The 57,671-nt window shown below is 39.9% G+C and carries 48 protein-coding genes (1 of these 48 running past the window's edge); 7 read left to right on the forward strand and 41 right to left on the reverse strand.

The window, feature by feature from the left end:
* Window positions 1-88 precede the first annotated feature (88 nt).
* Window positions 89-1,306: an IS256 family transposase gene (locus T344_RS0111400; protein WP_027628821.1), complete on the forward strand. Its 1,218-nt coding sequence runs from the start codon at window positions 89-91 to the stop codon at window positions 1,304-1,306.
* A 328-nt stretch (window positions 1,307-1,634) separates the two neighbouring features.
* Here the strand turns inward: T344_RS0111400 and T344_RS0111405 are convergent, their stop codons facing one another.
* From T344_RS0111405 to kduI, 15 genes are all read right to left on the reverse strand, one after another.
* Window positions 1,635-2,423 carry an SDR family NAD(P)-dependent oxidoreductase gene (locus T344_RS0111405; RefSeq protein WP_027628822.1) on the reverse strand — a complete coding sequence of 263 codons (789 nt, stop codon included), beginning with the start codon at window positions 2,421-2,423 and terminating at the stop codon, window positions 1,635-1,637.
* Window positions 2,424-2,436: 13 nt separating this feature from the next.
* On the reverse strand, window positions 2,437-2,922 hold the full coding sequence (locus tag T344_RS0111410) for a flavodoxin domain-containing protein (RefSeq protein WP_027628823.1): 486 nt from the start codon (window positions 2,920-2,922) through the stop codon (window positions 2,437-2,439).
* A gap of 6 nt (window positions 2,923-2,928) precedes the next feature.
* On the reverse strand, window positions 2,929-3,459 hold the full coding sequence (locus T344_RS0111415; RefSeq protein ID WP_027628824.1) for a pyridoxamine 5'-phosphate oxidase family protein: 531 nt from the start codon (window positions 3,457-3,459) through the stop codon (window positions 2,929-2,931).
* A 497-nt stretch (window positions 3,460-3,956) separates the two neighbouring features.
* Window positions 3,957-4,442 carry a DUF6262 family protein gene (locus tag T344_RS29715; protein ID WP_027628825.1) on the reverse strand — a complete coding sequence of 162 codons (486 nt, stop codon included), beginning with the start codon at window positions 4,440-4,442 and terminating at the stop codon, window positions 3,957-3,959.
* Window positions 4,439-5,149: a site-specific integrase gene (locus T344_RS0111425; protein WP_027628826.1), complete on the reverse strand. Its 711-nt coding sequence runs from the start codon at window positions 5,147-5,149 to the stop codon at window positions 4,439-4,441. Before T344_RS0111425 ends, T344_RS29715 begins: the two co-directional genes overlap by 4 nt.
* Window positions 5,150-5,306: 157 nt before the next feature.
* The gene (locus T344_RS29720; RefSeq protein ID WP_051571774.1) at window positions 5,307-5,798 is read right to left on the reverse strand and encodes a JAB domain-containing protein; all 492 of its coding nucleotides are present in this window, start codon (window positions 5,796-5,798) and stop codon (window positions 5,307-5,309) included.
* 72 nt (window positions 5,799-5,870) lie between these two features.
* Complete coding sequence (locus T344_RS0111435; protein WP_027628827.1) at window positions 5,871-6,113, reverse strand: hypothetical protein; 243 nt, start codon at window positions 6,111-6,113, stop codon at window positions 5,871-5,873.
* Window positions 6,114-6,223: 110 nt separating this feature from the next.
* Complete coding sequence (locus tag T344_RS0111440) at window positions 6,224-6,553, reverse strand: hypothetical protein (RefSeq protein ID WP_027628828.1); 330 nt, start codon at window positions 6,551-6,553, stop codon at window positions 6,224-6,226.
* A gap of 246 nt (window positions 6,554-6,799) precedes the next feature.
* Entirely contained in the window at window positions 6,800-8,617 is a 1,818-nt protein-coding gene (ltrA, locus tag T344_RS0111445; protein WP_027628829.1) for a group II intron reverse transcriptase/maturase, read from the reverse strand.
* A 762-nt stretch (window positions 8,618-9,379) separates the two neighbouring features.
* Window positions 9,380-10,189, reverse strand: coding sequence for an aminoglycoside phosphotransferase family protein (locus T344_RS0111455; protein WP_027628830.1), 810 nt, complete (start codon window positions 10,187-10,189; stop codon window positions 9,380-9,382).
* 303 nt (window positions 10,190-10,492) lie between these two features.
* A complete protein-coding gene (locus tag T344_RS0111460) occupies window positions 10,493-10,858 on the reverse strand; it encodes a hypothetical protein (RefSeq protein ID WP_027628831.1) in 366 nt (121 codons plus the stop codon).
* The gene (locus tag T344_RS31000) at window positions 10,855-11,028 is read right to left on the reverse strand and encodes a hypothetical protein (protein ID WP_154669442.1); all 174 of its coding nucleotides are present in this window, start codon (window positions 11,026-11,028) and stop codon (window positions 10,855-10,857) included. Before T344_RS31000 ends, T344_RS0111460 begins: the two co-directional genes overlap by 4 nt.
* Before the next feature lie 336 nt (window positions 11,029-11,364).
* Window positions 11,365-11,583 (reverse strand): hypothetical protein, encoded by a 219-nt coding sequence (locus T344_RS0111470; protein ID WP_027628832.1) that lies wholly within the window; start codon window positions 11,581-11,583, stop codon window positions 11,365-11,367.
* Window positions 11,584-11,688: 105 nt separating this feature from the next.
* Complete coding sequence (locus T344_RS0111475) at window positions 11,689-12,492, reverse strand: gluconate 5-dehydrogenase (RefSeq protein WP_027628833.1); 804 nt, start codon at window positions 12,490-12,492, stop codon at window positions 11,689-11,691.
* 52 nt (window positions 12,493-12,544) lie between these two features.
* Window positions 12,545-13,408, reverse strand: a complete 864-nt coding sequence (gene kduI, locus T344_RS0111480) for a 5-dehydro-4-deoxy-D-glucuronate isomerase (RefSeq protein WP_027628834.1) — start codon at window positions 13,406-13,408, stop codon at window positions 12,545-12,547.
* Window positions 13,409-13,602: 194 nt separating this feature from the next.
* Here kduI and T344_RS0111485 point away from each other — a divergent pair, with 194 nt between their 5' ends.
* Window positions 13,603-14,460, forward strand: a complete 858-nt coding sequence (locus tag T344_RS0111485) for a helix-turn-helix domain-containing protein (RefSeq protein ID WP_027628835.1) — start codon at window positions 13,603-13,605, stop codon at window positions 14,458-14,460.
* Window positions 14,461-14,486: 26 nt separating this feature from the next.
* The gene (locus T344_RS0111490) at window positions 14,487-15,014 is read left to right on the forward strand and encodes a manganese catalase family protein (RefSeq protein ID WP_004625371.1); all 528 of its coding nucleotides are present in this window, start codon (window positions 14,487-14,489) and stop codon (window positions 15,012-15,014) included.
* A gap of 164 nt (window positions 15,015-15,178) precedes the next feature.
* On the opposite strand, the gene T344_RS0111495 is transcribed toward T344_RS0111490, so the two are convergent.
* Window positions 15,179-17,137: a glycoside hydrolase family 127 protein gene (locus tag T344_RS0111495; protein ID WP_027628836.1), complete on the reverse strand. Its 1,959-nt coding sequence runs from the start codon at window positions 17,135-17,137 to the stop codon at window positions 15,179-15,181.
* A 138-nt stretch (window positions 17,138-17,275) separates the two neighbouring features.
* Between T344_RS0111495 and T344_RS0111500 the strand changes: the two genes are divergently transcribed.
* Window positions 17,276-18,169, forward strand: a complete 894-nt coding sequence (locus tag T344_RS0111500; RefSeq protein WP_027628837.1) for an AraC family transcriptional regulator — start codon at window positions 17,276-17,278, stop codon at window positions 18,167-18,169.
* 53 nt (window positions 18,170-18,222) lie between these two features.
* Here the strand turns inward: T344_RS0111500 and T344_RS0111505 are convergent, their stop codons facing one another.
* The 7 genes from T344_RS0111505 to T344_RS0111535 all read right to left on the reverse strand — a co-directional run bounded on the left by T344_RS0111505 (window position 18,223) and on the right by T344_RS0111535 (window position 29,840).
* On the reverse strand, window positions 18,223-20,511 hold the full coding sequence (locus T344_RS0111505; protein WP_027628838.1) for a glycoside hydrolase family 95 protein: 2,289 nt from the start codon (window positions 20,509-20,511) through the stop codon (window positions 18,223-18,225).
* A 32-nt stretch (window positions 20,512-20,543) separates the two neighbouring features.
* Window positions 20,544-20,858 (reverse strand): hypothetical protein, encoded by a 315-nt coding sequence (locus T344_RS28060; protein ID WP_034861185.1) that lies wholly within the window; start codon window positions 20,856-20,858, stop codon window positions 20,544-20,546.
* A 51-nt stretch (window positions 20,859-20,909) separates the two neighbouring features.
* Window positions 20,910-22,469, reverse strand: coding sequence for a cytochrome c biogenesis CcdA family protein (locus T344_RS0111515; RefSeq protein WP_027628839.1), 1,560 nt, complete (start codon window positions 22,467-22,469; stop codon window positions 20,910-20,912).
* A 137-nt stretch (window positions 22,470-22,606) separates the two neighbouring features.
* On the reverse strand, window positions 22,607-24,364 hold the full coding sequence (locus T344_RS0111520; RefSeq protein ID WP_027628840.1) for an ABC transporter substrate-binding protein: 1,758 nt from the start codon (window positions 24,362-24,364) through the stop codon (window positions 22,607-22,609).
* Between the two features lie 80 nt (window positions 24,365-24,444).
* Window positions 24,445-25,335: a carbohydrate ABC transporter permease gene (locus tag T344_RS0111525; protein WP_027628841.1), complete on the reverse strand. Its 891-nt coding sequence runs from the start codon at window positions 25,333-25,335 to the stop codon at window positions 24,445-24,447.
* 54 nt (window positions 25,336-25,389) lie between these two features.
* Window positions 25,390-26,361 (reverse strand): ABC transporter permease, encoded by a 972-nt coding sequence (locus tag T344_RS0111530; protein WP_051571776.1) that lies wholly within the window; start codon window positions 26,359-26,361, stop codon window positions 25,390-25,392.
* Window positions 26,362-26,741: 380 nt separating this feature from the next.
* Complete coding sequence (locus T344_RS0111535; RefSeq protein ID WP_027628843.1) at window positions 26,742-29,840, reverse strand: glycoside hydrolase family 2 TIM barrel-domain containing protein; 3,099 nt, start codon at window positions 29,838-29,840, stop codon at window positions 26,742-26,744.
* 181 nt (window positions 29,841-30,021) lie between these two features.
* On the opposite strand from T344_RS0111535, the gene T344_RS0111540 reads away from it, so the two are divergent.
* The gene (locus T344_RS0111540; RefSeq protein WP_027628844.1) at window positions 30,022-30,846 is read left to right on the forward strand and encodes a helix-turn-helix domain-containing protein; all 825 of its coding nucleotides are present in this window, start codon (window positions 30,022-30,024) and stop codon (window positions 30,844-30,846) included.
* A gap of 184 nt (window positions 30,847-31,030) precedes the next feature.
* Window positions 31,031-32,446 (forward strand): family 43 glycosylhydrolase, encoded by a 1,416-nt coding sequence (locus tag T344_RS0111545; protein ID WP_027628845.1) that lies wholly within the window; start codon window positions 31,031-31,033, stop codon window positions 32,444-32,446.
* A gap of 129 nt (window positions 32,447-32,575) precedes the next feature.
* On the opposite strand, the gene T344_RS0111550 is transcribed toward T344_RS0111545, so the two are convergent.
* From T344_RS0111550 to T344_RS0111585, 8 genes are all read right to left on the reverse strand, one after another.
* On the reverse strand, window positions 32,576-33,892 hold the full coding sequence (locus T344_RS0111550) for an MFS transporter (RefSeq protein ID WP_027628846.1): 1,317 nt from the start codon (window positions 33,890-33,892) through the stop codon (window positions 32,576-32,578).
* A gap of 113 nt (window positions 33,893-34,005) precedes the next feature.
* Window positions 34,006-34,437: an RbsD/FucU family protein gene (locus tag T344_RS0111555; protein WP_027628847.1), complete on the reverse strand. Its 432-nt coding sequence runs from the start codon at window positions 34,435-34,437 to the stop codon at window positions 34,006-34,008.
* Window positions 34,438-34,492: 55 nt separating this feature from the next.
* The gene (locus tag T344_RS0111560) at window positions 34,493-35,506 is read right to left on the reverse strand and encodes an aldo/keto reductase (RefSeq protein WP_027628848.1); all 1,014 of its coding nucleotides are present in this window, start codon (window positions 35,504-35,506) and stop codon (window positions 34,493-34,495) included.
* Between the two features lie 80 nt (window positions 35,507-35,586).
* Entirely contained in the window at window positions 35,587-36,915 is a 1,329-nt protein-coding gene (locus T344_RS0111565; protein ID WP_027628849.1) for a class II D-tagatose-bisphosphate aldolase, non-catalytic subunit, read from the reverse strand.
* A 16-nt stretch (window positions 36,916-36,931) separates the two neighbouring features.
* Entirely contained in the window at window positions 36,932-37,978 is a 1,047-nt protein-coding gene (locus T344_RS0111570) for a galactitol-1-phosphate 5-dehydrogenase (RefSeq protein WP_027628850.1), read from the reverse strand.
* A gap of 25 nt (window positions 37,979-38,003) precedes the next feature.
* Window positions 38,004-39,515, reverse strand: a complete 1,512-nt coding sequence (locus tag T344_RS0111575) for a xylulokinase (RefSeq protein ID WP_027628851.1) — start codon at window positions 39,513-39,515, stop codon at window positions 38,004-38,006.
* 327 nt (window positions 39,516-39,842) lie between these two features.
* Entirely contained in the window at window positions 39,843-40,898 is a 1,056-nt protein-coding gene (locus tag T344_RS0111580) for a LacI family DNA-binding transcriptional regulator (RefSeq protein ID WP_313560022.1), read from the reverse strand.
* 345 nt (window positions 40,899-41,243) lie between these two features.
* Window positions 41,244-43,619: a glycoside hydrolase family 31 protein gene (locus T344_RS0111585; protein WP_027628853.1), complete on the reverse strand. Its 2,376-nt coding sequence runs from the start codon at window positions 43,617-43,619 to the stop codon at window positions 41,244-41,246.
* A 137-nt stretch (window positions 43,620-43,756) separates the two neighbouring features.
* Here T344_RS0111585 and T344_RS0111590 point away from each other — a divergent pair, with 137 nt between their 5' ends.
* A complete protein-coding gene (locus T344_RS0111590) occupies window positions 43,757-44,626 on the forward strand; it encodes an AraC family transcriptional regulator (RefSeq protein ID WP_027628854.1) in 870 nt (289 codons plus the stop codon).
* Between the two features lie 93 nt (window positions 44,627-44,719).
* Here the strand turns inward: T344_RS0111590 and T344_RS0111595 are convergent, their stop codons facing one another.
* The 10 genes from T344_RS0111595 to T344_RS0111635 form a co-directional block, all read right to left on the reverse strand.
* Window positions 44,720-45,013: a hypothetical protein gene (locus tag T344_RS0111595; RefSeq protein ID WP_027628855.1), complete on the reverse strand. Its 294-nt coding sequence runs from the start codon at window positions 45,011-45,013 to the stop codon at window positions 44,720-44,722.
* Complete coding sequence (locus T344_RS31935) at window positions 44,991-45,071, reverse strand: family 4 glycosyl hydrolase (protein WP_422784863.1); 81 nt, start codon at window positions 45,069-45,071, stop codon at window positions 44,991-44,993. Before T344_RS31935 ends, T344_RS0111595 begins: the two co-directional genes overlap by 23 nt.
* A 925-nt stretch (window positions 45,072-45,996) precedes the next feature.
* Complete coding sequence (locus T344_RS0111600) at window positions 45,997-46,734, reverse strand: carbohydrate ABC transporter permease (RefSeq protein ID WP_242842064.1); 738 nt, start codon at window positions 46,732-46,734, stop codon at window positions 45,997-45,999.
* Between the two features lie 109 nt (window positions 46,735-46,843).
* Window positions 46,844-47,728 carry a carbohydrate ABC transporter permease gene (locus T344_RS0111605; protein ID WP_027628857.1) on the reverse strand — a complete coding sequence of 295 codons (885 nt, stop codon included), beginning with the start codon at window positions 47,726-47,728 and terminating at the stop codon, window positions 46,844-46,846.
* Window positions 47,729-47,812: 84 nt separating this feature from the next.
* Entirely contained in the window at window positions 47,813-49,177 is a 1,365-nt protein-coding gene (locus tag T344_RS0111610; RefSeq protein ID WP_027628858.1) for an ABC transporter substrate-binding protein, read from the reverse strand.
* Window positions 49,178-49,431: 254 nt separating this feature from the next.
* Window positions 49,432-50,778 (reverse strand): ABC transporter substrate-binding protein, encoded by a 1,347-nt coding sequence (locus T344_RS28065; RefSeq protein WP_034861191.1) that lies wholly within the window; start codon window positions 50,776-50,778, stop codon window positions 49,432-49,434.
* Window positions 50,779-50,948: 170 nt separating this feature from the next.
* Window positions 50,949-52,577, reverse strand: a complete 1,629-nt coding sequence (locus T344_RS0111620) for a response regulator (RefSeq protein ID WP_027628859.1) — start codon at window positions 52,575-52,577, stop codon at window positions 50,949-50,951.
* Window positions 52,578-52,589: 12 nt separating this feature from the next.
* Entirely contained in the window at window positions 52,590-54,395 is a 1,806-nt protein-coding gene (locus T344_RS0111625) for a cache domain-containing sensor histidine kinase (protein WP_027628860.1), read from the reverse strand.
* A gap of 144 nt (window positions 54,396-54,539) precedes the next feature.
* Entirely contained in the window at window positions 54,540-56,120 is a 1,581-nt protein-coding gene (locus tag T344_RS0111630) for a response regulator (protein ID WP_027628861.1), read from the reverse strand.
* A protein-coding gene (locus T344_RS0111635) for a sensor histidine kinase (RefSeq protein ID WP_027628862.1) crosses the window boundary here: on the reverse strand, window positions 56,113-57,671 show its 3' portion. Its footprint extends 229 nt past the window's final position; only the last 1,559 of its 1,788 coding nucleotides appear in the window; its start codon lies beyond the right edge, outside the window; it ends in the stop codon at window positions 56,113-56,115. Before T344_RS0111635 ends, T344_RS0111630 begins: the two co-directional genes overlap by 8 nt.

Consider the following 57,671-nt stretch of genomic DNA (forward strand, 5'->3'; position numbering starts at 1 on the left):
GAGAATGTAAAAATTTTTGATGGTTTGAACTAAGGAAATAGCTCCTTCTTGGCAAGAATTTAAACAAATGCTGAGGAGGAGATTTTTTATGAGTACAATTCCTAAGAATGTAATTCGGGAAATAATCAAGGAAAATGACTTTAAAAATCCAGGAGAGATTTATGCTTACCTGAGAGATGGATTTAAAGATATCATTCAAGAAATGCTTGAAGCTGAAATGGATGTTAATCTCGGGTATGATAAAAATGATGTTAAGAATAAGCAGACAGATAATTACCGAAATGGCCATACTCAGAAAACAGTTAAGAGCCAGTATGGTGAGTTTGATCTGAGTATTCCACGGGACAAAAACGGCGAATTTGAACCTAAAATTGTTCCTAAGTACAAAAGAGATATTTCAGGCATTGAGGAAAAAGTGATATCACTTTATTCACGAGGAATGTCAACAAGGGATATTCATGACCAGATTAAAGATATTTATGGTATTGAGCTCTCTGCTGAAATGGTCAGTAAAATCACCGAGAGAATAGTTCCTGAAATAAGAGAATGGCAAAATAGGCCTCTTGATCCAATATACCCTTTTGTATTTATGGATGCAATCCACTACAAAATAAGAGACAATGGAAGCATTGTAAGTAAGGCAGCGTATGTTGTCCTTGGCGTTAGTAGTGAAGGCAATAAGGATATTCTGGGAATATGGATTGGTGAGAGTGAGTCTTCAAAATTCTGGCTAGGTGTATTAAACGAACTAAAAAACAGAGGAGTAGATGATGTGCTTGTATTTTGCGTAGATGGATTAACAGGGTTAAAAGAAGCAATCTCAGCTGCTTTTCCAAAATCTGAAATTCAGAGATGCATAATCCATCAGCTTAGAAATTCATTTAAGTATGTATCATACAAAGATTCAAAGGCATTTTCAAGAGATTTTAAAGAAGTATATACTGCAGCAAGTGAGGAACTTGCGTTGGAAAAACTTTATCAGCTTAAAGATAAGTGGGGAAAACAATATCCATTTGCTATTAGAAGCTGGGAGAGCAACTGGGATGTACTGTGTCCGTTTTTTAAATATACAGAAGAAGTTAGGAAAATCATTTATACAACGAATATTATTGAAGGCCTTCACCGTCAATTCCGTAAGGTGACAAAGTCGAAGACCGTATTTCCGGCAGATAGTGCTTTGGAAAAAATGCTCTATTTAGCATCCCTTAATGTTATGAAGAAATGGACCCAGCGATACAAGAATTGGGATAGAGTATTAAGTCAGCTAATGATAATGTATGAAGGACGGCTTGAGCCATATCTTTAAAAGATTGCTCCCACTGCCCCCCCAAGGGCCGTCCTCATTGCCGGACGGGCTAGACCCCACGAAACAGGGATATTTATGCTCAAAACAAAATATTGCCAGAAAAATCCTTAAAAGATGCATATCTGATAGGATTTCTGGCAATACCTAAATAAAATAACAATAAAATTATCTTGCCAAAGAAGAAACTAAAAAATTCAAACCATCAAAATAATTTACTCTCCCAAGAAGTTGGAACCAATTGATCTTTCTCATCATAAAATATGCACCCCTATATTATTATATGCGGGTTCTGATTCATTTATTTGTTTAGTTATTAGACCTCTTTGTTCTAAATCAGCCTGTCTTTGCGGAAGCCCGCCGTTAGAAAACGCCATGTAGCCTTTCTGTTTGTCAGCCAAGCGATTTGAGCATTGTTCTTAGTATTGGTGAGTATTCTTGGTATGAAAAATTTTGCGACATTTTCAGGTTTGTCGGCCAATATATTGAATATCTTTCTGAACTTCTCATCTGCTATGACCTCAGACTGCTCACCATCGGGCGTTTTTGTGATAAAATCAGTCAGCATCATGCCCGGAGATAACCTACCCGCTATTATTCCCGTGCCTTCCAGTTCCTTGGCAAGCCCTTTCATAAAGTACGTTAACGCATGCTTGGTGGTACCGTACAGTATTGTTTTAAGCTGTATCATGTTGTTGGAGCCCAAACCCTCCATGCTATATATCGCGCCATGCCCCTGTTTGATCATCCCCGCTGCCGAAATCTGTGAGCCGTATATCATACCGGTAATATTTGTCTCAATAATGTTTTCGGTGTAAGTTTCGCCCGTTTCCCACGAAAACATGTGCGGCGTGTTTTGCCCTGCGTTATTGATCCATATATCTATCCTGCTCCATTTTTCCAAAGAAGCGTCCCAGAGGTTTTGCAGACTTGCTTTTTTCTGGACGTTGCATGGAACATAGATGTATTTCCCCTTAAAGAGCGACAGTGAAGCGCTGGTCGCTTCCGGTAACGCTTCACCCCTGCCGGACAGCGTAACATTACACCCGGCTCGCAGAAACTCCGTTGCCATAGAAAACCCAATACCCCGTGTACTACCGGTTATTACTACATTTTTCAAAAAAAGCCCTCCTTTACCTTGTATTCAACCATTCCAGAACAGGCTCGAGATTTTCCTCTTTTACGCCGTCAAAACCGTTTTCAATGATAGATATGGCTTCTTCGCGCTTCTCATCTTTGTCCCTGCGGCTTTTAAGCATCTTTAAAAACATGGAAAGCATGATTTTATCCATGCTCTTTAACTCTTTCAAAGGGAAACATCCACCGCGCAGATAAAAAAATGGTTTGCCTTTGATCTTATTCCTTGTGATAACTGCTTCGGTATCGGGCTCAGCGGTTCGTCCGGTGCCCGATCCACAAACAGCTTTGACGTTATATTTTCGTAGTTTATCAAGACCCTGTATCTTCCCGACTTTCATCCAGCCGAGAAAAATGATTTCTTCGTCTTGATTAACCTTTGATAGTTCTTTTACCCGGAAAACCTTTAGACCCGTCTTTGCAGCGAGCATATCAGCATACCTCTTTGTAAAACCCGTTTTTGATTCATAAACAATTACCATTTTAACTTAAACCTCCTTTAACTCAGCATCGCTATTGGATAAACACAAATGCTGCCGGGAATCAAAGCCCAAATTCTTGAACTCTGAACACAAAAAGTCAATACAAGTTGGTGTAACTTTTATGAGGTACAACATGGCCGGCAGCTTTTTCAGGTTCTGGGCAGGAATCTTCTTGAACTCCAACAGGTCCATGTATTCACCCGTCCACGGCTCCACGAGGTCTGCGGTGCCGGTGATCTGCATCCCGCCCAATTGATCGAAGCCGGTATAGCCGTCGTAGATGGCAAGGCAGACGTTTTTGTTGCCTTCCAGCCCATAGAACTTCAGACCTCCCTCAGAAAGTAGCCAAAAACTCTCGTCCTTATAGTTGTATTCGATGGGCGTGCAGCGTACAAAATCACCGCAGCCTGTGGCCAAGGCGCAAGTATTATGCGCCATTATGAACTTCTCTATCCATGTCAAAAGAGTGTCACGATCCATAGGGACCGCCTTCTCGTCCTTTTCAATCCAATAGGAAGCTGCTTTCTTATAATCCATAAAAACACACCCCTTATATCTATTACCCTTTAATTCGAATTATTCGCTACATCCAACCTGCTCTCTCGCCGAAAAAACATCTAATCTGTTCTGTCGTGAGAACCAAACATCTAACATGCTCTGTCACTAGAGTAACACATCTAACCTGCTCACTCAACTATAAAATGCATTTTCTTGGATATATTCCCACATAGTAATAAAAAAGGAATTTTCGAGTTCCAGTTCCTAACTGCAAAAATCTCGAAAGCCCCTTGTTTCATGCCATTCCAGCCCTATTATTTCTCCGTCCCTGTTATCAACACTACCATCTTAACGTGACCATACATGAAAACATATCAATTTTTCTATAATTTATTGAAGAAGATATAAAACAAATTTAACATGGGTTACTTGTGAGATAACGAAGAAAACTTTAGTTTCTGACATCAGATTCTACTCTATATCCCCATATTCCTCTGAAGCTAATTACGCATTATGTTCGTTTGATTTCAAGTGGCTTATATAGGATTATTTTGTGCTCTATAGGCATTGTTAGAATCTGCTCCTATGATTTTAACTTTTTTTGAAAGAGAGAAAATCTCCCCGCGCAATACTTTACATTCATTTGTTTTTTCTTCAAGGCTGGTTGTTAACCTGGCAATTCGTCTATCCCTGTCTTTTAACTCCTCCTCTAATTTCTGTATTTTATGATTGGCCCGCAGGAGCTCTTCCTCCATTGTTAAAGCAAGTGTTCTATAGTCTTCATCAGAGTTAGGAACAGTCTTTGACTCCCTATAGATTCCGATTTTATTTTCTTTCAGAATTTTTTGTACATGCGGCTTTCTGAAAACAGATCGACATAGGCCTGTTCTCTCTACCAGATGCTTAATTCCAATCAAATACCCCTCGGCCTGCAGGTCATTGATTGCATGTTGAATTTTCTTAATTGTTCCTTGTCTTGTCTGCTCCTGCTTTTCCTTCAACTCAGAAGAAATATCTTTCATATACTCTTTGCCTCCGTTCCTGCCATCTCCTTGATTCGCTTGACTATATCCCTGTTCATTTTCAGGTTGTAGAGGGCATTCTCAAGTTTATACGTATGAGTCTTATATATTTCGGCTCTGCGCTCCCACTGCAAAACTTCATTTTCAAATTCCAGATCATTTCCATCCGGTATGAAATGCCTGCACGAAAGACATTCATACCGTTTATCATTCTGGCAGCTTGTAACATCACTACATATGCCATGTTTAAGCCTATGGGTACGCAAATTCTTCAGTAACCTTTTTTCAACCTGTTCATGAAGATTGAGTATTCTGCCTTTAAAATAGGTTGGCGTATAAGCTTCTGCTTTTGAGCTTTCCATGTGCACAAGCGCTTGCTTGGCGGCTATTTTATCGGGCATCAGGTTCATATGGTTATATGCCTCTAAAATCATGGTATCACTTTTTTGTGCCATCATATATTTTATTTCTACCGGACTAAATCCCTCATAGAGCCTGTCGGTAATTCCATTGTGCCTTAATTGGTGGGAAGTGATAACGTAGGGTGAGCCATTTTCCCCTTTCACCCCAAAGTGCTTGCTGACATTTGTTAAAAGCCGTGAAACTATTTCCTTGTTTGCTATATGTAAAACATTCAGGTTGTCATAAGTTACAATTCCTGCTTTTTTATATTTGGAAACATTCCTTTTATCTCTTCTTTGTAGCATTTAATATCACTATACCAATATACATAATTCACTCCAAATACAATATTTATCAGCTTTTCATATGTTACAATTTCTCTTCTATTGGTAAATCCGCTACAGTGGTATTTAAAGTATTTGACCGTCAGGTCATGGAACGCCATAAAGCATACCCGTATAATCAAATTCTTAGATACCCTTTTCGCCAAATCAGCAAAAGGGATCTGCCAACTGTTTCTGTTGCTTTTGCTATGGATTTCGTAAGATTAATATCATCATCACTTGGTCTTGCTGACCCACTTGGGTGATTATGCGATATGATAATTGATCTGGAATCAAACATAATAGCATTTCTTATAAATTCTCTTGGATATATAAACACTTCACTTACAGTTCCGTATATATTATCAGTTGAAATAACATTGTTTGCTGCATCTAAATAAGCACATACAAATAGTTCCTTATCCTTTATATCACACAAGTAATTTTTGAAGTATTCCATTGCAATATTTGATGATCCAATACAGTATTTAAGGTTATGGTCTTTTAGATTATTATATAAAGAACCCAACATTTTCAACTGATGAATCTTGTTTAATTGTGCGGGGAGTACTCCTATTGCATTAGGATGCTCGAATAACATAGATATATTATGTTTTTCTAAAAAGGACATAAGTTTTGATTCACTTAAACTTGTAAACGATGAAAATAGTTTTATAAAGTCGACTTATCTTCTATGTATTGGTTATCCATTGAAGCTCCTCCCTAGAAGATTTTTCAGCTCACTTATTCTTTCTTTTTGTACTTCTGTCACTCCAATAATGTCTGGTTCATTAATCCAAGCGAACCCTATTCTATCAATAAAGAATGCAACTTTTTTACTGTCCATGTCTATGAAATTAGCTATTGAATCAATCAAATCTGCTTCAATACTACTTATAAATATGTTATGCTCATTTGTATTTTCTTTATTTAGTCCATATTCCATATATTTCTCCTTTACCTTATTGACATGTAATTCATTTTTTCGCAATAAAAAACCGCAATTCATTTAACTGAATATGCGGTAATAGTTATATTATTCCTATGAAATATAACCTATATTTCTATTCTAGATAAAAAACTTAATATAATTCTTACGCTTAATAGGACACTAGACAGTATTAATGTGATGTTTGGTAAAGCCCTCGATCTATTTGGTCTTTTTAAATCAATAATTGATAATATCAAAGAAACAATGGGAGCAAAGATAATCCAATTCCTAACTATTAGAGCAAAGTCATGATCCAGCTTTATTATTCCAAACCTAACTGCCAATATAGTTATAAAAGGAACCAACATTGAAATAAAAATAATAAATGTTATAACACCAAGTTTTGAATGTTTTACTTTTTTAAACTCATTATTCAACTCTAAATCAAGACTCATTAAAACATACCTCCATCCTCAAATATAAAATCTTTTGTACATATTTGGATATTACTAAATAATACTATATCTGGAATGTTCTTTAGTCAAGTTAAATGATTAATATGATTACCACACTATTCAGTTTTCAAAGATTAGCATTACTTTATTTACGCGTCGAGTAGGTAGAGAGCCTTTCGGCTCTTTCCCCCCCTAAGAACCGTACTGGTATGTTTCCATACATACGGCTCAAGCCATCTTTTTACCTCAAACAAATTGGTACTTAAATCTTTTAAATGATTTCCTCATCAACTTGTAACCTTCTTGACTGTTCGGTTCAACTCCGTTTTTTTCGAAGTAATTAAGTACTTTTGTAAGCGTTTTTCCTCCGCCGTACTTTTCGAGCAGTTGGAGATGCTGCCTGTGGCAGCTTTGATGTAATAGTTCATAATTGTCGTATTTTTCATCTCCACCTATCAATTTAGGTATTACATAATTGATTTTTAAAGGTTCTTCATCCACTAATGATTGATTGCACACCCTGCATTTATAATTACTTCTTTTCGCAATTTTCCTTCTGCTTAGAACATTGTTTAATATAAACTCTTTTTTATCTCTTCCATCAAAATAATCTCTTAGGCTTGCATCGTCAGGGCTGTTTCTGTATTTGATTAACACATGCCTTATTATGGGTATCCATTGCATTTTGAATATCTGTGTCATTTCATCATGTGGATCAGTAAGTAGCCATCTGTCTTTACTAACTCCTGTGTAGTCTGGCTTAAAGTATCTCTTACGTATCCATTTGAAGGATTTCTTCGGATGAAGAATTTTAAGATGTTTCTTAATCTTTATCCATACATATCTATCCATAATACGGTATGTCACTTTTGATGCTTGACCCGACCAGTAGTTTCCCAAACCTCTGATTATGGGGTTCAATTGCGTAATGATGTCTTTTACTGGGTTACCTCTAAGCTGTTTAAATACAGCCTTTATTACTTGTTTAGCTTTTTTAACACTATCTTTGGATGGTTTAATCAGCAGTACTGTTTTTGTTTTCGTTTTGTACTGTCTTAGATTGAACCCTAGAAAGTCGAATCCCTCACTGATGTGTGTAACCTTCGTTTTATTCTCAGCCAGTGTTAATCCTCTCTTATCCAGATAGGGACTAAGTTTTTGGTACATTGATTCAGCTTCTTTATTAGTTTTACAGATGATTACAAAGTCATCCGCATATCTTATTACACCCACTGAATTCCTTCCCAATTTGTGCCCTCTATCATAGTAAAAGCTGACTCCCAATTCTTCCTCCATTCCATGTAGTGCTATGTTTGCTAATAGAGGAGAAACTATTCCTCCTTGTGGAGTACCCACATTTGTATCACAAAAGGAATTATTATCTACATAGCCAGCTTTGAGCCACTTGTTTATAGCATATTTTGCTGGGAACTCAGCTATGCAGTCCATGATGTACTGATGATTGAGATTGTCGAAACATCCTTTGAAGTCACCCTCAAATATCCATTGTCTAGTGCTTCCCGCATGCAATTTTAGATATAGATTCGTTATTGCATCCTGTGCACTTCTTTTGGGTCTAAATCCATATGAAGTTGATTCAAATTTCGCCTCCCATTGGGGTTCAAGAGCATTCTTCACAATGTTCTGAAAAATTCTGTCTCTGATAATCGGGATACCAAGGGGTCTCATTTTTCCATTTTTCTTTGGAATGTATACCCTTTTTACAGGTTTAGGTCTTATGTACTTAATATCATAATCTTTTATTTGGTTGTAGAGCTTTTTCCTATCTTCTGATGTAAGTACAGTAGAGCCGTCTATACCTGCCGTTTGTTTTCCTTTGTTAAGCTGTGTGACCCTTTTGATTGACAGTAGTAGGTTGGCTTTGCTTCTAATCATTAGTCTTTGAAGTTTTCTTACCTTCCTTTTTTGTCCAAGCTGTTCGGCACGAAAAATCCGTTGACGAAGTTTCTTCACATACTCATTAATTTTCTTCCAGTTGACTGAGTTCCAATTCGTAATATGTGGAGAAACAGCCGACGTATTAAATTTCTTAATAGTTTTCATAACGTATTCCTCCTTAAAGAGCCTTCTTTCCATTTTCTTCCGTGTTGATGACCATGTGGAAGTCTGCCCTCTTTCGAGTGAACCATATGGCACTATCTGACGAGTTATCTTTTCCTCTGGGCTTTCGCCCTGTCAGCTTTCGCTTTCTCCACATTCCTTTACCCTCTGGTGTTGTAGCTTTCTTACGATTGCCCTACCTCTAAGGGAACACAAAGGGCTTACCAAGTTCCGCTATCGATAGAAATTAATGAGTTAAGCATCCTTCTTTACTCCGATGGATATATGGGTCACTACATGACTGCAAAACGATTCAGCCTTTCCTATCCATATTAAGCTTGTTCAACCACAGTACACTTATCTGAATTAACGAAGATTACAAAGGTTCAACTCTCGTTTATACTTTCTCATTCTTTCCTCTAACCCTGCACAAGCCCCTGTGTAAAGTTTTGCATTAGGTATTTAACTCTCCTGCAACCCACATTCTAATTACTCAGAATGCAGTTTCGAGCGAGGACATACTCAGTAACTAGTATGGTTTCATTATCTTGAAACACTATCATTTAGCGACTTCTTGTCGCACCGTTTTCTATTCATTTTGCGTCGGAACTTAGACGCAAAAAACCGCACTTTAAATTCTCAAATAGTGCGGTAGTAATTTATATGATATTTACTTGAAGTTTTAGCTCTAAACTGTGACTACAATAGGATCATAGAAAATAAGATGAAAATCAAATAATTTAGTCAACTTCTCTATGAATTTTATTATGTTCTAACTTCTTCTAAATACCTATTTATAGTTTTTAAAACAGTACTTTTTTCAGTCTTCTTAGCAGCACATAGGCGATATGCAGCTACTGCAACTTCCCATTCAGCAATTTGTTTTATAGTTTTTCCTGATAACTTTAAATATTCTTTAGTGTATATATTACTAAACCTATTTCTAATAAACGTAATTATAGTTTTTGTGAAAATGGAAACATTCTCAGGAAGTTCCGCAATTTTTAATGTCAATAGAGTTCTTGCCACATCTGCACATGGATTTCCATTACAGCAATCTGCCCAATCAATAATGTAGTCATCATTTTCATTGCTAAGAATGTTGTCTGGATGAAAATCGCTATGACATAGGCAATCACCGTCTGGCATATTGTCAATTAGTTTATATAACCTCTCTTTTTTATCATCGGTTAAATCATCTGCATATGAAATACGTTCCTTAAAGTATTGTTTTTGTTCTTTAACTCCATTTACATGATTTTTGTGAATCTCAAAATGCAGATGGGCTAGCTTTTCAGCATACTTTTTATAAGAAATCGGGTTTGCCTCAATCTGTTTTAAAATAGAAGTACCAACAATTTTTTCATATATAATAGCACGTTTCCCCTCATATTCAAGTCTTTGAATAAACTTTGGGTATTTAAAAGAACAGCTTTGCAAGGCTTTTGTATTATTGATTTCTTGTTCTATAGCTATATCTGATTCATAATCGTTAAATATTTTTATAATTGTGCACTCTGTCCAATCAAAAACATCTGCAGTAGCACCACTTCCAATTAGTTCACCTTTTACCATACTATTTACCCCTGCTATTCTAGTCTTATTAATGCTTTACCAGTAGAGATAACATCTCCTTAGACATTAAATTTTAATTAACTAACCTTTGCGTATAAGGCATATATCATAATATTTAACAATCCCGTTTCAAAGTAATTGATTACAAATAATACTACATCCGGAAGATTGCTATGTCAAGTTTCACTCATCACCGCACTATTCATTTTTCAAAGAACAAATTTACGTCGCAATAGACTGAAAATGTCTTTTCCCAGAACACCGGCTTAATATTTTAAATAGCACATATTAAGATATATAATTCTATTGGTCTAATGTATCTTCATTATTGTATAATTCCTGGCTCCCCCTGCATTCGCTTTCCATTGACATTTTCTCAATACCAGCTACCATCTGAAATAATGCTATATCTCTCTTACAGAGAAGATCATACTGCTTGACCAGCATCCTATCGTAGTTTTGCAAAATCTCAAGTCTTTGGTTATACTCCGGTGTACGTTCACTATTCTCAACCTTATATAATCGGAATATTTCAGTCCGTACCCGTCTTTTTTCTTCGGTAACCCTATCTTTGTCCAGTGAAATTTTAGTTAATTCGCAATCAATGAAATCCTTCATTTTTTCATCAACTATATGTGTCATGATCACATCCATCCTTTCCTTTATCATAATTCAAGTACTTCATCCTGCTTGTTAATATCCAGCTCCATATTTAGTTCGGCCTGGCGGGTAAGCTTAGCCTTATATTCTTCTTCGAAACGCCAGGGTTTCTCATATTCTTCCCTGGCTGTTTCGAGATCCTGTCTGAGCTGGACCAATTGATTATCACACTGCTTCAATTTCTGCTCTATAAACTCAAGTTATCAATACGAGTTAAGTTCCCTAGAACATTTCCCTTTAACTCAATCTCATACCTATATCTGCCGGTTAAATTCAAACTGAACTCACTTCCAAATATTGAGTGATTGAGAGTTAGATTGAAGCCTTTATATTGCCCGATTTCGACATCCCTCCAATTCTCTTTTTTAGCCTGAGAACATAAAATAAGCAGGTATTCACCCGCCTTCTCTTTATCAGTAAATATTTGATTGTTTAGAATAATCCTGAATTCATCGTCTGGGAACCTATTATTATCCCTGAGCTGGATATCCTGCTTGAGTGCTTCAATATTCTCTTCATCTGCCCATTTTAGAAGTATATCCCAGGATTATTCTTTTCTCACCGGTCCGCATTGCCGAGAACATGTTTTCCTGCTGTTTCTTTGTTTTTACGTCATGTATAATGCATGTTTCATTTTCCAGAATCCCTACATTTAACTGTGGCGGTGCCCCTGAGTGTGCAGTATGACCATGGTACTTTATTCCATTAACTTCAAATCTGAATAGTTTATACAATAAAACACCTGCGTATGTAAACATTTATTCTAACTGTTTACATACGCAGGTGTTTTGTTGGGAATTTTAGCAATACATTAATATTATCAATATATTTTTCTGTTATTACCCGGGTTGTTTCCCTATATAAGCCAATATTCCCCCATCTACATAAAGTATGTGACCATTTACAAAATCCGAAGCCGGGGATGCCAGAAAAATGGCCGGTCCCTGTAGATCAGCAGTTTCTCCCCAACGTGCAGCCGGTGTTTTAGCTATTATAAACTGGTCAAACGGGTGTCTGGAGCCGTCGGGCTGCAGTTCGCGAAGAGGTGCGGTCTGAGGGGTTGCAATATAACCGGGGCCGATACCGTTGCACTGAATATTGAACTCTCCATATTCCGAGGCAATGTTTTTAGTAAGCATTTTCAGTCCGCCCTTTGCGGCTGCATATGCAGCTACCGTTTCCCGTCCAAGTTCACTCATCATTGAACAGATATTTATTATTTTACCGTGTCCTTTTTTTATCATTCCGGGTATAACTGCTTTTGAAACGATGAAAGGTGCATTAAGATCCACATCTATAACCTGTCTGAATTCTTCGGCACTCATTTCACACATGGGAATGCGCTTTATAATACCGGCATTATTCACAAGAATGTCAACTGTTCCGACATCATTTTCAATCTGTGCAACCATGTCATTTACTCTTGCTTCATCAGTTACATCACATACGTAGCCATGTGCTCCGATACCCTTTTCCGCATATGCCGCAATTCCCTTGTCGACGAATTCCTGCTTTATATCATTGAATACAATGGTTGCTCCCGCTTCTGCATATGCGCTTGCAATTGCAAAACCAATTCCGTAGGACGCTCCTGTTACCAGTGCTATCTTACCCTCCAGTGAAAACTGATTTAATAAACTCATTGCCCTCTCCTCTCAAAATACATGCTTTTTATGTATATAAGCATTTAATTTTTTATTTTAAATCCTTCATGGCCACGGCATCCATATCATTGAAGGCCTGATTTTCACCCGCCATACCCCATATGAAAGTGTAGGCTCTGGAGCCGGCTCCGGCATGTATTGACCAGCTTGGCGAAATAACGGCCTCCTCATTCCGGACAACTATATGCCTTGTCTCAGCAGGTTCTCCCATATAATGCATAACAAATGCAGTCTCGGGTATATCAAAGTACAGGTAAACTTCCATACGCCTGTCATGGGTATGGCAGGGCATTGTGTTCCATACACTTCCGGGTTTCAGGGAAGTCATTCCCATAACCAGCTGACAGCTTTCCACCTGGCCCGGAAGGATATATTTGCAAATGACCCTGTGGTTTGATTCTTCCAGACTGCCAAGTTCAACCTTGTTCTCAGCCTTTATTATTACGACACCTTCCCCGGCATTCCCCTCCCTTTTTATCAAAACCGTGGGGTAAGCCTTGTGAGCAGGGGTACTGTTTAGATAGAACTTTGCCGGATTGCTGCCGTCCCGGCTGGCAAAAGAAATATCCTTCGCCCCCAGCCCAATGTACATGCCATCCCTGGAATCCACTTCATAGGTTCTGCCATCAATTGTAATTTCACCTTTCCCCCCGATATTGATAACTCCCAGCTCTCTTCTCTGAAGGAAATAGTCGGCCCGCAGTTCCCCTCCGGCCGTCAGTTGCAATTTCCCGGATACAGGGGTTGCCGTCCCGGTTATGATACGGTCTATATGGCTGTAGACCAGCTTGATTTCATCGGATCGAAATAATCCCTGTATCAGGAACTCCTCCCGCAATCTTTCTGTCGTGTAATTTTTCACATCTTTAGGTGATGCAGCTGTTCGAATTTCCATGTTATCTCACCACAACCTTTCTTATGTTAATAAATTAACTGCAAAAAAATTTTTATAACTAAAAGTCTTTGCAATTTCAGTATAGCAGTACGGTTATACTAATTCTTGTGATAAATTTTCATAAATATTGCAAATATTGAACAAACAAATTATAATTGAGTTAATTCTTAATCTTATTTATAGGAGGAAATTTAATGAGAGAATTTTCTTCATGCAAGCAGGCAATCAACTCCTGCATTTCACAAAAATATTTTTCCATAGCCCATCTGTACAACGAAGAAAAAACCATGGACATGCATATACATGATTGCTATGAGATCTATTATTCGATTTCCGGAGGTAAGCAATTTCTCATTGATAATAGATTTTATGATATAATCCCCGGCGACATTTTTTTAATAAATCAGTATGAAAGTCACTATTTAACCCAGATAGACAAGGAGGTTCATGAGAGGATCGTTTTGTCCATATTTCCCGACTACCTTTTAAACCTTTCCTCTGAAAAAACCGATCTGAACAATTGTTTTAAACACAGAGAGTCCTCTGCTGCCCATAAACTGCATCTTGACCCTGAAGCCCAGAAACGTTTTATGTATTTTATACATAAAATCCTTGACTCGGGCGGCTTTGGCTCCGACCTGACGGAACAGGCTGCATTTATTGAACTAATGGTATTTTTAAATAAGATTTATAACAAGAATTGCAATAATCAGCATACAGAAAATCAGTCAACCCATAATGCCCAGGTCGACGATATTTTAACCTACATAAATCAGAATATTCAAAACGACCTGACCATTGAAACGCTTTCAAACCACTTTTACATAAGCGGCTCATATCTGTGCCGTATTTTTAAGGCCGCCACCGGCACAACAATAAATAAATATGTTACTGCAAGAAGAATAACCATAGCCAAGTCTTTGCTTAACGAGGGAAGGTCAGTGACAGAAACCTGTGAAAAATGCGGCTTCAACGACTACAGTAATTTCCTGAAAGCCTTTATTAAGGCTGTCGGAATCTCTCCAAAAAAATATGCTCAATTTAACAGATAAAAACTGTCCGGAATAACTAGTAAAATATTAAATCCGGCGGGCCCGACGGTGAACTGGCCGCTTCTCTTCGTTACCTCAATCAAAGGTACACCATGCCTTATAGGGAAACCAAGGGCGTATTGACGGATATAGGCACCGAGGAGTTAGCTCACATGGAAATAATCTCGGCTATTGTTTATCAGCTGACCAAGGATTTAACAGTTGATGAGATTAAGGAAAGCGGCTTTGATACCTATTTTGTCGACCACACACTTGCACTGTATCCCGTAGCTGCATCCGGCATGCCATTTACAGCTACCTATTTCCAATCAAAAGGCGATCCAATAACAGATCTTATTGAGGATCTTGCAGCAGAGCAGAAAGCAAGGACCACCTATGACAATATTTTAAGGCTTGCGGATGACCCGGATGTTAAAGATCCCATAAAGTTCCTCCGTGAAAGAGAAGTAGTCCACTTCCAAAGATTCGGCGAGGCTTTGAGAGTGGTTCGGGACCATCTGGATTCCAGAAATTATTATGCCTTTAATCCTGCGTTTGATAACAAACCCAGATGATTTATTTTTATATTTTGTAGCATATTTCAAACTTCCATGCTGATGTTAGAATTAATATCAATTATGGAGGTTTTTATTTTAAGGAGCTCAGATTATTATGAGTAACGGGGGATTCAAAAAATAACCGGCCTATCCGGCCGGTTATCTGAACAATTTTTCATATTTTACTTTCTAAGAATCCACACCAGCATTTCACCGGGCTTCCTGTTTCCCCACATAAAGTATGGAACTGCTTTGAAATCCACTTCCTTTTCATTGTCCGAATAAGTTTTGTACAAAACATCTTCCCAATTTTCTTCACCTGTCCTGAATGCCTTTCCTTTTATGACAACTGCTCCCTGGGTCAGACTTTCGTCTGTTTGGGCAGACAATTGTGAATTGACATCTATGGATATGGCAGACAGTATCCCACCGTTGTCTACCTCCTCCAGGCAATATACCAGCGGTCCTCTTTGAATTGCCACTCTTCCTGCATTTGCACGGACTTTGGGATTTGCATGAATTATGTCAATGTTCATATCCAGACAGAGTTCAATTTCGTCTCCGGCCTTCCAGTTATCCGTAAAGAACGCATAGCCGTTTTTCAATTTTGCAACACCGTCGGCTTTTCTACCGTTTACGGAAGCAGACCAATTTTTGCACCAGCCCGGTATCCTGAAAGCAAGTGATATGTCTCCGGCAGTTGAGGCCGCTACTGTCATTTTTATTCTGCCATCCCATGGATAGCTGCTTTCCTGTTTCAGCTTTATATTCCCCGCCGCAAGTCCTATATCAGCTTCCCCTCCGATATAAAGATGGGTATAAACTGTATTTTGATTATAAGAATAAATATACTGGTTGAGTGAAGTTAAAAGCCTTGCAATATTCGGCGGGCAGCAGGCACAGCCGAACCATTTTTGCCTTACCGGCTTCACATGGTGTTTTCCCGGATTCTTTTCGGAAGCTTCGGGCCAGACCTCAAGTGGATTGACATAGAAGAAATGTCTTCCGTCGCGGGACATTGCACCCAGCACCGTGTTGTACAGGGCCCTTTCCATGACATCTCCATATTCGCCAAGCTGCTCCAGCTGCAGCATTCTGTGGGCAAAAAATATCAGTCCTATCGAAGCACAGGATTCAGCATATACTGTATCATTGGGAAGATCATAGTCAAATGAAAATGCCTCTCCATGATGGGTCGAGCCTATTCCTCCGGTTATATACATCTGTTTGTTTATCATATTGTTCCATAGACGTTTGCAGGCATCCAGCAATGATTGGTCACCGGTTTCTCTTGCCAGGTCGGCCATGGCAGTATACATATAAACAGCTCTTACAGAGTGTCCCACTGCCGCCTCCTGCAGACGAACAGGCTTATGCGCCTGATTGTATTCAAGCTCGGGTGAAGGTAACTGTCCTTTGGCCCAGTGAGAATATCCTCCTCTTCTTTCCCATTCTTTTATAAAGAAATTAGGTTCTTTTCCCCTCTCATCTATAAAGTATTTACTCAATTTCAGATATTTTTCATTACCGGTCGCTTCATATAGCTTTACAAGTGCCAGCTCGATCTCCTGATGTCCGTCATATCCCTGAAGTTTTCCCGGCTCAGGACCAAACACAGAATCAATGTTATCTGCAAAACGGCACATAACATCCAGCAGTTTTCTCTTCCCTGTGGCTTTATAATAAGCAACGGCTGCCTCCATCATATGACCCGCAACATATAATTCATGACACTCATGCAGATTTGTCCACTTTTTCCCTGGCTCTTTCAGTATAAAATAAGTATCCAGGTAACCGTCGGGCTGCTGCGCCTTCTCAATAATATCAATAATTCCGTCGGCTATTTCTTCAAGCTTCGGATCAGGGTGGCTCTGAAGACTGTAACCCACTGCCTCCAGCCATTTGGCCATGTCGCTGTCCTGGAAGACAAGTCCTCCGAATTCGCCGTTCTCAAGCCCTGCAGCAATCTTAAAGTTCTTTACGGCAAAACTTGGTTCAGCATCCGGTATACGGTCATTTAAAGCCTCCCACTGATAAGGTATCACAGTATTTCTTACAAGTTCCACATATTCCGACCAGAATGGGTCGGAAACAGTCACGTTTTTAATTGAAACAGGCTGAGACGTAATAATTTTATCCATAGAAATCCCTCTCCTTTTTAAAGGTGTATAAAAACTGCATATTGCTGTTATGCCTAAATGTCTTTACAATATAAGTATGACAAATAAAGCAGTAATTGTAAGTAGATAAAATACACAAAAGGTGGATAATATTAACCTATGTATTATTTGAAAACAGACATAACAAAACCCTTGCAATTCTTATCAGCGGGAATATTTACCTCCGACACGGTCTGGAAGCACATGGAACGCGTTATTGACAGCTTTGAAATTATTATTGGTATACGCGGAAACATATATATGCAGCAGGACGACGAAAGGTTTGTTTTAAGCGAAGGCGATTTTCTGCTGCTGCTTCCCGGCCACACCCACAGCGGATATGACGTTTCACCAAAGGGAACCTCCTTCTTCTGGCTGCACTTCCAATGTAATGAGGATCATATTATTCTGGATGAGAAAGAGGCGGATGAAGATATAAAATTAACAAATAACAATCCCTATTTTGCAGGGTTTGAGGACAAAGTCCTGCTGCCCGGCTTTTTTCGTCAATTTAATCGGGAAAGACTGAGTATTTTATTTCACCAGCTGCTTCACGTCTCAGAGTCCAATTATTATACAAGACACAGCATGAATTACTTTTTGACCTCACTGGCTATCGAGCTCACAGAACAAACCCTTTCCCAGGCATCAGGAAAAAAAGGGAACATGGACGGAAAGGAAAAGCTCTCAACGATTATAGAATGGTTAAATACTCATTACACCCGTCATATATCACTGAAATCAGCAGCATATGAATTTAATTACACTAAGGAATATCTGGCACGGTACTTCAAAAAGCATATGGGAATGAGCATGCAGGAATATATAAACAAGATCAGAATTGCAAAAGCAAGGGAACTGCTGATCCAATCGGATAAAAATGTGAAGGAGATCTCTTCGGAACTGGGTTTCTCTGATGACAAGTATTTTTTAAGGCTTTTCAAGCAGCACGAAAAAATAACCCCCCGGGAATACCGGAGGGCATATTACAAACTCCATATGAATAATATTTGAGAATAGCTGCGACACTGCAAGCTCTGTTTACCATGAAGTATTAGCCTAACAATTTAAGAAACACTTATATAGTATTTTTTCCCTTTCAAGGTATTGAAATACAATACTTCTCCATTCAAAGATGTTTCAACCACCTTTTTTTCCTCATCGGTCACCTTAAATTCCTTTGAGGTGAATATATTACAGTTTCCGCCGCAGTGTGACAGGATAGCCGCCTGGCTGAGCCTGCCGTCCTTCCATTCCATTTCTACTTCAAAGCCGCCGCGTGCAACCAGCCCCTTTGCCCTTCCCTCGCTCCAGTTATCCGGAAGAGCAGGCAGAAATTCAATACCGCCCTCATGGCTCTGAAGCAGCATTTCTGCTATACCTGCTGTACCTCCGAAATTTCCGTCGATCTGGAAGGGCGGATGGTTGTCGAACAAATTTGGAAGAGTAGATTTTTTTAACAGCTCCATAATATTCTCATATGCCTTTTCTCCATCCTTCAGTCTTGCCCACATATTTATTATCCAGGCTCTGCTCCACCCTGTATGACCTCCGCCATGGGCCAACCGCCTTTCGAGAGTTTTTCCGGCGGCGGCTGCCAGATCGGGTGTCTTTCTTTTACTGAACTGCTTTCCCGGATGTAAGCCAAATAAATGTGAAATATGTCTATGTCCGGGCTCTTCTTCGTCATAATCCTCCGACCATTCCTGAATCTGCCCGTACCGTCCTATCTGAGGCTTAGGGAGACTGTCCCTGGCTTTTATCAGCTTCTCTGCAAAAGCTCTGTCAGTATGAAGAATATCCGAAGCTTCCATACATCCGGTGAAAAGTGAATATAATATCTGGCTGTCCATGGAAGGGCCTGTACATAAACAACCCTTCTCACCGTTTTCCAGTATATATGTATTCTCCGGTGAAACAGAAGGACTTGTTACGAGTCTTCCTTTGCTGTCCTCGATTAGAAAGTCCAAAAAGAATTCCGCTGCCTCTTTCATTATGGGATAGGCACCTTCTAAAAATTCCTTGTCCCTACCAAATTCATAGTGCTCCCACAGGTGGAGTGAGAGCCAGGCCGCACCCATTGGCCAGTAAGTTGCCGGAATGTATATATCCTGTGGAGCCGTGTCCCCCCATATGTCGGTATTGTGGTGCGCTACAAAGCCGCTGCAGCCGTACATTACCCTGGCCGTTCTTCTGCCTGGTGCTCTCATCCTGTCAAGGTGATCAAAGAGAGGAATGTGGCACTCGGAAAGATTGCAGGTCTCAGCAGGCCAGTAGTTCATTTCGGTGTTTATATTAATAGTGTATTTGCTGTCCCAGGCAGGCAGCATATCCTGATTCCATATGCCCTGCAGGTTTGCAGGCAGGCTTCCCGGACGGCTGCTGGATATCAGCAGATATCTGCCGAAGCAGAAATAAAGGCATACCAGTTCATGGTCGACTTTTCCTATTTTTAGCCTTTCCAGCCTCTCTGCCGTATCCAGTCTTTTAATTTCCTCACTCTCTTCAACGTTGGGAATTTCAAACTTAACTCTTTGGTACAGCTGCGAATAATCCTCAATGTGGCTGGACATCAGCCCTGCATATGTTTTTTCTCCTGCTCCCTCAAGATATTTCAGGCACTGTGCTTCGTATTCCTTGTGATAAAAGCTGGTAGCGGCAGATATGAGCAGGATTACGGCATCTGCTTCCTCGACAATGAGGTTTTCACCGATGGTATTGACTTTTCCTCCCTCGGAAACCGCCCTGACCATTGAACAAAAGCTGACACCCTTGCCGGTACCGCAGCTTGCATACATTCCTATGGTTTTACCGTCTATGGCCCCGGAATTATCAAGGAACCTGCCCCTTCTCATATTGGCTGTAAAGCTTATCCTACCGGGAGCATCGGCTGTCAGCCGGACTACCAGGACCTGATCGGCAGCACTTGCAAAATATTCTCGTGTATACTTAACTCCCTTTGAAACAAATTTTACAGCAGCACATGCCTTTTCAATATCAAGCTCTCTGCGGTAATCTCTTATATCACTCTCATCTATATCAAAATTGAGTTTCAGGTTTCCCAAAGTCTGATACGGTCTCTGACTTTCGGGTACTCCGGAAAGTGCAAGAGCGGCCAGTTTTTCGGCTTCTTTTATCCTGCCCTCAGCCAGCAGTTTACGTATTTTGGGCAAATTGGACAGCGCATCAGGATTGTTTCTGTCTATGGGATCACCATACCAGATGCTGTCCTCATTTAGCTGAATGTTTTCATTTTTCACACAGCCGTATACCATAGCCCCAAGTCTTCCGTTACCTATGGGCAATGCTTCATTCCATTCCTTTGCCGGTGATTTGTACCAAAGTTTTTGCTTCATTTTGTTTCCTCCTTTAAGTCTTTCATTAATAATCAGGAAATTTCCATGCGGTGTATGCCGTCTATGTCAATATAGTCAACTACACTCCAGGCATGTCTGTCAACAATAAAAACTTTTTCCGCATGCATTTTCAGATAAGCTTCTATTTCACCCAACAACCTTACAGTTACCGCTCCCCGATGTATGTAACAGGGATTGTGATCATTAAAAAATTCAATGCTCTTACTGATTATCACAGCCTCCTTTATGGGTATCGAATCCAATTCTCCGTTGAACAGCAATTCATTATTACTACTGAAAATAGATACTTGAGCTTTTGGGTCTTTGTTTTTTCTCTTTTTAAACATAGCCGACTCTCTCCATTGATTACGTTTTTGCATGTTTTGTATACTCAGCCGCTAAATAATGTATGTAACAAAGATAAGTCCAAATATAAGAAATGTCACTCCAAATATGATCTTTATTACAGGTAAATGCTTTCTTACAAACTCTGAAACCAGCAATAGCCTTTTTGTCCTGTTCACAAGGATAACCAGCATAATCAACGGCAGGGAGGCTGCCAATATATATATAACAAATGACAAAACGGTAGTTCCCGTCAGCCCCGAGGTATTCTGAGCAAGGTATACAATTGTAGCAACATATATCTGACCTGTGCATAAAAATTCCCCGAGGGAAATTATAACTCCCAAGACGAAAATAACAAAAACAGTCCAGCCTGAATCAGCTTTTTCGGCAAAAAATGTTATAAGCCTGTGGTTATACTTTCTTAATGAGCCCGGCAATTGCATTTTTACATTATTATATTTTTCTTTCCTGGCCCAGTAGGCATCTCTGAAATTCAAAAACGCCAATATCAATGATATTATAACCATGAAAATGCTTATTCCGTATTGAACATTTCTGAATGCCGTTGAATCCACTACGGTGATAATTTTGTAAGCAGCTATTCCAAAGGAAAAATATGCTGCCATCTTACCCGCAATGTAACTGAAGCCATATTTAAATATATTTGACTTTTTAGAAATAACAAGGGATAAAAGCAAAAAAAGCATGGATATGGAACAGGGATTAATACCATTTATAAGCCCGGTAAGGAATATACCCGGAATATTTTCAGGCGTCAGGCTTTTTATATTATTTTCCCTGTTAAGCCTGTCATAATCAAAATTTAAAGCCTCTCCCCCAATTATTATTTTTTCCATATTCTTTTTTATATGGTCGTATCCGCTGATATAACCCTTTGAATAAAACATAACAGGTACTTCACGTTTGTCCTCGGGTACATCATAATATTCAAAAAGACTTTGCAGCAATGCCAGATTATTTTCCTCAGTAATATTTTTATGTTCTATTACCAGCATGGAATTTACAGTCTTTCCTTCAATGTCCAGCTTGTATCCGCTGGAAAGTGTTTTTAAAAACTCCTCGGTATCATTACAGTCTTTGCAGGATGATGTATTGAAATATATAAAATATGAGCTGTCTTTGTCCGTCGTACCCTGTATGCCTTTCCGGGTGTTCAACTGTCCGGGGGAGTTTATTGCGGGTTCTTTGCTTTTCTTGTCCGGACTGAAGCTTTTTTTATTGATGCTGCTCAGCAAAAGCTCTCTCATATTTTTTTCTATATCTTCCAGACCCATAATATAATTATTCCCGGAGGTAAGCATAGGGTAGCTGATATCTTCAGCTTTCATATTATTGGCCTTCAGAAAAAGCATAAGACTTTCAGGCATTGCTTCCTTAAAAATGTTAACTGTAATAATTTCATATTCGGAACTGTCAATGCCCTTTAAAACAGAACTTGCCATATCATAAAACTTGCCGCTTTCATTACATGCCCCGCAGGCATTGAAGTAATAATAATACAGTTTTACAGGCTCACTTTTTACTGAGCACCCGAACAAGGCTAAAATGGACAAAAAGCAAAGCAATAAAGATATATATCTTTTCTTCATGGGCTACCTGCCTAGTATATGGTATTGGTATCTATATTTAATCACATTAATTCTAAAACTCCAAATCGTGTGTGCAATTATTTAAATAAAGCCCTTACAAAATCCGTAAGGGCTTTATCGGAAAATAACTATTATTCCTATTTACCTAAACTTTTAGCATATTGATCGTAAGCATTCTGCTGAATTGCCAGATATCCCGCCAAATCCATACTGTTGATCTTGTCTACATAAGTCTGCCAGGTATTAATATCCAGATCACCTGTTATAAACTGAACTGTAGCCTGATTTACAAATTTGCCTATAGAAACTGTATAATCAGCAATTTTTTTGGCATCTTCTTCTGTGTAGGCAAGATTTGGAAGCATGGTACTGTCGTCAGGCTTGTATTTTGAATATGCCTTACCGCATTGATACAGCAATGCCTCAACGCTGGTCTTGGGATTAGCGCAGTACTGGCTGAGTCTGAAATCATTTGTATTGTGGGTCATAACTGCATCAGGATCCCAGACATATTTTACAAAATTCAAACCTTCATCGGTATAATCCGGAATCTGACTGCTTCTTAACTTCTTGGCAGGTATTTTCTTCCATTTAGCTTCTCCTCCTGCAATTGAAGTACCTTCCGATACATAATCCCATGCTATACCCTTTGGTCCATTCTGTGTAATCAGAGTCATTTCTTGCGATGCAAGGAGATCAAAGAATTTAACAGCCAGTTCAGGATTCTTACAGTCTGCAGATACTAAACCATAGTTGCTCTGGAAGTAATTTGTCGGATAGTAGGCAGCCAGCTGTACTCCCTTGGGTCCTTTTACAGGTTCTAAAACCACCCAGTCTTGATATGAACCTTCCTGCTCCTTTACAAGAGCATCTGTGTTGCATGGCCACCAACCGCCCGGTGCCATGGCAGCCAGTTGAGGAGTGCCCTGTACTGTAGCCTTCTGTTGGTCTGCATTTTGGGTAAAGGCCTGTGAATCCAATAAACCTTCTTTATAAAGCTTGTTTAAGTATATCAATGCATCTTTGTATTCGTCTTTTGTAAACTGATATTCTACTTTACCGTTATTTACAACAAAGCCTGCACCAACTACAGGGTTGGTATTTGACAATATGTTATTATTCTGAATAAATGCATTTGTTATAAAGGTTGTGGGGTCAGTTGCCCAACCTCCAGCAGCAATATTTCCGGTAAATGGAATCTCATCAGCCTTTCCGTTGCCGTTAGGATCTTTTTCCTTCACAGCCTTCAGGAACGTATACAATTCGTCTGTAGTTGCAGGTATTTTTCCGCCTGCCAGTTTGTCTACCCATGGCTTGTAAATCCACATTCTTGACTGATACATGCAATGGAAGCATTCGTTATCGTCTCCATAGCAATATATATTTCCGTCAGGCATTGTTATATCTCCCAATCTTAACGGACTAACCTTATTTAATTCATTCCAGTTAGGTGCATCTTTTAAGTAATCGTTCAACGGAATAATCAGGCCTTGCTTTCCATAAAGCGTGGTTTCGGCTTTAGACCATTTTGTTGATAAGAATATGTCAGGCAATGTTTCTCCGCTTGCCATAAGCAAGTTAAGCTTGGTTTTACCGTCGTCTCCGGTTACAGAGTACTTGAAATCAATTTTGATATTTTGCTCTTTCTCCAGATAGTCGGTAACATAATTGTTGGTATAGTCGCCGTTTTCTCCAGAGTAAGGAGTCATTACGAATGCAGTTAAAGTGGCTTTCTCCTTTAATGGAAATGTAATGTCAGACTTTTGCGCCTCAACACTGGAACTTCCGGCAGTAGAACTTGCAGTGCTTCCAGTATTGGTCCCTGATCCACAACCTGTCAATAACAGGGCTGTGACCGAGGCACAAATAATAGCTTTTGATACAAACTTCTTCATGACTTTTCCTCCTAATTTGTTTTTATAATAATAAAACATTTTCTTTGAGCTCATAAGAAAATATTTTAGTTATTCATTTTTTAGCCTTTTACCGATCCTATCATGACTCCTTTTACAAAATACTTCTGAACAAAAGGATAGAGTATCATCAACGGAAGGCTGCTGACTACTATGGTACCGTATTTCAGCATTTCACCAAGATACTGGTTCCTGAGCCTTATTTCGGGATCAACCCCCGATTGTGACAGATCTGTACTTCCCATGATAAGAATTCCTCTTAAAATAAGCTGTAAGGGATATTTCTCTTCGGAGTGCAAATATATCAATGCTGAAAAGTATGAATTCCACAATGCTACTGCCACCCAAAGACTGATTACTGCTATTATGGGCTTTGACAGTGGAATTACTATTTTAAGCAAGAACCTGAAATCGTCACAGCCGTCCAATCTGGAAGCCTCCAGTAACTCCAAAGGTATATTCTGTCTGTAAAAGGTCCTGGCAACAATGACATTATATGCACTTAAAGCTGTGGGTAATATAATAGCCCAAATGGTGTCAATCATATGCAATTGTTTTACCAGCAAATATGTTGGAACCAGTCCGCCGTTAAACATCATGGTAAATAGGAAGTATCCCATGAAAAGCTTCTTTCCCTTAATGTCATCTCTGGAAAGCGGGTAAGAGGCCATAATGGTTAATACTACGCTGACTATGGTTCCCGACACCATGTAGATAAGAGAGTTCAAATATCCAGTCCATATGGGACCGTAGGCGAATACCGTTTTGTATCCCAAAAGTGTGGGTTCAACCGGCAATATTTTGACTTTTCCGGTCATCAATGCGTCTCCTGAACTAAAGGAGCAGCTTATCAAGTAAATAAACGGGTACATGACAGCCAATAAAAATACAGCCAGAAGAGTATGATTTACAATATTAAATATTCTATCCTGCAAACAATATCTGGTTTTCATTCCAAATCCACCTTTTATAATAAATTAGTCTTTATTTTATCAATACCGGAAAGTTTACCATAAGCTTTCACTGGTAAGACCCTTGCTTATTCTGTTCACGACCAGCAGCAATACAAGACCTACTCCCGACTGGAACAAGCCTATTGCCGTTGAATAGGCAAAGTCCGGAATTGATGACACCAGCGCAATTTTATAGGCATAAGTGGATATTATCTCCGATGCACTCAAATTATTAGGGTTCTGCATTGCCAGTACTTTTTCGTAGCCAATATTTAAAATTCCGCCAACATTAAGAATAAGCAGTATCACAGCTGTTGGAATTATAGCGGGCAGATCGATATGCCTTATCCTCTGCATTATGGTTGCTCCGTCGACGGTGGCAGCTTCATGAAGCTGCATATCCACTCCCGACAATGCAGCCATATATATGATTGCGTTAAAGCCCACCGACTGCCATATACCCGACCATACATACAGTGACGGAAAAGCCGAGGCACTGGCCAGGACATTTGTACCGGTAATGCTGTAAATAATGCTGCCAATGGCACCTGTCTTTGTATTAAAAAGAATATTGATCATACCCACAAGTATTATTGTTGATATGAAGTAAGGAAAATATGATACGAGCTGTACTGCTTTTTTATATCTGACATTCAAAATATAATTAAGGCTTAAGGCTAAAATGATTGCACACGGAAAGCTTACCAGTATTGTGTATACAGAAATCCACAGGGTGTTCCGCAGGCACTCAATAAAATTGTAATTCCCGAAAAATCTTATAAAGTTAGCAAGCCCGAAATTATCTGCCCAGGGGCTTCCCAATATTCCTGCTCTTATATTATAATTCTTAAATGCTATTATAGCCCCGTACATGGGATAATAATTAAACACGGCTAAAAATATTATTGGTAACAGCAATAAAGTGTATAACTGCCAGGTCCCTTTAAAATGTTTTGCCAAACTATTACTTTTCCTGATGTTTACCTTTTCAGTTCCAGGTGCATCCATGTCTCTCGTTGTTTGCATCAAACCAGCTCCTATTCCAGCAGTAAAAATCTGCTAATAATGAAATTGTAAAGTGAAATGTTCATAGACTATCTGAGCCTAATTTAAACATCAAAAATTAGTAATGTAAATATTCAAAACTTTATTCATTGTGCAAATATTTTTATGCAATTGCTTCTACCTGAACCCTGTATAAAATGCCGGCTTAATTCGAAACGGGGACCTAAAAAATTGTATTTGCATTTTTTTAGGTCCCCGCTTTAATTTAGATTTAACTAGTCCTGCCCTTGTATCTGCCGGGCAAACCTGATATTTTATGTAAACAAATACAAATTTTTGATTAAAAAATTTCCCGCCCGACAATACACATTTCAGATGTTACAGACTGCCGGTTATATTAATTATCCAACTACCTCCATTAATATCTGATAATGATAACAACCTTTTCCGATGCGGTACTCCGGATGAATATTTTTGGACCAGCCGTTATCTCCGCCCAAGCCGGCATGAAAATAGTCTATATTAAGATGTACATATCCATCCTTTAAAAGTTCCTGCTCATACCTTGCATTATCGCAGACCTCCACAGAGTAATCATGAATATCAAAATGGAATGGGGTGGCGCCTGAAATGCGTAGACCGCGGCCTGCCGGATCCTTTACAAGGAGGTATCTCACATCTTCTTTTCCGCCGCATTCCACAGGCTTCACATAGGGTGTATACTGTTCCTGGACGGTACTGCTGTAACAGCCTATAAGGGCTGCTTCCTTTCTGTCGGCGTAATTCTCCCAGGGTCCTCTCCCATACCAGTTTATTTGCTGTTTATCCTCCGGAAGCATCAATGAGAATCCGATTCTTGGAATTGTTTCACCCGGACAATTATTTATGACGGTTTTATCAACCTCCATACCTCTGCTGCCAATCCTGTACTGTGTGGAAACAAGCAATTTATCATTATTATATGAGACATTTGCAAATATAAATATCTGCGAGTCAGAAACAGCAGTGTCAATGTTAATAACCTTTATTTTCAAGTCATTTAAACCCCAGGCCCTCCAGTCGGTTGCATAATTGCCGCCGGGATTCCTGCAGCCTTCGTCGATTCCCGTCGCAGCCCGGTAAAAATTGTCCCGGCATCCCCAAAAGCTCTCAACTCGGTTAAAAACCGCCTTTGTAAATATACAGCTTTCCTTGTCAAAACGTACTTCTGTATTTTCTCCCAGTATCAAAATTTCTCCGGCAGTTTCCTGCATTGTCAGCTTATTATGGTTGATGCATACCTCCTGCCTTTTTAACACCGACTCCTGCAGGGGGATTTGATAAGCATAAATAACATGTCCTTTTTTTGCATAGGGCACATCTCCGTTTAAGGAGGCTGTGATGTTTACAAAAGCTTCACCGGAAATATTCTCCCGCTTCAGGACATATTCCAGAACATCAGACTGTCCCGGAGCTGTGAAATATTGTTTCATCAGGCCGCCATCCACCACTTTTCCGTCGCACTGCAGCTCCCAGGCAAGGCATAAATGACTAAGATTCCTAAACATATGGTTATTCTTTATTTTATAGGCACCGGCTTCAGGGTATGGGCTTCCATCATGAAAAATTGTTACCGGAGCCTGGCAATTCCTTATTTCAAATGCAGCCGGTTTCCAGCTTAAATCAGGCAGAACCACTCCGTTCAGGCACATATCCTCTATGGGGTCAACTACCTCCTCATTAAAGGCTCCTCCGTATACATATCTTGAGGTACCGTTTTCCCGCTGCTGCACCAGGGCCTTATCCTGGAAATCCCATATGAACCCGCCCTGGAAACGGGGATACTTTTCCACCAGGTCCCAATACATTTTGAAATTTCCGTTGCTGTTGCTTTTTGAATAGGCATACTCACACATTATAAAGGGTCTCAGGTCCTCATGCTCCGCCATCTTTTGCTCTACCCAGTCACTGGGCGGGTACATGGCGCAGATTATATCGGTAATATTGCTTTCAGGGTTGCAGGATTCATACTGGACATACCTGGTCCTGTCATATTCTTTTATCCAGCCATACATAGCCGCCTGATTAGCCCCTGCCCCCGATTCGTTTCCCAGGGACCAGGTAATTACAGAGGGATGGTTTTTATCCCTGAGTACCATCCGTGTAGCACGTTCAATAAATGCCCCGGTCCATTCGGCCGAGGAGCTTAACTGCCCGCCGAACTCATGGGTTTCAAGATTTGTTTCATCCACTACGTATATTCCCAGTTCATCACAAAGTTCATACCATTCACTTGCATGAGGGTAATGACTGGTCCGGACAGCATTGAAATTCAGCTGTTTCATGCCTAAAAGCTGCTGTATCATGTATTCCGCCGAAACATATCTGCCTGTTTCGGGACAGAATTCATGCAAATTCACTCCCCTCACCAGCAGTCTTCTGCCGTTTAAATAAAGTACACCGTCCCTGCCTATTTCCACTTTGCGGAAGCCTACTTTAGTACTTTCAATATCTGTGACACATCCGTTCTTGTCTACCGTCTCCAGAACCAAAGTATATAAATACGGCTCTTCTGCAGACCATAAATGGGGATTTTCCACAATGGCAGATGGGAAAGCGGTAAATTTTGGCTCCAGATAGACACCGCATCTGGCATAGGGTTGACTTTGAAAAACAATAACCAATTCTTTTTCGGCGTTATAGAGACTCAATCTCACATGACATTCTCCATAACCCCTGACTCTGTTGTTTGGCTGAAGCATTACCCTCAGTTCGGCTTCTTTAAAATCGTTTTCCTTAAACAGAGTTTCTACCTTGTAGTCAAGCAGCCGCTGTCCGGACTTTGCATAAATTCTCACGTCCCTGTAAATCCCCGACAAGTGCCAGTAATCCTGATCCTCAAGGTACGAACCGTCACAATATTGAAGTACCTTTACAGCCAGCTCATTTTCACCCCGTTGAACGGCATGTGTAATATCAAAGGAAGCATCCAGCTTGCTGTCCTTTGAGAAACCTATTTCAATTCCATTGACCCAGAGGTAAAAACAGGCCTCTACTCCTCCGAATTCTATAAAAACATCTTTTCCATCAAAATAGTCCGGTACTTCAAACACAGTCCGGTAGCAGCCTGTCAGGTTTTTTTCGGGCACCAGGGGTGCATTGAGCTCCACCTGCCCCTCGGCTATCTCTATCTCGTAATGGGACCCGGCTCCCTCCCTCTTAAAGGGATATTTAATATTGGTATAAACCGGCTTGCCATACCCATGCAGCTCCCAGTTTGAGGGCACTGGTATATCCTCCCAGCCGGAAGCATCATAATTTAATGCGTAGAAACCTTCCGGCGCCTGCCGGGGATTTTCGGCAAGCTTGAATTTCCAGTTCCCGCTCAGGCTTTTTACGTATTTTGAAGCCCAACGGTCACACTCCATAGCCTGCTCAACAGATTCGTAAGCTCCATATGGAGAATGCATCGGATATCTGTTTATTTGTGTTATATACTGATTTTCCCATTCTCTGTTCATAACCCGCTCCTTTTATCATATCTGGTATAAAAAAATATTATTCATCGCTATAAAAATACAATTGTATATGCGGATATTATATGCTATTTTAGAAACAAACAAAATATTTCTATTGGTCTTTATTTTATCCGTTTTGGTATAATCCCAGACTGAAAGTATACCTTTAGGAGAGGATTAAGTTATGGAAACAAAAAAAGATGTTGTTTACCGTTGTATAGGACCGGACCTGACAAATGGAATACTGGCCTGCGGCTTTATGCCCAAAGCGACAGCGGAACAATCACAGTACAATTTTATGATTGACTATTACAGCGGCTTCCTGCTGTTATCCGGGAGCGGCCGCTATTATACCCCGGACAGGGAAATAATCCCCATCCGGGCCGGTGATTTTGTACAGCGTATACCTGGAGTCTGCCACTCCACAGAGATAACTCCCGACGGCAGCTGGGTTGAATTTTTTATCAGTTTCGGCCGTTCCACCTACAATTACCTCTGCAGTCTGAATCTACTGCCGTCAGACACCCCCGTAATTCATTCACACTGTGATGAAAACATACTCCAGCAATTCTCACGGTTTTTGTATCAATTAAAAACGGCAGATGACAAGGAGCTTCCTTTTATAGCTCTTAAAGCCCAGGAAATAGTGCTGTCCATTGTCCAACGTACTTCCGGAACCTTCTCTGCCGATTCCGAGAGGGAGGCAGTTGAGCAAGCCTGCCGCCTGCTGTCCGGCGACATTCATACGGCGGTTTCCCTTGAAGGGGTGGCTGCCGCTCTGCACATGAGCTATGAAAACTTCCGGAAGCAGTTTCGCAAGCATGTTGGTGTCTCACCTTTACAATACAGAATCGAACAAAAAATGAAATATGCCAAGCTTATGATTTTATCAGGCGTTTCTATTAAGGAAACAGCTCAGCTTACCGGCTATAGTGATGCTTATTCCTTCACAAAACAGTTTACCCGTTCGGTTGGCATCTCACCGGGCCGCTTTAAGCAAATGCCTTAAGTTCAACCTGCCCCACTGGCCCCATATCAATGAATCTGTTTACTGCATTATTCAGATGTTTGCTTTTTTAAATTTTTATATTCAATTCTTTAATGTTAATTGACTAGTTATGTTTTCAATGATATTCTACCAACAAATATATACTCTTAAAACAGAGTTCAAGAAGAAGGAGTGAAGGTAACAAATGAAAAAACAAGGTATTAATCCATATCTCCCGTCCTGGGAGTATATTCCTGACGCCGAGCCTTATGTTTTTAACAACAGGGTTTATGTTTATGGTTCACATGACCGATTTAACGGATATGTATATTGCTTAAACGATTATGTCTGCTGGTCAGCACCGGTTGATGATCTCGGCAACTGGACATATGAAGGGGTTATTTACAAAAAGACCGATGATCCTCTCAATCCCGATGGCAACATGTGCCTTTATGCGCCGGATGTCACTGTAGGCCCCGACGGAAGATATTATTTATACTATGTACTGGACAAGGTTTCAATCGTGTCGGTTGCCGTCTGTGATACTCCCGCAGGTAAATATGAATTTTACGGCTATGTACATTATTCCGACGGAACCCGTCTGGGTGAAAGAGCAGATGATCAGCCCCAGTTTGACCCAGGAGTGCTTACCGAGGGCGATAGAACTTACCTGTACACAGGCTTTTGTGCAGTAGGAGACAAATCAAGAAAGGGACCAATGGCAACAGTGTTGGGACCGGATATGCTGACAATTCTTGAAGAACCGGTATTCTTAGCCCCAAGTGAACCTTACAGCAAGGGCAGCGGCTATGAAGGTCATGAGTTTTTTGAAGCCCCTTCCATCAGAAAGAGAGGGGATACCTATTACTTTATATATTCCTCGGTTGTATTTCATGAACTTTGTTATGCTACAAGCAAACATCCCACAAAGGATTTTAAATACAACGGAGTTATTGTAAGCAACAGCGATCTTCATATTGATACTTACAAACCTGCTGAAAAACCTATGTTTTATGGTGCCAATAACCATGGGAGTATTATTGAAATCAATGGGAAATGGTACATTTTTTATCACAGACACACCAATGGAACAAATTTCAGCAGACAGGGCTGCTGCGAACAAATAGAATTTTTGGAGGACGGAACCATTCCTCAGGCGGAAATGACCTCCTGCGGCTGCAACGGCGGACCGCTTGAAGGACGCGGCGAATATCCCGCCTATCTGGCCTGCAACCTGTTCTGCGAGGAAGAGTCGGTGTATACCGATTGGACTGCCTCCTGGATGAACAATCAGTTCCCAAAGATAACTCAGGACGGAAGAGACGGAGACGAAGAGATCGGGTACATTGCCAACATGAAAGCATCAGCTACAGCTGGATTTAAATATTTTAACTGCAAGGGCATTACAAAGGTAAAAATCAAGGTTCGTGGATACTGCCAAGGCGACTTTGAAGTAAAGACCTCATGGGACGGTTCTGCCCTTGGAAAGATACCGGTGGTTTTCACAAATGTATGGAAGGAGTATTCTGCCAATATAACCATTCCTGATGGAATACAGGCATTATATTTTACTTATACTGGTCAGGGAAGTGCACATCTGGCCTCATTTACTCTGGAATAAATTCTTCTGCTGAAACGGTTACCGGACACTTAACTGCGCTACGGTAACCGTTTTATTTTTCCGTTCCCGTCCTACATCCATATAAAAATACAGTCCCTAGGAAAATTAACAGCAATATAGTAGGTATTTCTAGAAATTAAGTTTGTGTTTAATAATTCTGTTCATTCCAGCAATACCCGCCACCAGAACCATCGCCGACACCATAAATATCAGCTGCAGGCTTCCAATTGAAAAGCCGTGAACAGAAATGCCGAAAGAGGGAGTGAGCTTTATAAAATAAGAGCCTGCCAGAGTCCCGGCAAATCCGAATAGTCCGTTGACAGCTGAAGAAAACCCCATATAAACCGACTTGTTCTCAGCCGGCGCAAAACTATACTGTATATTATTGATTGAAATATTTATTCCTGAAATAGCTGCTCCGCCTAAAACATGAGCAATTGGAAGTAATAGAAGTGCCGTATCAACATCTATCATAAACCATATAAAATAGTATAAGACCTGAATAAGCATCATCATTTTTAGAAGGTATAACCATGACTTTTTATCCGCCAGCCTACCCCAATATCTCACCGAAACTATACTGGCTACTGATGCCAGAACAAGCATGAGCGTTATATAGCCGTAGCCAAGTTCCAGCTTTGAAACCATATATACCGAGGTGAATGGGGCTGCCAGCTGGAACCCGACATTCCAGATAAGCATAACAAAAACAATTCCCCTATACCTCCCGTTTCGTAACGGCAGAAGGATAATTTCCTTAACCTTTAAATCCCTGTCGGCTTTAGGATAAGGGGGCTCCTTCATGCTTGAAAATAAAACAAAATTCACTATTGCTGCAGTCATTACAAAAATATATATTACTAAAAAGCCTGAAAAAGCCTGTCCGGTTTTCTGAAATTTGTCCAGAACCTGTCCCATAAGCAGGGTTATACAGGTTACCACTCCCAACACAATAGCCTCTCTCCGGCCGAAGTAGGAGCCTCTGATGTTCTCTGGAGTAATGGACAGAAGCCATGTCTGTGATGCAGGTATTGTAAAGGCCAGAAAAAGGTTTGAGGCCAGAAAAGTAATCACTAATAAAGAAATTTTAATAGACTGCTCAACCCTTATCATCGGTATAAAAATCATCAGGCCCAGCAAAAACCTTCCAATAAAGCAGAATAGGCAGGTAATCAGCTTTCTGTTGGGTATTTTTTCAAATACAACCGGAGAAAAAGCCGATATTATTCCGGCCAAAACAGGTATGGCTGCAATAATTCCGGCTATTTCATCATTAGCCCCCAGATATTTTGCAAAGCCGACCAAAAACGCTCCGCTTGTCAAGGTAAGAATGCTTCTTGCTGTGCACCCCTCAAATATGGAAATGTTTCGTGAAAACCGCATTTCAGCTTCATTAAGGATTCTACTGTCAAAGTATATTTTTTTGATAAGCCCGGATATATTCACAAAGACCCCCCTTAAAGTTCAGAAAATATATGCCTGAAATTTGCGGCTTCCCTGCAAATTCAGGCATATATTTTTAATGGTGCTGGCAAATAATTAACTTTTCTACGAGTACACTATTCTACCACAACACCCTTTTTTAAAATAATATTGGCGTAGAGAGCAGCCTCGCTGGTTGCTATAACTGCATATGCGCTCCTGGTTCTTTCATAGAAGGCAAATCTTTCGATGTTCTCTATCTTGTTATTCTTGGGTTCGTGCTTATTAATAATATCTCTGTAAACCTCCCAGATGGGAGTCTCTACTGTATCCCCCGGAACCACTTCCATAAGAGCCACAGGCTTTTCTACGTATGGGTCAAGGGGGAAAAACTTAAGTATTGCATCCAATACCTCAGGAACACCATGCCCATCCAGTCTTATTACTTTCTTTCCAAATGTACCCGAAGGAAAATTTCCGTCGGCAATAACTATTTCATCACTATGCCCCATCTCCATCAGTGTCTTAAGAAGTTCCGGGGTTAAGATCGAAGGAATTCCCTTTAACATATATCCTCCTTGCCGAAGCGTATAAAATTTTAGTTTATTTAATTTATTCCGTTAATTATTTGGTTATTTCTCCGTTAAGATCCCACAGATCAGTCCAGTCTTTAGCTCCATCCCACAGGAAAACCTGACCTTTGATCAGACGGCAGTTCTTATCAACACCCTCGATTTTTTTCATTTCCTCTTCTGTAAGAGGGTCTTCCACCGCACACCTGAGGTTGCTTGCATACTCGTTTCTGTAGATTGAGAACGGTATTGGAGTCTGTCCTCTCTGAACAGCCCATTTAATACATATAACTGCCGGATGAACATTATGTGCCTTTGCTATTTCAATAATAACCGGATCCTGAATATCTACATAGTCCTCAGCAGTCTTATCACGGTCGGGTCTTGTTGGTGAACCGATAGGACAAAAGCCGATAGGCTGAATACCATGGTCAAGTGCAAACTGGAATAATTCAGGCTGCTGGAAGCATGGATGGAGTTCCATCTCTATGGCAGCAGGCATGATGGTAGCATGTTTGAACAATTCCTTTAATTTCGGAACTGTCATATTGGAGGCTCCAATGTGCTTTACATAGCCGGCCTTCTGAAGTCTTTCCATCTGGTACCAGGTTTCCATGTACTGTTCAATTGAAAACGGCCTTGCATCCTTATTATGATAGTCGGGTGCGGCTCCCTTGGGATGGAAATTTCTGAAGGGCCAGTGTACAAAGTATAAATCTATATAGTCAAGGCGCAAATCCTTCAGGGTTTTTGCACAGGACAGCAGCACATCTCCTTTGCCGTGCATGTCATTCCATACCTTTGAGGTGATAAAGAGTTCCTCTCTTTTAATTCCTGATTTCATTATGTCTTCGAAAACTTCTCCGATCAAATGCTCATTTCCGTATACAGCTGCACAGTCAAACAATCTGAAGCCCACTTCAGCTGCACCTTTTACTGCCGCCGCAATATCTTCGGCCGTAAATCTGTCCGAGCCAAAGGTTCCCATGCCTATTCCAGGCATCTTATCTCCTCCGCGCAGTACTCTCTGCGGGACCAAACCCGGATCGATTATATCGTTAGTCATAATACTATCTCCTTTATAAATTATTTTTTTATATTTAATCCGGTACATCGCAGCTTCTGCTTTTACCGGATACAACTCCATTACTTTGCCGCCAATATAACTTCAGTAGCATATAAATAATCATCAATACAGTTTACAACACGGTCCTTTAAGAGACTTTCAGGCTCATTTGCAAGCTCTCCGCTTCTTACTTTTCTGTACTGAATAGGCATATATTCGCTTAATAAGGAATACGGAATAGTTACAGTTTTCAAATTCTTTATTAACCGCTTTACTGCATTCTGAACATTTGAATCAGGCAGGTAGTATCTGCATCTGTCCGAAAAACTGTATTTCCTTGCAAACCTGACTTTTGATCCGTTGCCATGATAGTGCTTTCTCCAGTTTTCAGGGTTCTGTAGCATTGCTTCATCAAATACATTAATCAGATTTGACAAATGAATGTCAGGATCGTATTTAAAGAGTTCTTCTTCTATCATACTCAGGGCAAACAAGCCTTCCCTCAATGCAAAGGTCAAAGCCGGCCCTACCTTCAGAATAGCTATTCCGTCCTCAACCATTTCCTTAAGAGCTGTGGGAGTCTGATAATCTGTAGAGTGTCCTTCAAAAACCAGGTTAGGATACTTTTTTAAAGCCTGGCACAGCTCTTTTGCAGCATCCCGGTCATATTCATGTATTGTTTCATCACCGAATTCAACTCCCGGCTGTACTACAACAGCAATAACATTTGCCCAGGCCTTTTGCAGCCCCAGCTCATAGAATGCCTGCCGGAAGGTTTCAACGGTGGATTCAAAATCACTTACCCTTGTAACCTGGATACCCTCTTCCTCTTCCTGGCTTCCCCCGGGAATGGGCACTTCACTGCCCACAACATATACCGGCTGCAAAGCATTTTCATCAGTTTTTAAAAGCTCGGCATATGCTTCCTCGGCTACCTTGCATAGCACCGCCCCCCTCTTGGCTATAACACCTGTATCAAGCTTTTGATTAATATTGTCATCCGCAAGATGCATGCTGGTATCTATATGAATTTTTGTAAAACCTGCCAAAACGTACTGTTTTAATAACTCACAGGATTTTTCCATAGCTGTGTCGGACTTTTCATTTTTCCATGTCAGCGGTCCCAGGTGATCTCCTCCAAGTATGAGCTTATCAGCTGGAAATTGAATTTTTTCAGCTATTTTGCATACAAAGGCTTTAAAATCCTCCGGCTTCATGCCGGTATAGCCTCCAAACTGGTTTACCTGATTTGCTGTTGCTTCAATCAGCACTAAACCTCCGGTTTTAAATGCTCTTTCCATTGCAGCCTCAATTACGTATTCATTTGCACTGCAAGCCGAATATATTCCAGCCGGAATTCCCTGCTTTTGTTTTAAAACCAAATCCTTTAGCGGATGCAAACCTGCCATTGTCATTTTCTCCCTCCTATTCGTTCACTATAAGTACTTTTCCTTTAACGGTTCCCGGTACCTTGAACATATCAAAACCATCCTTGATTTTACTGAGCGGAACTTTTTTGAATATAAAGCTTTCATCAAATTTCAAGGCTCCCGTCGAAAAATAGTGAGCGGTCAAATCCCACTCCCTACCCGGAAAGGGTGCGCTGTAAGACATCCATGAGCCGGTGAGTTTGAACTCCTTCCGGTTCATATTTTCAAACAGCCGTGGTGTGAATACCAGATCCTTTGTTGGTGTTCCTATGAAGCAAACTCCGGATTTATTTCCTGCCAGTTCAAAAGCAAGCTTCATGGTTATATCAACTCCTGCAGTTTCATATACAAAACCGAAGCCTTTTTTGTTTGTAAGTTTATCCACCTGCTCTTTAAAGTCCTTATCCAGAGTATTAACCGTCACATCGGCACCAAGCTTTTTAGCCAGTGCCAATCTGTCATTGTCTATATCAAAGACAAAAACCCTTTTAGCACCGAATATCCTGGCCCATTGAGCCGTAAACATACCCACCGTACCTCCGCCAAGTATGGCAACATCCTCTCCGCCGTGATAGTCGGCACACAATAATCCGTGCAAAGCTACAGTTGCCGGTTCAAAAAAGGCTCCCTGTTCAAAAGACACACTGTCATCAAATTTAACAACATTTCTTTCAGGCATTTTCACGTACTCTGCAAAGCTCCCGCTTTCCCTGGAACCAATAAAGCTGTAATGTTTGCATAAAGAATAATTTCCCTTCTGACAATCCTCACACTTCATACAGGGCACCAAAGGTACTCCGGCCACTCTGTCTCCTACTTCCACAGAAGTAACTCCTTCACCGATTCCGGCCACTTCACCAGAAAATTCATGTCCCAGAACTATTGGAAAAAAATGTGCACCGTCACCCAATACTCTTGGGATATCAGATCCGCATATACCTGTGGCCTTGACTCTTACAAGCACTTCTCCCTTTTCCGGTACAGGTGTCGGAATCTCCTCATATCTTAAATCCTCCCTTGCGTGCAATACTCCCGCTTTCATATAACCCCCCCAATCGTTTTAAATGTCATATTTTTTGCATTGTATCTTTCAATTTTTCATACAGCTCAATATATATTTCATAATTTCTTTTGTAGGTTTCATGAGCTTTCATATCCGGCTCATGGGTACGCGTAATAACAATGGTATCCCGGACGGCCTGGTCAAAGCTCTTATAAAGACCTGTTCCAACACCGGCAAGAATTGCTGCTCCAAGTGTAGTCGCCGTATCTGAAGTTGGGACCTTGATTACCCGGCCTGTAACATCAGCCTTTATCTGTGTCCATAAGCGGCTGTTTGCCGCTCCACCCATGGCTACTAATTCTTCCACCGTTACACCTGCTTCCTCTGCTGTTCTCAGGTTGTGCTGCAGAGCAAAGGCACAGCCCTCCAACACAGCTCTGATCATGTGTGCCCTGGTTTTGTCATAGCCCAGTCCGAAGAATACACCTTTTGCATTTTTATCCCATAGAGGTGATCTCTCTCCCGCCATATAAGGCAAAAATACAAGACCGTCTGAACCTTCAGGTATTTTCTCAGCTTCATTATCCATAATCATAAATGGATTTGACCCGGCTGCTTTTGCAGCAGAATTCTCAAAAGCTCCCAGTTCCTGCATGAACCATTTTATAGCCCCTCCACCGCCAACGGTACCGCCCTGCAAAAGCCACAGCTCCGGTACAACATGAAAGCCTAAAATGAGTTTCGGATGGGCAACAGCAGCCTCAAGACATATGCTCATACCTCCTGCCTGCCCTCCCTGCTCCTGCGTCTGCCCCACCTTTACCACTCCCGCACCAAGAGTTCCGCAGGAGGCATCCAGTCCTCCCGCCACTACCGGTGTTCCGGCAGACAGTCCTGTTACGGCTGCTGCCTCCACCGTAACTTCTCCGATGACTTCATGACACTGGAACAGCTCGGGAAGCTTCTCCCTGTCAAAGCCCAACTCCTCGCAGAAGCCGTCTTCCCACTTGCCCTCACTCATATTAAAGGCATGCACTCCGTAGCCTTGTGATATATCCTGAGTCATTTGTCCGGTAAGTTTGAAGGCAATGAAGCTGTTACTTTGTAAAAATTTATAAGTGGAGTTATAAATTTCAGGCATATTTTTTCTGAACCAGACAAATTTTGGCGTGGAATAAGAGGGCTCAAAGGAATTGCCGCTCAGTCTAAAAATTCTGTCAAAGCCAACTCTTTCAACAGTATCCCTGCATATATCCGATGCTCTTGTATCCATCCAGATTGGTGTATTATGTAATACCCTGCCGCTTTTATCGATCGGTATGGCAGACCAGCTCTGGCCGTCAATTCCTATACCTCTTATCTGCTTTGCATCAATTTTTGCCTTGAATATTGCTTCCTTTGTGGCCGCACATATACTATCCCACCATTCATTGGGATTTTGCTCCACATGCCCCGGAGCGGGATAATAAACCTTGTATTCCTTGGTCAACTGCGCTATTACCCTTCCCTGCAGATCAAAAATTGCCACCTTGCAAGCCGATGTACCAATGTCTATGCCTAATAATAATTTTTCCATGCCTGTCTCCATTTCTGAAATCTATTAGAATCCTGTTACACGACCGCACGAGCGTTACGTTATTCTTTTTTTAACATTAGTGTAGCTAAACGTTTAGCGCATGCTCAAAAATATTCGAGAAACACTTCCTGTTTCTCGCAAAAGCTTTTCTTTAGCCAGTAGTCTGTAACATCTAAATTCATATATCGCCGACGGTAAAATTCTGCCAGAACTGCGTTGTCGAAAAGCACTGCTTTGCAGTACTTCGTTGGAATAAAACAATTATTCCTCCCTCCTCCGCCTTGCCCTGAGAAAATTTTCTTCGCCGGACAATATGCGTTTTAGAGGTTACAGACTACTGGTCTCCAATTTTTTTACCGATTCCTTCATGATTAGTTCGGTTTTCAGACGAATCATGGACGGGAAGTTTGAGGTATCTCCCTTAAGTCTTTTCAAAATAGTATTTGCAGCAACTTCACCAATTTGCTGAACCGGCTGAATTACTATAGATAACGGAGGTTTTACGACTTTTGATAGCTGAAGGTTGTCGAAACCAATAAAAGAAATATCCTCGGGAATCTTAACGTTCCCTTCATTTACTGCCATCAATGCTCCCAGAGTCATTTCATAATTTGTAACAAGAATTGCAGTCGGAGCCTCCTCCATTTTAATCAGTTCAGTCAGCAGTCTGTACCCGCTTTCAACCTGATAATCACCTTTTTTGACCAGGCTTAAGTCAATAGGCATATTGTAATCCTCGTGTACTCTTTCGTACCCCTTTAGACGCTCCTGAGCAGTATATATTTCATCGGGGCCGCAAATAATGCCTATTCTTTTATGACCAAGAATAATTAACTGTTCAACCGCATTATAGGCTGCGTTGAGATTATCAACCAGCACGGTATCACATTCAATACCTCTCAAGGCTCTGTCAATCAGAATTACGGGAATATTTCTTTTGATAACCGAGTTAATTGCTTCGGAATCATTTCCCATGGGCATTGTTATAATGCCGTCGACCATTTTTTTCAATAAAAAATCAAGCTTTTGTTTTTCCAGATCCTTATCTTCTTTATAGTCACAAATAATTGTACTGTAGCCGCTTTTAATCAGAACGCTTTCAATATTTGATACAATGCTTGTAAAAAATATATTTTCAAGACTGGGGATTAATAAACCGATAGTCATTGTCTTGCTGGTTTTAAGTCCCCTGGCTATTTCATTTACCTCAAAACCAAGTTCCTTGATTACTTTGTCTATAATTTTCCGATTTTCCTCAAGGACATTACCACCATTGATATATTTGGATATTGTTGCAATTGAGAGTCCTGACTTGCTGGCAACATCCTTTATTGTTACAGAGATAAAATCACCTTCTATCGCGAAACGTTTAACTTTAAATATATATTATCAAAATAGTATTTAAAAGTCAATAACTTAATGCGTTGTGCTAATTAATTTAGGATTTGCTTTACCTGTGTAATTCTTTATTTCAACTGGTAACTTCCGCACTAACTTCATGAAATAGGTTGCAACCAAAACAATTACAAAAATTGTATTGCTTCATTAATAAAGCGATTTTGTCGTCGCTCAAACTCGACATCCTATCTCGATTTGAAGCTCAAAGCAGCGTCCTGCTGCTTTGCCGGCAAAACCGCTTTACATTCGTCGACAATTTATCGTAATTGTTTTTAACCATGCATCCCTATTTCATGAAGTTGTACTCGCGTACCTGTACAGCCGGCAATTTTACCCCACTATCCTTTGTACAAAAGTAACCTTTTCAGGCATACCGGGATACTGTCCTATTCGTGGATGGACGGTAAGCTTTCCTTCACTGTCCGACCAAGTTAATTCGGTTGTGGCAAATTTGCCTTCTTCATAACCATACCCATTCCGTTCATCCTGATAAAGAGTAAAGCTTCCGTCGGCTCCCGGATATACAGTCAATTTAAACCAATCATCTTTCATTTGTCCGGTATGCTGGATCTGTTCAGACATAGGAAGAATTGATCCAGCCTTAACATATATAGGTATCATGTCTATTGGAGCCTGCGCCTCAACGGTTTGACCTCCCTTAAACCGCTTTTCACTCCAGAAATCATACCAGTCGCTGCCGTCAGGCAAGTATACTTTTCTTGTCTTAGCTACCCCTTCAATGGGCTTACTGTTTGCTTCATAGTACATGGGGACGGTGACCGGACATATCATCAAGCTGGGACCAAACATAAACTGGTCGTCAATATTATATACATTTTCATCGTTAATAAAATCAAATGCAAGCACCCTTAAAATTGTTCCGTGCTTCTGAGAAACCATTCCTGCGAGTGAATAAATATATGGCATTAGCTGATATCTAAGGTGTGTTATCTTCTCTATGGCATCGTAAAAAATTTCACCCTTTTTACCATAATTCCATATTTCTCTCCGACAGTCTGTACCATGAGCTCTGAACACCGGCAGGAAAGCTCCCAGCTGACACCACCTAGTGTAAAGTTCCCTGTAGCCCAGGTCGCCGCAGCCGTTTTCATAATCACCGTCCCAGAACCACATATTTCCGCGCTTCACAAAGAATGCTCCTATATCCAGTGTCCAGTACGGCAAGCCTGACGCACAATAGTTCAGACCTGCAGGAATCTGCTTTTTCAACGTTGACCATTTGGCACTGGTATCACCTGACCACAGAATGGTTCCGTACTTTTGTATACCTGTATAGCCACTTCTTGTCAGATTAACAACTCTTTTTTGCCCGTCGGTGTCCCTCTGTCCTTCATATATTGCCTTGGCATGCATAAATGGGTAGGCATTTGTATATACCTCATCCATATATGTCCTGCAGGTGTTGTGAAAGGCTACAAGGTTCTGATCCGGCTCAGGTTTGTTAGGATTGTTCCATTCGGGAGTAAACGGTTCACTGGAATCACACCACCAGGCATCCACTCCCTTTGAAAACAAACCTTCACGGGCCTGCTTCCAATACAATTTTCTTGCTTCGGGACTAAAAGCATTATATATTTCAGATCGTTGGAATAAACAATCATTAGCTTTCATTTCCTTGTGATTTTCGCAATGGCTAACCATAATTGGCCAGATTGATATCATAAGGTGTGCCCCTAGCTGGTGCAATTTCTCCGTCATGTTTTCAGCATCGGGGAAACGTTCGGTATCAAAGGTTTTCTGTCCCCACTTTCCGGCTTCCCAGGACTGCCAGTCAAGCACAATACTGTCCAGTGGAACACCAAGCTCACGGTAACGCTCAACTGTGTCAATAATCTCTTGCTGGGTTTCATACCTCTCCTGCGATTGCATAAAACCAAAAGCCCAGAGTGGAAGCATGGAAGCCTGGCCAGTCAATTGACGGTAGCCTCCGATAACTTCGTCAAAGCTCTCTCCATTAATAAAGTAATAATCCAGTTCTGTTGAGGCTTCGCTGTACAGGTATGATCCAAAGCCGTTATCACAGAATATAACCGGAGCATAGGTATCCAGCAGTATTCCGTAACCGTTGGTAGACATGAGAAACGGCATGGCTATTTTCATGTTGGCCTGATGAATATACTGGCGGGTTCCTCTCAGATTCAGACAGCCTTCTTCATTCTGCCCCATGCCGTAGAGGGCTTCGTCACTCTCCCATTCAAAATGAAGCCTTGTATGGTATAGCTGACGGTCATATTTTTTCTTTGAATCCAGTACAACTTCCTTTACTCCGTCTGGAGTTTCAATTTTTTCAACAACAGCCGTATCATCCAGAATTGTTTTGAAGGAATCAAAAGCAATCAGCTCTTTGCCGTTCTTCTCAGGCTCCCCGGTCAAGCGTCTGCCTTTTCCATCGAAATAGGTTATACGGCTGTCGGATTTTCGAATCAAAAGCTGTAGCTTTGAAGTATCAAGCAGTATTGTTTGTTCATCCTCCCTGAATTCCCAGCTTTCAAATACCTTTTGAGGTTCAATTCCAAGACCCCTTACGGCAGAGAATTTGTCTGCCAGTGTATACACTACCCTGATTATATTGGTATCTACAGGTTGTATTTTTAGCAAACCATTTTCAGTATTTAGGACAAGAGCACCTTCGACTCGCTGGACTCCGGTGACTTTTGCCAGTTTGGGTTTAATTGCTTCCAACATATACTTTCCTCCTTGTTTGACGTAATTATGTTTGTATGATATTATCATTTTAATTCCGATAAAATAATTAAAACACTACTAATTCAACTATTTATCTGTCTTATTTGAACATTTATTATTACGTTCAGGAGATTTCTATGGAATTCACAAACGCTGGAAATTTTGAACATATTACTTTTGAAGATATTACATTTCCATTCAATTGCTTTTATATGAAAAATTCAAATACTCTTCCCCATTGGCATAACCATTTTGAAATGGTATTTTCGGAAAAAGGCTGCTGTACGGTATATATCAATGGCTTAAGCTTTCTGATGTCGGAAAATCAACTAATAATCATTCCTCCCGGAAGCCTTCACAGCATTTTCCCTCAAGGCTCCTGCAGCTATTGCGCTATTGTTTCCGGAGAAAGTTTATTTGAAGGGCTTGGTGCAGATCCTCATATTTTGGAGGTATTAACTCCATTTATGTCAATAGGCCTGTACCCTCCGGTTCACCTTTCGGAAAAGGATACGGCTTTTAAAAAGTGCTTCTCACTGCTAAACGAACTGCAAAAAGAAAATGCTCAAAAAAGAAACGGGTACAGGGCCCGAATTAAAAGTCAGATGATAATACTTTTTTCTGTACTCTATGAAAGCCTGCCGCAGGCATTTTTCAAAGAGAGCAATTCGCCTGATTCAACCCGACTGATTAAGTTGTCTCTGGACTATTTGCGTCTCCATTACAGTGAACGGATTACTGTTAACGACATGAGCATGTACTGCCACCTAAGTATTCAGCATTTCTGCAGGCTTTTCAAAGCCTGTACCGGAAAAACCTTCGTTGAATACCTTACCCTGTTGCGCCTGGAAAAAGCGAGAAAAATTCTTGCCGGCACCGATATCCCAATAACCCAAATTTCCGATCTGGTTGGATTCTGTAATAGTAACTATTTTTGCCGGCTTTATAAAAAATATTACGGCCATCCTCCTTCCAGGGATCGAATTAACCCCCCGGAAGATGGATAACCGCTATATCAGAGGGGCTGTTGCAAAACGTATAAATATGTATAGTTGAAGGGGAAAAGTGCGGTTTAGCATCCATTTTTCCAAAAATGGATGCTAAATGTGGGCCTTAGCGTTTGGCCCACAAGCAGTTTTTCTATAGGGAGTGTTGACCCTTTGTCTCACTGCACCGCGGTAGCCTTCATTTGTTGGTATCAGGTTTCCCTTGGCAAAGCTCTCTTTGGCGGCTTTAATACCTTCAACATACTGAGGAAGCCATTTTTCCTGAGCTATGAGCATTTCATCAATCATCTGCCATATTTCAGGAGGATTGCATACCGCTCCGGTAAGCGGGTCCATCAAGGCTGCCTGTTTCAGCAGATTTACGTCACCTGATACAGCCGCCCACATAACAGGGGACTTCGACCACCGACTCATCCGGAAGGTTTGTAATACAGCCTTCATTCATCACATTGAAATGAGCTCTGTATATTCTTCCTGTTTCCAAAGACTCTATATTGTTGTATTAATTCTCTTTTTAAATTAATATTAAATTAACGGGTTGTGCTAAATAAAAAATTGTGTTTTGCTTTACAGATTGATTTAATTAGAATCAACTGGTAACGCGAGGACAACTTCATGAAATAGAATGCACGGTTAAAAACAATTGCGGTAAATTGCTTTGTAATGATGCGATACAATTTTCGTAATTGTTTTGGTGCTTCCTATTTCGTGAAGTTAGTACGGAAGTTACCAGTTGATATAAAAATTACACAGGCAAAGCAGGTATAAAATTAACTAGCACAACGAGTTAATTTAGGTTTTGCGCAAGAGTTAAAGGGTCAAAAGCCGAAATAAAAAACAATGGTGATAAATATGAGTATATATAATGTTAATAACCGCTATGCCAGGCCAGAAGCGTTTTACGCGTTGAATCTCTCAGAATTTCAAATGCCTCCTCACAGTCATAACCGCTGCGAAATAATGTATGCGTCTCCGGGAGCTGTGTTGTATCTGTAAAGGAAGAAATGGTTACTCTGAAGGAAAACCAGCTTATATTTCTCGACCAGAATGTACCTGCATTTTGGCTATCTTTGAAAAACACTATAATATGAGCCCGCAGCAGTTTAGAAAACTAAAAGGCCAGAATATCAAAGCCGATACGGGAAGTGGGCAGTGGTATGCAGATGAAAACGGCCATTTCAAAAATCAGGTTTTGCTCAAACAATATAAAATTTATGTGTTGTGCGGCACAACGCAATGAAATAAATCAGGCCTATCCCCAAAAGCAATACTCATTGCACGGGAATAGACCTTTTTCTTTTGTTCTGCGCATTTATAAAATGCATGTCAGTCTTATCTTTTATTATTTAAAACTGCGAAGTTCTCGCAAATCATTTCAAAATTGCGCCTGCTGTAAGAGCATTCTCTATCTGCTCATTTCCAAACATGTATACCATTATCATCGGCAGGCTTGTAATAATCATGGCAGCTCCTATTTGTCCCCAATGGGACACTCCTATGCTTACAAAGAAGTTAAGCAAACCAACCGTCAAAGGCCGAATCTTGTCATCAGCCGCTAAAATAAAGGCCAGAAAGAATTCGTTATATATATTCATAAATATCAGAACACATTGAGTGGCAATTGCCGGTTTTATAACAGGCAGAATTATTCTGAAGTAAGTTTGATAGATATTGCAGCCATCAATGCAGGCCGCCTCTTCCAGTTCTTTTGGCAAACCTCTGAAGAAGGCATACAGCATAAGTACACATGAAGAGAGGGCAAAGGCCGAATAAGGAAGTATCAAACCGAGGTGCGTACCCTTTAAGCCCATATTCCTTGTCATAATAAGCAATGGTATAATTACCACCTGGGCAGGTACAACCAGCCCCATTGAAATGTAACTCATGGCAAAGCCTTTAAACTTCCAGTTCATTCTGCTAAGGCAGTATGCAAGCATACTCCCCAAGAATATAGTTATAATGATTGTACTTACAGAATATATCAAACTGTTGGATAGATACCTTAGAAAATTAAATTTTTCAAGCGCACCGCTATAATTGTTAAAAACCCATTGTTCAGGGAGCCCGAATGGATTGTCATACACTTCGCTTCTGGACTTGAACGACATATTTATCATCCAGTACAATGGAAAAAGGAAAGTCAACCCAATAATTATCATAGCTGTATTTATCAATATTTTATAAAGATTATTTTTTTTCGTAACGTCCACCCCCTGTTTAGAATTCTACCTTCTCTCTTGCAACAAATTTATTAATAAATACCGTCAACACCAGACATTCCAGCACAAATATTATTGCAATAGCACAGCCCTGACCGAAATCGGAAGCCGAAAACGCTTTATAATATAACTGGTATATAACAGTTCTTGACACGTCACCGGGTCCTCCAGCGGTCATTATCCTTACATGAGCAAATTGGGACATGCTGCCCAGCACTGAGAGAACAAGCACATATTTGCTTACGTCCTGCAACAGAGGAATTGTTATTTTTAAGCTTGTTCTAAAGAATCCCGCACCATCAATAACCGCTGCTTCGTAATATGTTTTTGGAATTGCCTTTATACCTGTATAAAAAAGTAGAGCATTCAAACCTATATATTGCCACAGGAAAGCCGCAGTTATAGCAAGAACTACCGTCCGCTCATCAGACAACCATTCCATAGCAAGACCATCCAGACCGATTCCTCTTAACATGCTATTGATCAAGCCCCACTGAGGTTCATAAATGGCTATCCACATTTGGGCTATAACCGTTACCGAAAGTATTGCAGGAAATACGCTGCTGGCCTTAAAAAACCTTTTTACCCGTTCACCCTGCCTATCCATAATCAAAGCCAGGAGCAGTGATATGGGCAATCCCATGCACGTAGATATGAGCACTATCGTAAAAGTATTCACGTTGGATTTCCAAAAGGTTGGATCCCTAAGAACATTAAAATAGTTTTCAAATCCCACATATCCCATACTTTTAAACCCATCGTTCTTTTGGAAGCTTATGAGTATCTCCGGAAAGAGAGGATAGATTACAAAAGCGGTAAATAACAGCAGTGCAGGAAAAGAGAATATGAATATTGCAAGCTTGTTGCCATAAAATTTGTTCATTATTATCACCTGTTAACCAATCCCTGTATGAGAGCAACCCATACAGGGATTGGTTATAATTCAGCATTTTAACCAGTTGTATTTTTATTTAAAATTCTCAGCCCACACAGGATTGATTGCCTTGATATAATCATCAGCAGAAAACTTTCCTGTAAGAAGCTTGCTGTTCAAGGTTGAAATTTCAGCAGACATTTTTGTATTGAATGTAGCTGCCCACATTGAAGGAATCTTTACGCTTGCAGCATCAAACTGATCCAGGCTCTTTTGAAGCAGCGGAGATATGCCTTCCACCTTTACTCCAGTATCAAGTGCTGTGGGTGCCTTTTGTTCTATGTTGTAGTAAAGTGCGTCCTGAGTTGCACAGAACATTGCAAAGTTAGCTGCGACTTCTGGATTCTTACTATTTGCCGATACCAGATATCCGCTGAGGGGTGCTCCCCAGAACTGAATGGAAGCATTTGCATCATTTCCGTCTTTGGCTGATGGCCACACAATGAAATCAGTATCAGGAGAAGCTTTTTCAAGATTGCCTGTTTCCCATGTAAACATTGCCAGCATTGCTGCTTTGCCTGAAGTATACATTTCAACAGCCGGACCGTAATCAATATTTGTAACACCCGGTGCAAAGGCTCCTGCCTGAACCAGCTTCTGTATTCTTCCTAAAGCACTCTTAACAACAGGATTGCTGAAATCCGTTTTATTATTTGTCAAATCTAGGGCAACCTGTGGGTCTTCAGCCATGATCATGGTCTGGAGCATGTGCAGGTTTGGAGTCCATCCATCCTTTCCAACTATTGACATTGGAACAATACCCTTGCCTTTAAGTGTTTCGCATACTTTTATAAGTTCATCAAATGTGGTTGGAACCTGAATGTTGTTCTTGGCAAATACATCCTTGTGGTACCATAATCTTGGAGTAAAGTATTGATCGGCACCGGGCTGCACACAATAAAGCTTTCCGTCCTTGTCAGGTGTAACTACTTCCTGCATTTTGAACTTTTTGTCAAAACCGGATTTTTGCACATATGGAGCCAAATCCAATGCGTTACCTGCCTCTACAACAACAGATGAGAGGTTTTGCTCAGAGAACCATACGTCAGGCATATCACCGGACGCATTGTAGGCCTTCAGCTTGTTTGCGTAATCCTGCCCGCCTCCGCCCAAATCGTACTCTACCTCAACATTGGGCATTTCCTTTTCAACGTTCACCTTAATGTATTTATCACGAATATTGTTCCTGTTATCATCAGCACTTAAAGACAGGAATTTGATTTTTACCCTTTCATTGTCATTTGCTGTCGCTTGTGAGGTTTGCGCAGCTCCTGCAGCAGATGTCTCGGCAGCTTTGGTTGAATCCGAACCCTTTTCGTTTCCACCTCCGCAAGCGGTTAAAGAAAATACCATTGCAATAGCAACAACACCTGATGCAAGCTTTGTTAACTTAATCATTTTCCATCCTCCTTATTTGATTACTAACTAATTAAATATGCCTTCCGAAAGGTTTCTGTAACAGTTACAGATTGATTATATTACTCCTGTATACATACATTGAAGGTAATTTTCATAGTGGGCAGGTAAAAATGTCGGGTTATTGAAAAAGTCATTCCAGTCAGGAATGACAGAGGGTTGCATTTATTTAGGACATGCGCCGGCAAAGCGGCTCCACAAATTTATTCCGCTGTTTAGGGTTGAGGATAAAGTTTTTAGTGTGTATCACAGTTTTGCTCCCTTATTTCCTTTGCGTTTTCAATCCACAGAGGATTTATTACCCTGATATATTCATCGGGAGAATACCTCCCTGTCAGAAGCTTGCTGTTTTGAATCGAAATTTCTGCAGAGGTTCTGGTGTTAAAGGCTGCCGACCAAATGGAAGGTACTTTTATTTCGGCCATATCAAGCTGTTCCAGATTCTTTTTTGCCAAGACAGAGGTATTCTCTATTCTTACTCCGGTATTAAGCATTGTTGGAGCTTTACTCTCAATATTATAATATAACGCGTCCTGGGTAGCACAGTACATAGCAAAACGTGCGGCTGCCTCAGGATTTTTTGTTTTTGCCCATACCATATAGCCGCTGAGGGGGGCTCCCCAGTACTGTACGGCATCCTTTGTGAAAGTTCCCGCCCTTGACGACGGCCACGGCATGAAGTCAGTGTCGGGAGATAATTTTTCCAGCTTGGGCAGCTCCCATGAAAATGCAGCCAGCATTGCGGCACTTCCGGAGGTATACATGTTTATTGCAGGTTCATAACCTATATTTACAGCATTTTTGGGAAATGCTCCCGCCAGAACCAGCTCTCTTATACGCTCCAGAGATCTTTTTATTACCGGGTTTGTAAAATCAGTAGCTCCATTCAGCATATCAAGTGCGACCTGGGGGTCTTCAGACATAATCATTGTCTGAAGCAAATGAAGATTGAGAGTCCAGCCGTCCCTGCCTATAATTGAAATCGGGACTATACCCTTTTCATTCAGCTGCCCACATACCTTTAACAGTTCCTCATATGTAGCAGGGACTTGTATACCATACTTTTTGAATAAATCTTTGTGATACCAAAGCCTTGGTGTGGTAAATCTGTCGTTGCCCGATTGAACAGAATAAATCCTGCCGTTTTTGTCCGGCATTATAAATTCCTTTTCGGTAAACTTTTTATCAAATTCCCATTTATATATATACGGTGCCAGATCAAGCGCATTGCCCGAAGCTATAACAACGGCAGACAGATTCTGCTCCGAGAACCATACATCGGGCATGTTGCCTGAGGAATTATATACCTTAAGCTTGCTGGCGTAATCCTGTCCCCCTCCGCCCAAATCGTATTCAACTTCAATATCCGGCATTTCTTTTTCCATATTGGCTTTTATGTAGTTCTCTCTGATATTTTCCCTGACATCGCTGTCACTTATGGAAAGAAACAGAATTTTTACTTTTTGCGCCGGGGTAAAAGTTTCCGACGTCCCAGCCTTTTTCTGCATGTCCGGAGAGCTACTGCAGGCAGCATTTATAGTCAGCAAAAATATCAATAAATATATTTTACACCACTTAGCCATATGGTAACTCCCTTCAATTTAATATATCGCCTGCGCCGAAATGAATTCGGCTTCGGCTCCACTGACAGCTTTATCTAATCGGAAACCCGCCACCTAAGAGGTGGGGGACTGCTGACATTGTTCAAGCATTAGTCACAGAATGCTTGTTAATTAACAATTACTTAGGCCGTTTATACTTTCCTGATGTTTTCTATAAATTTACTAGGTGCCAGACCGTAGTATTTTTTAAAGCATTTACCGAAGTAACTGGCATCAGCATACCCTACTTTGCTTGCAACATCAAGGATCAAAGTATTCCCAGAATCAAAAAGCTCCTTTGCTTTTCTGATTCTGAATTCAGTCAGATATTCATTTATTGTAACTCCTGCATCCCGCTTAAAAATAAAACAAAGATGTGCATAATTAACAAACAGGTTTCTGGCTATTTCATCAATACTGAGTTCACTGCTCTGATAGTTGCTGCTTATATATTTTTTTACTTCTTCAATAAGCCTGGAGGCTTTTGAAATTTTATTTTTTTTAATGGTTTCCAGCGTATGCATAAAAATTTCTTTTATCCAGGTTTCCATTTCAGCAATTGATTTTTTTGACTGAATTTCTTCTACAAGATTAAAACTGCCTTGAGTTATGACATCTTCAATTCGCAGACCCATTTCGACCATTGCCTCCATGCATACTGCAACCATTTCAATACAGACAACAAAAAGTATCTGATGATGTATATTTTCACCGCGTACCCTCATGAATACCTGGCTAATCAATTTGTTCACTTCTTCTTCATCCGCCGTACGTATATTCATCAACAGCTGGCTCCGGTATTCCCCTGAAAATACTGTTCCCTTTATTCCAGACTCGGCTACCAGGCTGTATAGTATAATTCTGTTTTTTCCAAGTGTCAGTTTATGCTTTAAGGCTATTATGGATTCCCTGTATGATACGGGAATGTCGAACAATTCTGCTTTTTCACTGCCCACCCCCACAGTTATAGTGAAATCCAAATGTTTGCAAATAGCGGCTCTGACAAGCTCCAGCCTGCTTTCCAGCTGAGTAAGGAAATCACCCTTGTTTTGTGTTCCATCCATACCGACGATTATACATATTCTGTCATCAATATCATAACAAATATCAAAAATAAATTTTTCATCCAGAATTTCACTTGAGATATTGGATACTGCGTATTTCCACAGCTGCTTTTCTTCATTATCCCAGTTGGTATCATCACCACAGTCCAATTCAATGGTAATTACCAGATAGTAATCCGATTTAATATTAATTTTCAGATATTCCATCTTTTTCAAAGTTTCATTTTCTTTTGGAATCAGGGAGCCCTGAAGCAATTCATTCAATAACTTATCCTTAAGAAGGGGAATACTGTCCCTTACCTGTTGTTTTAAACCCTCAAACTCAAATTTTATACTTGTCTCCCTCTTTATAATCTCTTTTATTTCAATTAATGAACTTATAAGTTCTTCCTCATTGACAGGCTTTAGAATGTAATTATTAACCCCAAGCTGAACTGCTTGTTTGGCATAATTGAACTCGCTGTGCCCGGTAAGAATAATAAATTTACTTTCTATTCCTGTTTCCTTAACACTTTGTATAAATTCCAGGCCGTCTATTATAGGCATATTAATATCAACAATCATTATGTCGGGATTTAAATCCGCCACCTTTTCCAGAGCGTCCTTACCGTTTTTTGCCTCACCGCAGACTTCTAAACCAAGCTCCTCCCAGGGTATGGACACCTTAAGCGCTTCTCTGAAATAAAACTCATCATCAATTATCATTACTTTATACATGTTTCCAGCCCCCTAATAGTCAACCGCCGGCAATGTCAATGTAACTCTGGTATATTGACCTACCATGCTTTCAATAGTCAGCCCATACTCTTCCCCGTATAGCAGCTTTATCCTCGAATCAACGCTGTGTGTGCCGAAATCACTGCTCTTGGAGTCATTGTCCGGCCTGTTTAAAACCCTGTAAATCTGCTCCTCACTCATGCCCACACCATCATCATATACTTCTATCCTCACCTGATTATTTTTACGGGCACCTTTTATTATTAATATCCCCTTGTCTTCCTTTTGCTTCAGCCCGTGATATATGGAGTTTTCCACCAGAGGCTGCAACGTAAGCTTGGGTATCTGATAATTCAAGATATCCTCTTCAAATTCCAGCCGGTAATCCAGATATTCCACATACCTCATTTTTTGTATGGACAGGTAATTGTCTATCAAATTCATTTCATCCCTGATGGTTATTATGTCGTTGCCCTTGCTCAGGGAAATCCTGTAAAAACCCGCAAGATATTTTGCAGTCGCCATTGCATTGTCCTTTAAATTAAGCTTTATAAATGAAATTATTGTTTCAATAGTGTTATATAAAAAATGGGGCTTTATCTGTGATTGGAGGAGCTTGAACTCGTTTTCCCGTTTTAACCTCTGTTCGGCATATATTTGTTCCACAAGCCCGTTAATTTTATCCATCAGGCTGTTAAACCCGTCCCCAAGCATCCCTATTTCACCTTTTACATTCAGATCGGCTCTCAGCTTTAAATTGCCGGATTTAATTTCCTTCATTATATTTACAAGCTTTAATATTGGTTTTGATATGGTATAGGACAAGAGATAAGAAGCAGCAAATGCGCATATGAGACAGATCACACCAAAAATAACGATAATCTGAGTCATCCTCCTGTTTTCATGGGTTATTTCATCCAGGGGAATTACACTGATAACCTTCCAGTCAAGCTTTTTGAAATCCTGAACTGTTATCAAAACCTTCCTGTCCCCTATGTTTCTTATAAGGCTCTTGGTATCCGAAATGTCCTCAATCTTATATTTTCCCAGATACATTCCTTCATCAAACTTCCTGTATAACTGACTTTTATCCTGAGTGGATATGATATTTTTCTGACTGTCCACTATAAAAAACTTATCATCCTCGTTTACTATGTTGTTAAGGTATATTGCAGCAACATCCTTTTCCTTCAAATAGAGCACTGCTGTTCCCAAGACATGCCCGGTATCCATTCCGATTATGGTTTTGGCTATGGCAAATACATTTTCATCTCCACCGAACTTGTATCTGACCTTGATCAGCCCGGTCCATGTCGGAACCTTATTTTGAGTTATGGAGTTAATTAACTTTCTATTGAAATACGCACTTATACTCGAATTGTCGATATAACCCACGTCAAAAAACATATTTTGTGACGACATGATACTTGCAGCCGCAATATTGGTATTAGGCTGTACAACATTGCTTATTACGGTAGATAATGTCTTTTCAACCTCAATATTATCAACCGAATCCAATTCATTGTTTTCTATGCGCTCCAGCTGATTTTGCATTCTGTTATCCATTGACAGTATTCTTGCATAGTTTTCAGAATTATTGGCTAAGTTAAGCAGGCTCTTGTCAATGAGAGAAAGTTCTCTTTCAGCATTTTTTGTTACCTTTTCAACTATTGCCTGATTTGAAATATTGATTGTTAATATGGCAAATACTGATAAGGATGCTAAAAGTATGCCTGCATAAAAAATAAATATTTTGCTTTTTATAGACATATTTTTATAGACAGATATTGCGAAACTAATAAATTTGTTTTTTTTCATCTTATAATTCCTACAATATGGGTGATTTTTTAGTTGAACTGCATTTTGTCCTTTTATATGATATCATATATTAATGCAATATTATATAAATTTATAATAACATATCTCCCTGCCCTGTTTTATTTTCTTTATCTTCAATTATTACTATTTCAGATACTTCTGCCGGTATTCGCTGGGGGTCATTCCGGTACTTTTTTTAAAGCAGCTGCTAAAGTACTGGGATGAGTTAAAGCCTGAGCGAAACGCAACTTCATACATTTTAACCTCTCTGTTCACTAAAAGTTTTTTTGCCTGCCCCAACCTGATATTATTTAAACAATTGATAAAGCTGTTATCCTCAAACCGTTTAAACAGGCTGCTTAAATAATTTGCACTTATATGAACCTTTTCTGCTACATCTTTCAACATAAGATCCGGATTATCAAAATCTTTTTTCATATAATTCATTGCTAATTTGACAACCTGTCTATTTTCACTTTGATTTCTGCTTTCAAGACAATCAGATAGTTTTTTGAAGCAATCTGAGACAATCCTTTCTATATCGAGCAGATTATTTGCCTGCATCAGCCTCCTGACAAGCAGCCCCACTTCTCCAATCAGCTGTGCGTATACTTCCTCCTCCGCCGCTTTATATGAACTCAGAATTAATTCAACCATCATCACTTTAAAAAAAGGAATATTTCTCATTCTGGATTTTTTAACTTTTTCAAACATGTTCAGGAGTTCTACTTCCATGCTCTCATAATTACCGCCTTGAATAGCTCCACATATTTTATTTTTATATATTTGTAACTTAACCTGGTACTCTGCAGAATTTTGCTGTGATTCTTCGTAAAGCACTATACTTTTATTTCCGAAATTATAGCTTTCCTCCAGAGCCTTGATTGCTTCATTATAAGAAAAGTGTATTTCATATATCCCATGATAAATCCTGCCTATACCACAAAATATCAACAAATCCACTTCATTTTTAAGTGAAAATATCAAATTTTGCAGGTGATCTTCAAAACCAGCGTGTTCATCTTTGCTTTTATATTCTTTTAGAATGACCACACGATTTATAATTGAAAACATTTTCAGGTTTGTGTATTTTTCAAGCCTTGACTTTATTTTATCGTTTAGCTCTCTTGCATTTATTACAGAATCAATTGCAAGTTCCTGAAACGGTCTTTGATAGCTGCTTAAGCTCTCGAAATATAGGATTGCCGTTTGGAAATGCGAATCTTTTGAGGCAATATTGCACATCTCAATTCTCTCATCATCAATAACTCCATTTACAATCAAATCTTCCAAATATTTTTCCCTGATTGCAGATATGTTTGCAGTAATATCCTTTCTGCGCTGTTTTTCTTTTTCTATCTCCTTTGAAGCATTTACAACAGTCTCTATTACTTCCTGATTACTGAAAGGTTTTGTAATATAAGAAAAAACTTGTAATGCTATCGCATGTTTTGCATACTCAAATTCTTTATGCGCAGTCAAAATGATAATTTTTATTTCGGGATAACGTTCCTTCATAATATATGAAAATTCTATTCCGTCTACGAATGGCATGTTAATATCCACAATTACAATATCCGGCTTATACCTTTCAACATATTGCAAGGCAACCTCCCCATCATATACTGCTCCCACAATATCAAGTCCGTACTTCTCCCAATCAATACACTTGCTAAGTCCACGACAAATTATTTCGTCATCATCGGCAATCAGTAATTTATTCATTCTTTTCCTCCGTATATTTTTTTAAAGGAAGTCTCAAAGAAACCCTGGTGTATTTATCTTGTATACTTTCAATATTAACTCCATAGGGATCGCCATATTCCATATTGATTCTTTGATGAACATTAATTATTCCTATATGGTCTACAACTCTAAGTTGCTTGCTATGTTTTAATTGATATCTGATTTCTTCCAATTTCTCTTCAGATATACCAACTCCATTGTCCCATACGCTCAAGGTAATGGAATTATCTTCAATATATCCCCTTACTATAATAGCACCCTTTTTTCTTTGCTTTTTTATTCCATGATAAACTGCATTTTCAATAATAGGCTGCATGGAAAATTTAATGATTTCAAAACTTTTGACCTCTTCATCAATCTCTATATTATAATCATATATGGAACTGTATCTCATTTTCAAAATCTTCAGATAATAGGATAAATGCTCTATCTCATCCCGGATTTCAATTTTGTCTATTACCCCGCTCAAACTCAACTTATAAAATTTTCCTATGGCAGTGAGCATATCCACACCATTGGGGTCATTCATCTGAACCAGAAATTTTGCGGCTTCCAATGTATTATATAAAAAATGTGGTTTTATCTGTAACTGCAGCATTTTAAAATCTGCTATTCGTCTTTCTGCCTGTTCTTTTTTTAAATCGGCTGTGTATTGATTTATTTCATCCATCATATGATCATAGGAATCAGCCAGAACCCCGACTTCATCTTTATATTTGGAATGAAATCTATGGCTGCGTTCCTTGGTTATTCTATTTGCCTCAATGATTTTTCTCATTTTTTTTATAGGTTTTGTTACAAAATATACAGTGATAAATACACCTAATATCATTACAAGGCTGGTTGTAATAATAATAAAAGTAAAGAATTGTCCCATTACACTTGAAGCTTCTTTTATATTGCTCTTCGGCAGCAGTGAGTAAACTTTCCAGCTATTAATATCCAAGCTTTTTGTTCCTACAAAAAAGCTGTCACTCAGGGCTTGCTGATCCCGCTTTTCTGATTGGAGGATACTTTTCAGGCTTAAATCCTCCTCAAGCTGCATTTTATTCAGATTATCGGAATATAAGTAATCCCCTCCAATTTGCAATAATATATTCCCTTGTTCATTTGACAGCCTGTCAATATATTGTTGAATATGTTTAATACTTAAATTTACCACAAAAATAGTCTTTACTTCTCCATATTCCACATATGGCATAAATATACTGACGATATCTTCCTTTTTATTATTAAAGTAGTAACTTTCTGAAATAACACCGGACCACTGACAATATTCTTTTAAATGGTAGTCTTTTTTTACTTTTTCAAAAAGGTTATCATTCCTTAACTGTACAGATTGATTCTGCGATAAGTAATATATTTTATTTCGTTTATCCAGCACCAGCATTGAACTGATAAATAAAAAGTTATCTCCGCTTGACAGCAGCTTGGAAAACATCCCCTGATATATAACATTTACTTCTGTATAACCGGTTTTCTTTTTTTCCATATCATGCTGCATCTCGAAGGAAATCATCTGGTTTTTTA

It is taken from the genome of Ruminiclostridium cellobioparum DSM 1351 = ATCC 15832 (assembly GCF_000621505.1).
GTDB classification, from domain to species: domain Bacteria; phylum Bacillota; class Clostridia; order Acetivibrionales; family DSM-1351; genus Ruminiclostridium; species Ruminiclostridium cellobioparum.

What these genes read in the sequence shown, in the direction of transcription:
- T344_RS0111415 (WP_027628824.1), bottom strand. Translation starts at nt 3,459, where the DNA reads ATGGATTATAAGAAAGCAGCTTCCTATTGGATTGAAAAGGACGAGAAG.
- T344_RS0111600 (WP_242842064.1), bottom strand. Translation starts at nt 46,734, where the DNA reads ATGTCGTTCAAGTCCAGAAGCGAAGTGTATGACAATCCATTCGGGCTC.
- T344_RS0111575 (WP_027628851.1), bottom strand. Translation starts at nt 39,515, where the DNA reads ATGGAAAAATTATTATTAGGCATAGACATTGGTACATCGGCTTGCAAG.
- T344_RS0111585 (WP_027628853.1), bottom strand. Translation starts at nt 43,619, where the DNA reads ATGTTGGAAGCAATTAAACCCAAACTGGCAAAAGTCACCGGAGTCCAG.
- T344_RS0111455 (WP_027628830.1), bottom strand. Translation starts at nt 10,189, where the DNA reads ATGGTAAAAGGTGAACTAATTGGAAGTGGTGCTACTGCAGATGTTTTT.
- T344_RS0111630 (WP_027628861.1), bottom strand. Translation starts at nt 56,120, where the DNA reads ATGAATAAATTACTGATTGCCGATGATGACGAAATAATTTGTCGTGGA.
- T344_RS0111525 (WP_027628841.1), bottom strand. Translation starts at nt 25,335, where the DNA reads ATGAAAACCAGATATTGTTTGCAGGATAGAATATTTAATATTGTAAAT.
- T344_RS0111440 (WP_027628828.1), bottom strand. Translation starts at nt 6,553, where the DNA reads ATGAGTCTTGATTTAGAGTTGAATAATGAGTTTAAAAAAGTAAAACAT.
- T344_RS0111565 (WP_027628849.1), bottom strand. Translation starts at nt 36,915, where the DNA reads ATGGCAGGTTTGCATCCGCTAAAGGATTTGGTTTTAAAACAAAAGCAG.
- T344_RS0111555 (WP_027628847.1), bottom strand. Translation starts at nt 34,437, where the DNA reads ATGTTAAAGGGAATTCCTTCGATCTTAACCCCGGAACTTCTTAAGACA.
- T344_RS0111570 (WP_027628850.1), bottom strand. Translation starts at nt 37,978, where the DNA reads ATGAAAGCGGGAGTATTGCACGCAAGGGAGGATTTAAGATATGAGGAG.
- T344_RS0111595 (WP_027628855.1), bottom strand. Translation starts at nt 45,013, where the DNA reads ATGTGGGCGGCTGTATCAGGTGACGTAAATCTGCTGAAACAGGCAGCC.
- T344_RS0111475 (WP_027628833.1), bottom strand. Translation starts at nt 12,492, where the DNA reads ATGAGTTTATTAAATCAGTTTTCACTGGAGGGTAAGATAGCACTGGTA.
- T344_RS31935 (WP_422784863.1), bottom strand. Translation starts at nt 45,071, where the DNA reads ATGAATGAAGGCTGTATTACAAACCTTCCGGATGAGTCGGTGGTCGAA.
- T344_RS0111535 (WP_027628843.1), bottom strand. Translation starts at nt 29,840, where the DNA reads ATGAACAGAGAATGGGAAAATCAGTATATAACACAAATAAACAGATAT.
- T344_RS0111495 (WP_027628836.1), bottom strand. Translation starts at nt 17,137, where the DNA reads ATGGATAAAATTATTACGTCTCAGCCTGTTTCAATTAAAAACGTGACT.
- T344_RS0111520 (WP_027628840.1), bottom strand. Translation starts at nt 24,364, where the DNA reads ATGAAGAAGTTTGTATCAAAAGCTATTATTTGTGCCTCGGTCACAGCC.
- T344_RS0111505 (WP_027628838.1), bottom strand. Translation starts at nt 20,511, where the DNA reads ATGAAGCAAAAACTTTGGTACAAATCACCGGCAAAGGAATGGAATGAA.
- T344_RS0111620 (WP_027628859.1), bottom strand. Translation starts at nt 52,577, where the DNA reads ATGTATAAAGTAATGATAATTGATGATGAGTTTTATTTCAGAGAAGCG.
- ltrA (WP_027628829.1), bottom strand. Translation starts at nt 8,617, where the DNA reads ATGAAAACTATTAAGAAATTTAATACGTCGGCTGTTTCTCCACATATT.
- T344_RS0111410 (WP_027628823.1), bottom strand. Translation starts at nt 2,922, where the DNA reads ATGGTAATTGTTTATGAATCAAAAACGGGTTTTACAAAGAGGTATGCT.
- T344_RS0111560 (WP_027628848.1), bottom strand. Translation starts at nt 35,506, where the DNA reads ATGACTAACGATATAATCGATCCGGGTTTGGTCCCGCAGAGAGTACTG.
- T344_RS0111400 (WP_027628821.1), top strand. Translation starts at nt 89, where the DNA reads ATGAGTACAATTCCTAAGAATGTAATTCGGGAAATAATCAAGGAAAAT.
- T344_RS0111610 (WP_027628858.1), bottom strand. Translation starts at nt 49,177, where the DNA reads ATGATTAAGTTAACAAAGCTTGCATCAGGTGTTGTTGCTATTGCAATG.
- kduI (WP_027628834.1), bottom strand. Translation starts at nt 13,408, where the DNA reads ATGGAAATTCGAACAGCTGCATCACCTAAAGATGTGAAAAATTACACG.
- T344_RS0111425 (WP_027628826.1), bottom strand. Translation starts at nt 5,149, where the DNA reads ATGCTACAAAGAAGAGATAAAAGGAATGTTTCCAAATATAAAAAAGCA.
- T344_RS0111530 (WP_051571776.1), bottom strand. Translation starts at nt 26,361, where the DNA reads ATGCAAACAACGAGAGACATGGATGCACCTGGAACTGAAAAGGTAAAC.
- T344_RS28060 (WP_034861185.1), bottom strand. Translation starts at nt 20,858, where the DNA reads ATGTTTAAAAAGAGAAAAAACAAAGACCCAAAAGCTCAAGTATCTATT.
- T344_RS29715 (WP_027628825.1), bottom strand. Translation starts at nt 4,442, where the DNA reads ATGAAAGATATTTCTTCTGAGTTGAAGGAAAAGCAGGAGCAGACAAGA.
- T344_RS0111435 (WP_027628827.1), bottom strand. Translation starts at nt 6,113, where the DNA reads ATGGAATATGGACTAAATAAAGAAAATACAAATGAGCATAACATATTT.
- T344_RS0111605 (WP_027628857.1), bottom strand. Translation starts at nt 47,728, where the DNA reads ATGAACAAATTTTATGGCAACAAGCTTGCAATATTCATATTCTCTTTT.
- T344_RS28065 (WP_034861191.1), bottom strand. Translation starts at nt 50,778, where the DNA reads ATGGCTAAGTGGTGTAAAATATATTTATTGATATTTTTGCTGACTATA.
- T344_RS29720 (WP_051571774.1), bottom strand. Translation starts at nt 5,798, where the DNA reads ATGTCCTTTTTAGAAAAACATAATATATCTATGTTATTCGAGCATCCT.
- T344_RS0111625 (WP_027628860.1), bottom strand. Translation starts at nt 54,395, where the DNA reads ATGAAAAAAAACAAATTTATTAGTTTCGCAATATCTGTCTATAAAAAT.
- T344_RS0111460 (WP_027628831.1), bottom strand. Translation starts at nt 10,858, where the DNA reads ATGATAAAGGAAAGGATGGATGTGATCATGACACATATAGTTGATGAA.
- T344_RS0111540 (WP_027628844.1), top strand. Translation starts at nt 30,022, where the DNA reads ATGGAAACAAAAAAAGATGTTGTTTACCGTTGTATAGGACCGGACCTG.
- T344_RS0111515 (WP_027628839.1), bottom strand. Translation starts at nt 22,469, where the DNA reads ATGAAGAAAAGATATATATCTTTATTGCTTTGCTTTTTGTCCATTTTA.
- T344_RS0111500 (WP_027628837.1), top strand. Translation starts at nt 17,276, where the DNA reads ATGTATTATTTGAAAACAGACATAACAAAACCCTTGCAATTCTTATCA.
- T344_RS0111485 (WP_027628835.1), top strand. Translation starts at nt 13,603, where the DNA reads ATGAGAGAATTTTCTTCATGCAAGCAGGCAATCAACTCCTGCATTTCA.
- T344_RS0111545 (WP_027628845.1), top strand. Translation starts at nt 31,031, where the DNA reads ATGAAAAAACAAGGTATTAATCCATATCTCCCGTCCTGGGAGTATATT.
- T344_RS0111590 (WP_027628854.1), top strand. Translation starts at nt 43,757, where the DNA reads ATGGAATTCACAAACGCTGGAAATTTTGAACATATTACTTTTGAAGAT.